This window comes from Vogesella aquatica (assembly GCF_028548455.1).
Lineage (GTDB): Bacteria > Pseudomonadota > Gammaproteobacteria > Burkholderiales > Chromobacteriaceae > Vogesella > Vogesella aquatica.
In genome coordinates this window covers 57,672-114,886 of the sequence record NZ_JAQQLF010000012.1, presented here as the reverse complement: position 1 = coordinate 114,886, position 57,215 = coordinate 57,672, and the positions used below count along the sequence as shown (strand labels likewise).

Here is a 57,215-nt window from a genome sequence, read left to right as displayed (position 1 = left end):
GCCTCGTCGGACGGCATGTCGCGCGCCCCCACGATGAACCACTCCATGAACTCGGCCTCCAGCAAGGCCAGCAGGTGCACCGCCGCCGTCCACGGTTTGGCCTGGCGCAGCCGGCCAGCCTGCATCTGCCCTTCCAGAAACGCGGCCAACTTGCCCCAGCCAATGGCCGGGCCATTATCAAAGAACAGCTGGCCCACGCCGGAGCGCCGCCCCTCGCCCAGCACGATACCGCGCAAGGCGGCGATTTCCGGGCTGAGCAGGTTGCGCAGCATCTGCTCGCCAAAACGCAGCAAGGCCGCGCGCAAGTCACCGTCGGCCGTCAGCCGCGCGTGCGCCTGGCTCATGCGCTCTTCCGCCAGCGTTTTCATCACCATCAGGAACAGCTCTTCTTTCGACGGAAAGTAGCTGTACAGCGTGGCCTTGGAGCCACCGGCGCGGCTGGCAATTTCTGCCATCGACGCCGCTTCGTAGCCCTTCTCCATGAATACCTCGGCCGCAGCATCCACGATGCTCTGGCGCTTTGCTTCGGTCTTGACGCGCATACTCACCCCAATACTGAACCAGTCAGTTCAATTTTCTATTGACAGCCATTGTACACCACGATTATAACTGTACCGTACAGTTTAATTATTGAGCGAGATCATGAACCAGACCCTTCCCGCTTTCCATGCGCGCACCCGGCTGGCCCTGCTGCTAGGCGCCGGTAGCCTGCTGGCCGGCTGCGCCAGCGTTCCCGACCTGCCCGCCAGCCCCACCCTGCTACCGGCCAGCCAGTTGCAAAGCCAGCAGACGCTGCCGGACAGCCACGGCGAGTGGGCGGGCGAGCACTGGTGGCAACGCTATCAGGACCCGCAGCTGGACCAGCTGATGCAGGAAGCGCTGGTGCAGTCGCCGTCGCTTGCCAGTGCCCGCGCCCGTCTGCTGCAAGCCGAAGGCCTGGCACAACAGGCCGGCGCCGCCCAGCAGCCCGGCATCAGCGCCAACGGCGACTTCACCCGCCTGCGCCAGAGCCTGAATAACGGCATGCCGGCCGCCTTTGTACCACCCGGCTTCAACACCAGCAGCCGCGTGGCGCTGGACGTCAGCTACGAGCTGGACTTCTGGGGCAAGAACCGCAGCGCCATCGCCGCCGCCAGCAGCGAACAAGCCGCCGCCCAGGCCGAACTGGCGCAAAGCCGGCTGCTGCTCACCACCGCTGTGGCCAGCCAGTACGCCGAGCTGGCGCGCCTGTTTGCCGACCGTGACGCCTGCCAGCAGGCGCTGAAAGTACGCAGCCAGAGCGAAGGCCTGATGCGCGAACGCGAAAGCCACGGCCTGGAAAACCGCGCCAGCGTGGCCCAGGCCGCCTCGCGCCGCGCCGCCGCCCAAGCCGAGCTGCTGGCTGCCGAAGAAGCCATCACCCTGCAACGCCAGGCCCTGGCCGCCCTGCTGGGCGCCGGCCCCGACCGCGGGCTGGCACTGCAACGCCCGGCGCTGAATGTCAGCCAGGCACAAGCGCTGCCGGCTACGCTAGCGGCCAACCTGATCGGCCACCGCCCCGACCTGGCCGCCGCCCGCCTGCGTGCCGAAGCCGCCGCCAGCCGCACCCAGGTCGCCCGTGCCGGCTTCTACCCCAACGTTAACCTCAGCGCCTACGTCGGCGCCCAGAGCCTGGGGCTGGACGCGCTCACCCGTGGCGGCGCCGGCATTGCCGGCTTCGGCCCGGCCATCAGCCTGCCGCTGTTCCGCCAGGACGCACTGCAAGGCAGCTACCGCAGCGCACGCGGCGAATACGACAGTGCCGTGGCCAGCTACAACCAGACCCTGCTGCAAGCGCTGCAGGACATCGCCCAGGCCTACACCCGCCAGCAAGGGTTGGCCGCACAGCTGGCACAGCGCCAGCAGGCCACCGAGGCGGCCGAGCGGGCATGGGAGCTGACCCACGACCGCTACCAGGGCGGCCTGGCCAGCTACCTGGACGTACTGAATGCCGAAGACAGCGTGATTGCCGCCCGCCGCACGCTAACCCAGCTGCAAAGCCAGCAGGCACAGCTGGACATCGCCCTGACCAAGGCCCTGGGTGGCGACCATCACCCGGCCTGAACCGACAAAACCGATTGAGAGAAAGCACATCATGAGCGAACACACCCAAGCCCTGCCCGCGCAGGACATTCCGGCCGATGCGGCCAAGCCGGCGGCACGCCGCAAAACCCTGTTTGCCCTGCTGGGCGGCGTGGTCGCTGTCGGCGCGCTGGCCTACGGCAGCTACTGGTATCTGGTGGCGTCCCACCACGTCAGCACCGACAACGCCTACGTGGCCGCCGAAATGGCGCAGCTGACCCCCGAAGTGGGTGGCACCGTGCGCCAGGTATCCGTGGTGGATACGCAGGCCGTCAAGCGCGGCGACGTGCTGGTACTGCTGGACGATACCGACGCCCGCCTGGCGCTGGCGCAAGCCGAAGCCGAGCTGGCGCGCGCCCAGCGCCGCGTACAAGGCTATCTGGCCAGCGACGAGGGCCTGGGCGCCCAGGTACAGGCCCGCGCCGCCGAGCAGGTGCGCAGCCAGGCACAGCTGGTTTCGGCGCAGGCCGAGCTGGAACGCGCGCGGCTCGATTACAACCGGCGCCAGGCACTGGCCAAGAACGGCTCGGTGTCCGGCGAGGAAGTCAGCAACGCCCGCAGTGCGCTGAACGTGGCCGAGGCGGCGTACCAGGCCGCCGAAGCGGCCGCCAAGCAGAGTGCGGCCAACCTGCGCGCCGCCGAAGGCAGCCTGAAAGCCAACCAGACCCTGACCCGCGACAGCAGCGTGGACACCAACCCCGAAGTGACCCTGGCACGCGCCAAGCGTGACCAGGCGCGCGTGGACCTGGCGCGCACCGTGATCCGCGCGCCGGTAGACGGCGTGGTGGCCAAACGCCAGGTGCAGCTGGGCCAGCGCGTACAGGCCGGCAGCGCCTTGCTGTCGGTAGTGCCGCTGCAGGCCGTACACGTGGACGCCAACTTCAAGGAAGGCCAGCTGCGCACCGTGCGCATTGGCCAGCCGGTCACACTGAAGGCCGACCTGTACGGTAGCGAGGTGGAATACCACGGCAAGGTAGCCGGCCTGGCTGGCGGCTCCGGCGCGGCGTTTGCCACCATCCCGGCACAAAATGCCACCGGCAACTGGATCAAGGTAGTGCAGCGCGTGCCGGTACGCATTGCACTGGACCCGGCCGAGCTGCGCCAGCACCCACTGCAAGTGGGGCTGTCGATGACCGCCACCATCGACACGCGTAGCGAATAAGGAAGCCGCATGTCTGCGCCCAACTCCCCACCCGCCCCAGCGCCGATTGTGCCACTGCAAGGCGGCCAGCTCTGGCTGGCGGCCCTGCTGCTGGCCGCGGCCAACTTTGTAGCCGTGCTGGACACCACCATCGCCAACGTGTCGGTACCCAATATCGCCGGCAGCCTGGGCGTATCGTCCAGCCAGGGCACTTACGTCATTACCTCCTACGCGGTAGCCGAGGCCATCACCGTGCCGCTGACCGGCTGGCTGGCCGCACGCTTTGGCACCGTGCGGCTGTTTGCCGGCGCGATGATACTGTTCGGCGTGTTTTCGCTGCTGTGCGGCATGGCTACCTCGCTGGAAATGCTGATCCTGTTCCGCGTGCTGCAAGGCCTGGCCGGCGGGCCGCTGATGCCGATGTCGCAGACGCTGCTGCTGCAGATTTTCCCCAAGGAAAAAGCCGGCGCCGCCATCGGCCTGTGGAGCATGACCACGCTGGTGGCACCAATCATGGGCCCCATTCTGGGTGGCTGGTTGTGCGACGAAGCCAGCTGGCCGTGGATCTTCTACATCAATGTGCCCATTGCCATTGCCTGCGGCTACTTTGGCTGGGGGCTGCTGAAACGCTACCAGAGCCCGCTCATGAAGATGCGCTTTGACACCATTGGCCTGGCGCTGCTGGTGCTGTGGGTGGGCGCGTTCCAGATCATGATCGACGAAGGCAAGAACCTGGACTGGTTCGGCTCGCCCGTCATCGTGGGCCTGGCGGTAGTCAGCGCTATCGGCTTTGCCGCCTTCATGATCTGGGAGCTCACCGAGCGCAACCCGGTAGTGAACCTGCGCGTATTCCGCCACCGCGGTTACTGGGTGAGCGTGGCCACCATCTCGCTGGCGTTCGGCTCGTTCTTTGGCGCCACGGTGCTGACGCCGCAGTGGCTGCAGGCCTATATGGGCTACACCGCCACCGAGGCCGGCCACGCCACCGCCATGAGTGGCATCCTGGCGGTGCTGGTGGCCCCGCTGGCGGCGCAGCTATCGCAGAAGATGGACCCGCGCCCGCTGGTGTTTGCCGGCGTGATGTGGCTGGGGGCGGTCACCCTGTACCGCAGCTTTGCCACCACCGACATGGACTTCTGGCAGGTGGCGCTGCCCTTGCTGCTCCAGGGCCTGGGCATGCCGTTTTTCTTTGTGCCGCTCACCGGCCTGGCCATGGCCAGCGTGAAGCCGGAAGAAATGGCGTCGGCGGCCGGCCTGATGAGCTTTATGCGTACACTGTCCGGCGCCTTTGCCACCTCCATCGTCACCACCGCGTGGGACGACAAGGCCAGCCACTACCATGCCGAACTGGCGGCACTGGTAGACAGCAGCCCGCAGGCGCTGCAGCAGCTGGGCAATGGCAGCATCGAGTCGGGGCGGCAGCAGCTGGGGCAGCTGATCCAGTCGCAAAGCATCATGCTGTCTACCAACGAGCTGTTCTGGCTGTCCGGCCTGTCGTTTGTGCTGGCCGCGTGCATGATCTGGCTGGCACCGCGCCCTGGGCGCATGGCCGACACCAGCCAGGCGCACTAGGGCCGGTTAACACCTGGCGCAAGGTTGGCCGCAGGATGCGCCCAAGGCCTGCCGGCATTGCCGGCAGGCCATGCATTTTTCCAGCCCGCCACGGCCCACCCGGGCCCCTGCACGCATACCCGCACCGCGACCCCATGCGGAGCGGGCAATACAACAGCTCCGGAAATTAATGAGAATTATTCTTGATAACAGTAATGAGAATGGATATCATCCACACATCGAATCAATCAATGCAGGAGTGGGTGACATGAACGCCATGCTGGTAGGGGCAGATACTTTGGGCAATATCCCGGGCGTGCTGGACGAGTTCGGCATCAGCATCCACAAACACCTGAGCGGCCGTAACAGCTCGCACCAGCGCAAGCTGGACCGCCTGCCAGCCGGCACCGACCTGCTGATCCTGTTTACCGACTTTCTGGGCCACAACGTGATGAAGCACTTTCGCGAGCTGGCCAACGAAGAAAAAGTGCGCTTTATCGCCTGCCGCCGCTCGGTGTGCTCGCTGAAGCAGCAGCTGAACTGTGTCGGCTTTACCGAAAAACAGCACTGTGCCAGCTGCCCCAATGCCTGCCAGAAACCCTTCAGTGGCGGCAAGGCACGCAAGCACTAAGCCGCCTGCCAGACACAACCGCGTCCGTACGCGGACGATCACTTCTTATGGATGGGATGCGGCTCGATGTGATACGGCCAGCGGCGGGTAGCACGCTGGCCGTCTTTTTAGAGAGCATCGTCTGCGGCCAAGCTGGCCACCTGCCCTGCCCTTATTCGTTGCGGGCGCGGCGGATGCCGCTGCGCAGCTGCTGCATTTGCTGGCGGAAATGCCGGCAATTGCGGCACAGCAGCAGGTGAAACGACAACCGTACCTGCTCGCCGCGGCCAAGCGGGCGGTCCATGCCATCGGAAATCAGGCGGCTAGCCTGTTTGCAGCTCATCCCCATCACGCCCCCTCCTGCTGAAACCAGCGTAGCTCCAGGCATTCGCGCAAGCTCATGCGCGCGCGGTACAACATCACCGAGCAGTTAGTCGCTGTAATCGATAAGTTCTGACAAATATCGGCAATGTCCATATCCATCACCTCGCGCATGGCAAACACCATGGCGGTGCGCTTGGGCATGGCCTGCGCGCAGTGCTGGTATACCTGCCAGAACTGCTTGGCCAGCAGGCCTTCCTCTGGCACACCCCAGGCGCGCACAGCCTGCTGCCACGCACCCTGGCCATCGAACAGGCCGTCCAGGTCGGACAGGTCGGTGTCTTCGCTCAGGTCGGTGGCTACCTCGCGCTGCTGGCGGCGTATGGTATCCACCAGCTTGAAGCGCAGTATGGAGATAAGCCAGGTACGCACGCTGGCCTGGCCGGCAAAACGCGCCCGCCCCTCCAGTGCGGCCAGCAGGGCTTCCTGCACCGCGTCTTCGGCGGCAGCCTGGTCTTGCAGCTGGGCGCGGGCGTAACGCAGCAGGAAGGGGCGCTCGGCTTCTATCTGTTCGGGGCTGGCGCTCATGGGCTTCCTTAACGGCGAATGCAGAAATCGACCGCCTCGGACAGGCGCTCGACCGCAATGACCTCCAGGCCTTCTATGTCCTGGCGCGGCTTGTTGGCCGCCGGCACGATGGCGCGCTCGAAGCCCAGCTTGGCGGCTTCTTTCAGGCGCTCCTGGCCGCGCGCCACCGGGCGCACCTCGCCAGACAGGCCCACCTCGCCAAACACCACCAGTTTCTCGGGCAGCGGCTTGTTCCGCAGCGACGACACCATGGCCAGAATCACCGCCAGGTCGGCGGCCGGCTCATTGATCTTCACCCCGCCCACCGCGTTCAGGAACACGTCCTGGTCGAAGCAGGCAATGCTGGCGTGACGGTTCAGCACCGCCATCAGCATGGCCAGGCGGTTTTGCTCCAGGCCCACGCTCAGGCGCTTGGGCTGAAAACCGTGCGCGTCGTCCACCAGCGCCTGGATTTCCACCAGCAGCGGGCGGCTGCCCTCTTGCGTCACCAGCACGCAGGAGCCGGACACGTCGTCGCGGTAGCTGGACAAGAAAATGGCCGACGGGTTGGACACGCCGCGCAGGCCGCGGTCGGTCATGGCGAACACGCCCAGCTCGTTGGCCGCACCAAAGCGGTTCTTGATGGCGCGGATCATGCGGTAGCTGGAGTGGCTGTCGCCCTCGAAATACAACACGGTATCCACGATGTGTTCCAGCACACGCGGGCCGGCCAGCGAGCCTTCCTTGGTGACGTGGCCCACCAGGATAATGGTAATGCCGCTTTGCTTGGCGATGCGCGTCAGCTGCGCCGCGCACTCGCGCACCTGCGATACCGAGCCGGGCGCCGACGTCACCTGGTCGGAATACAGCGTCTGGATGGAGTCGATCACCGCCACTTCGGGCATTTCGGCCTGCAGCGCCGGGATGATGGCTTCCAGGCGGATTTCGGACAGCAGCCGCACGCGGCTGGCGTCCACCGCCAGGCGGCTGGCGCGCAGGGCAATCTGCTGTGGCGATTCCTCGCCGGACACGTACAGCACCTTGCGGTTGGCACCGATGGTAGCCAGCGCCTGCAGCAGCAGCGTGGATTTGCCAATGCCGGGGTCGCCGCCCAGCAGGATGACGGCCCCTTTCACGATGCCGCCGCCCAGTACACGGTCCAGCTCTTCGATACCGCACGATTCGCGCGGCACTTCGGCGGCCTGCACTTGCGATAGCTGCTGCACCGGCTGGGTTTGCGTGGTCCAGCTCTGGAAGCGGGCGTTGGCCGCAGCCGCAGGCGGCGCGGCCACGGTTTCGGCCAGGCTGTTCCAGGCACCGCAGTGCGGGCACTGGCCTTGCCATTTGGGCGAAGTGCCACCGCACTCGCCGCATTGATATTGCGTCTTGAGTTTTGCCATGGGGAGATTATGAGCCAGTACGGCGGTCAGGTCACGGCAGCCTGCTCACCCGCGTAGCGGGCAGCTAGTGGGTGGCGGCCGGTTTGGCAGGGGCTGGCGCTGGTTTGGCCGCCGGGGCGGTGCCATTTTTCTCGGCTTCCAGGTCGTTCAGGATATTCAGCAGACGGTTGTCAGTGGCGCTAGGCGCGGCTTTGTCGGCATTTTCAGCCTTCTCGGCCCCGCGCACGGTAGACAGGATGGAGTCAATCAGCGGGTCGTGCTTGGCCAGCTCTTCCGCCTCTTCATTGGTAAGCACGCGTTTGCCTGCTGGCGCTGCCGGTGCCGCCGCGGCAGCACCGTGCGCCGGGGCGGCGGTACTGCCGTGCGCAGCAGGGGCCGCTACAGGCTGATCACTTTTTTTTTGAGCCGGATCCTCATGCGTGGCACTACCCGCCGCTGCGGGCGGTGCCGACGCTTCCGCCTCTGGCGGCGGCGGCGTCGGGTCGGGCGGCGGGGTCACGGTTTCCAGCTTGTTTTTGGTCATGTACTCGTGCATCTCGCGCCAGCCGGCATACACCTGCGCCTTATCTGCGTCGGGGTTACGGTTGTAACACTCCTCCAGCGAACGGCCCGTCTGCCGGCAAGACGCACCTACCGCCTTGTTGGACTCGGCCGCCAGCCCGCTGACATTCATGACCCAGTTGCAACCGGTGAGCAACACCAGCATGGGCAGTAACAGATAAGCCCGCATTCAGTATCCTTATGCAATAGTGCGCAAATCCAGCACCGTGGTTTCGCCGCTGCGGCCACGGCTGGCGCCGCCCAGCCAGTACAGCATGTGCGGCACCAGGTCGGCCAGGTTGCCACGCTCGCTCTTGGCTTCGCCAGGGTGCGTGCGCGTGCGCTGCGGCGAGTTCACCGGGCCTGGCACCAGCAGGTTTACCCGCAGGTTGGGGTACACATCCCATTCGGACGCTGCCACCTGCATCAGGTAGCCCACGCCGGCCTTGGACGCGCCAAACGCGCCCCAGAACGCCCCCGGCTGCTGGCCGTGGGTTTCCCCGACAAACACCACGCTGGCATCGGCAGCGGTGGTGAGCAGCGGCATGCAGGCCCGGGTCAGCGCAAACGGCGCTACCGTGTTGATGCGGTACTGGTTCATCCACTCGTCAATGCGCTGGTCCACCAGCGGCGACAGCGCGTAAAAATGCGCGGCGCAGTGCACGATGCCATCGAGGCGGCCTACCGCGTGCTTGATCTGGTAGGCCATGGTGTTGAAGTCGTCATCGCTGGCCTTGAGCAGATCCAGCGGGATGGCTACCGGCTCCGGGCCGCCTGCCGCGACGATCTCGTCGTATACCTTTTCCAGGCCTTTCACGCTGCGCGCCAGCAATACCACGGTAGCACCGTGGGCGGCGGCGGCCAGTGCCGTTTCGCGGCCTATGCCCTGGGTAGCACCGGTAACCAGCACCACGCGGCCGGCCAGATAATCTTTTTCAAACGTTTGCGTCATTCTTTTTAGTCCAGTCCTGCATGAGGGTTCGGGCGGCTGTCACACCACTGCGTACAGCCCCTTCCAGTGTGGCCGGGTAGTCGGCGCACAGCCAGTCGCCCGCGAGATAGGCGGATTCTACGCCAAGTCGCACTGCCGGGCGTGCCAGGCTAACGTTGGCCGCAAAAGTAGCGCGCTGCTCGGTAATCTGCCAGTGCTGTTTCAGCGGCGGCAAAGCCGGCACATGGCGCTGCATTTCGCCCAGCACCGCAGCCAGCAGCGCGTCGCGCGCCAGCGTGGCGTGCGCGCCGTCGGCACTGATCACCACCGACACCAGCCCCGGCTCGCCGCTTAATGCCTGACGGTCGAACCACCATTGGCCCACGCCGCTGGCCTGGCCGGTCATCACGGCGGGCAGCCGCACCCTGCCCTCAAACTGCAGGTACAGGGTAGTTATCGGCTGGTATTGCCACGCCTTGAGCAGCGCGCTCAGCGGCGCATGATCCAGCAAGGCGGCGGCGTGGTACGGCGCTACCGCCACCAGCACGGCATCGAAATACTCGCCATCCACGCGCCAGCCACCGTTTTCGGGCTGCAAGGCTGCCACGCGCTGGCCCAGCCGGGTAGCCACGCCCTGTGCGGCCAACCATTGCAGCGCGGGGTCGACAAACAGCGCAGAGAGATCCACGCGTGGCAGCAGCAGCTGGCTGTCCCGCGCCGACGGCGCACCCAGGCTGTCGCGCAGCACATTGGCCAGCAGCTGCATGGACGCCTGCGCCGGCGGCGTATTGAGCGTGGCCAGAATCAGCGGCTGCCAGAAACGCTGCAGCAGCGCCTCACTCTGGCCGTGTGCAGCCAACCATGCCTGCGCCGGCGCATCTTGCCCGATTTGCCAGCGCTGCCACCTGAGCCAGGTCAACAGCCGTGCCAGCGCCAGCTTGTCGCGCCAGCGCAGGCCACGGGCGGTGAGCAGGCCCGCCAGCAAGTGCAGCGGCGCAGGCCAGGCCGGGCAGCGCATGGCCATGCCATCTACCTGCTGCCACACCAGCGGCTGTGCGGCCAACTGGGCGTCTACATCCACGCCCACCGTGCGCATCAGGCGCAGGCATTCGCGATAGGCACCGATCAGGATGTGCTGGCCGTTATCCAGCGCCATGCCACCCAGCGGCACACGCCGCGCGCGCCCGCCGGCGGCTTTGCCGGCCTCGTACAGCACCACGCGGGCCGCCGGGGCCAGCTCGATGGCTGCCGCCAGCCCGGCCCAGCCGGCACCGATAATGGCAACGCGTGGGGTCAAGGCTTGTAGCCGAAGGTGGCGGTTTTCCACGCCAGCCACAGCTTGCGGCCGGGGGACAGCGACAGGCGCTGGTTCAGCACCTTGCGCGGGCCATCCAGCTCGATTTCGTCCAGCGTGGCGCGGTAGATGGCCGCCATTACCAGGCCGATGCGCTGCGCCTTGCGGTCGGCCGCCGGCAACAGCTGCCAAGCCTTGTGGTAGCTTTCGCGCGCGCGCTGGATCTGGAAGCGCATCAGCGCGTCAAACTCCGGCGACTCTTTGTAGGCCATGATGTCGGCGGCGGGTACGCCAAAGCGCTGCAGGTCTTCCACCGGCAGGTACAGGCGGCCACGGCGCGCGTCTTCGCCCACGTCGCGGATGATATTGGTCAGCTGGAACGCCAGCCCCAGCTCGTGCGCGTATTTCAGCGTGGCGCGGTCGGTGTAGCCGAAAATCTGCGCCGACAGCTGCCCCACTACGCCGGCCACGCGGTGGCAGTACAGCTGCAGGTCGCTGTAGCGGCTGTAGCGCGGCACGTCCAGGTCCATCTGCATGCCGTCGATAATCTCGGCCAGCCACGCTTGCGGCAGGTCGAACGCCGCCACGTGCGGCTTGAGCGCCTGCATCACCGGGTGCGTGGGCGTGCCCTCGTACAGCGCCGCCAGCTCGGTGCGCCACCACGCCAGCGTGGTACGCGCCACGTTGTCGTCGTGAATCTCGTCGACCACGTCGTCCACCTCGCGGCAGAAGGCGTACAACGCCACCATGGCATCGCGCTTGTCGGCCGGCAGGTAACGGAAACTGCTATAGAAGCTGGAGCCGCTTTTCGCCGCTTTGTCTTCGCAATATTGTTGGGGGGTCACGCCCGCCTCCTCTTTTTGCTGTACGGCGCGCTAAACGCTTTCCAGATAATGTACAGCCAGTCTTTCCACACCAGCACCGGGCGCTGCGTGAGCACATCGCCACGGGCGTCGTGAATCTTTTTCAGTATGCGCTCGCCACCCAGCACAATCATGCGCAGCTCCAGCCCCAGGCGGCCTTTGAGCTTGAGCGCCAGCGGCGAGCCGGCTTCCAGCATGGCCAGCGCACGTTTCACTTCTTTGTCCATCAGCATGGGCCACACGCCGCCGGCATCGCGCGCGGCGATCTGCGCCTCGGCCACGCGAAAACGCGCCAGGTCCTCCTGCGGGATATACACGCGGCCTTTGTCCCAATCTACCGCCACATCCTGCCAGAAGTTGATCAGCTGCAGCGCGGTACAGATGCCGTCCGACATGGCCACGCTGCGCGGGTCGTGCTCGCCGTACAGGTGCAGCATCAGCCGCCCCACCGGGTTGGCCGAACGGCGGCAGTAGTCCACCAGCTCGGCAAAATTCTGGTAGCGCGTTTTTTCCACGTCCTGGCTAAACGCCGACAGCAGGTCGTAAAACGGCGCCAGTGGCAGCGTGTACTCGGCGATAACCCCCGCCAGGCGCTGCATCAGCGCCGTGTGCGGCGCCTGCCCGGCCTCGATACGGCCCAGCTCGTCGCGTAGCGCCTGCAGTGCGGCCAACCTTTGTGCCGGCTGGGCGTCGCCCTCGTCGGCAATATCGTCGGCGTAGCGGGCAAAGTGGTAGATGGCGTGTACCGCCCGGCGCATGCGCCGTGGCAGCAGGATGGAACCCACCGGAAAGTTTTCGTAATGCCCTACCGACATGGCACGCACCTGGCAGAATCAAAGCGCGCATTATAAAGGCAAGAAGGCGGCAAACCGCAGCAGCGGCCGTTTATCGAAAAAAATGCAGCGCCACGCTTGACACACCCAAAACGGGCGTCTATTATGCGCCCCACGTTGTGACCAACACACAACGCGGTAACGCCTCAGTGGGGGTATAGCTCAGTTGGGAGAGCGCTTGCATGGCATGCAAGAGGTCAGCGGTTCGATCCCGCTTACCTCCACCACTAACAGACAAAAATCTGCCGCAAGGCGGGTTTGATGGATAAGTCCCCATCGTCTAGAGGCCTAGGACATCGCCCTTTCACGGCGGTAACCGGGGTTCGAATCCCCGTGGGGACGCCAAGACAAAAGCCCGTTGCGCAAGCAGCGGGCTTTTTGCATGGTGCACAAGCAGCGCCCCGCCCACAGCTACCAGCCACGCGGGCAGCCCACCCCCTTCAACAGGCGCGCATGCTCGCCACTCGCTTTTAGCTGCTGCAAACCACGGTTGAAATCTGCCAGCAAGGCGGCACTGGCCGGCTGCCGCCTGGGCAACAATAAATGGGTAGTAAAGCGATCGGTGAGCAAGCGCGGGTGAACCTGCAGTTTCTCGGCCTCGGCCGGGCGAAAATGCCGGGCCAGCAAGTAGCACGCCACATTACGCTCTATCGGCACCACCTCCACCCGCCGCGCCAGCAGCTTGCGCAAAGCCAGCAGATCATCCGGCGTGGCATCCCCTTGCAGCCGGCCCTGGTGCAGCAGCTGCCACATTTCGGGCGTGTAGGTGTAATTGGCAATAATCGCCAGGCGGTAAGGCTGCAGGTCCGCCAGCGTATTCCAGTCAAAGCGCATGTCACGGCGATGCACAAACACCCACTGCTCGACCAGCACGGTATCGCTAGCAAGAAAGCGGGCATTACGCTCGGGGTTATTCCCCCAGTACGCCGTAGCATCCCAACGGCCGTTGGCGCTTTCCTCCAGCGCCCGCGTCCACGGCATGAACTGGTATTCCACCTGATGACCCGCCAGCGCAAAGGCACGGCGCACAATCTGCAGCGCCACCCCCTGATCCGGCCGCGCCTGCGTGGCGTAGGGTGGCAGCTCGCCGGTAGCAATACGCAAGGCCAGGCCGTGCGCGCACGGCAATAGCAGCAGCAAGCATGAAAGTACCGGTTTGAGCATGGCGCATCCCGAATGGCATCCGGCACTATCATATCGAAATTTTGCACAAGCCATCACGGCAGCGGCGTGCCGGCAGCAAAAAAGCACGCCACCCAGCGGCACACAAAACAAAAGGTTGGCCGCGACACCGTGACGGCATGCGGCCAACCTTGCGGGCGCGGTAAACGTTGGGCTTCATTTCATTCAGCCCATGCTACGCGCTAGCTCAGCCACCAATCCAACAGCGCCAGCCCCAGCCAGTTACCCATCACCAAGGCCACCGCCAGCACCATGCAGTTTTCCCCCAGACGCCGCCGTGCCGCCACAATCGCCAGGCAGCCATACAATACAGACATCAACAAACACAGTAGCGCCTCCGCCATGCTGGCAGACACAGTAGCTCCCTGCTGACGCGCCAGCCACACCACCCCGGCCACACCCAACAAGTTTAGCAACACCACCCAGCCCACCGCCCGGTACCACCTGCTTTTTTCCATGGCCATCCCGATCAAAACAGCAGCGTACCCGCCCAGCCACGCGCAGTCTGTTGCAACAAGGCCTGGGTGGGTAACCAAACGTTAAAGCAAGGTTGGCCGCCATACCGTGAAAGTATGCGGCCAACCTTTCATTTTTTCGTGCAATGACATAGCAGGTCTTGAATCCGCTACGCGGATGATAGTTACAGCCGGTTCCGCCCGTGACCGAGCGAGACAAGCGTAGCGTCGCGAGGGAATAAGGCAGGAAGGGGGCGGGTCGCCGCCCCCTTTCATCCCCCCTCGCCCCCGCGGTCCGCGAAACCCCGGCAAAAAGCCCACCGCAAGGCGCTGCCGAACTCGCCCTACGCTAACGGCTCCGGGCTCAAACAAATCGGCCGCTTGCGCGTGCGAATCTTTGATTCGCTCAGCACAATCCTTGCGGCAGACTTTTTACCGGCGCTCCCCAAGGGGGCATGGGTCGCAGCACAAAGTTGGCCGCAGTACCGTAAATGTTTGCGGCCAACCGCACAGGGCGCAGTGAACGTTGGGCTTCATTTACATGGTGGGCACAACCTCCGGTTTTTGCCCACCCTACGTCAAACCACTACCGCACCGGCGCCGCCACATCCCGTTGGCGCGAGCCGGGTCAAACGGTTTGCCCCAGGTTTTAAGACGCCGATTTGTCTGAGCCCCGCGCCGTTAGCAAGGGGCGAGTTCGGCGGCGCCTGGGGCGGGCCGTTTGGCACGGGGTTTCGAGCAGCCCCGGGTCGCCTTTTCTTTGGGTACTTTCTTTTGGCGAGGCAAAAGAAAGTACCCCGCCGCCGCGCGGAAAGCGGCATGCAATTACGCCGCGCAGCGGCACACAAAACAAAAAGGTTGGCCGCCATACCGTGACGGCATGCGGCCAACCTTGCGGGCGCGGCAAACGTTGGGCTTCATTTCATTCAGCCCAATCTACACGCTCTCAAATCAAAATCAATAATCAACTCCACAATCTTCTCATTTGGTACGCAAGCACCTCCGCCGTAAAAATTGAAATACAACGGATCGCCTTCCAAACCAAATTTTTCCCGAAAAACAAAAAACCACAAACTTAAAATATATCTACTTAAAGAAACAGGTTTCGCCAAAAATTTAACAATAACAGGCTTCAGCCTTTCCCTGCAAAAAACAACGAATTCTTCAACACAAAATCCCGTACTAGTCAAAGCAAACTCAGGAACATCAAAGTTTAAACGACCTTGCCCATAAGCGGCATCAAAGAAAGTGTCGTAGGCATGAGGGCCTCTATTGATCTCACAACGATTTCTATCAATCACATTTGCGATTGATCTTGATCTCACCAAATCAAACCAAGAATACATCGATAGCTCTGGTTCAATTTTTTTAAAGAAAGCAACAACACCATCTTGTGCATTTAAGACACCCTGATCAAACCATTCCTCATGCCCATCAAATCTAGTACGATGATAAAATGCAACATCAAACATAGCATCAGGGAAATTAGCAATGCCAAGGTAACTCATAAATATGAAGTGCAATCTCTCATCAAGAAATTCACAATATTCAACACTACTAGGCAAGACGGCCGGCCAATCACGCTCGACCATATTAGCTATCGCAGCATAATCAACGCCATAGAAAATTGACAGCGACCTGATTGCATCTTGATAATTATCGCAGCTCAAATAATTTCTCATAAATTACCTAACCACATAAAAAACCCCCGCCACCTTTCGATGACGGGGGTTTTATCACGAATGACAACGCGCTATCAAGCCAACTTAGCGAGCTGCGCCTTCACCTTCTCCAACTTGTCATTCAGCTCTGCCAGCTGCGCCTTGTCGCGCTCTACCAGATGCGCCGGGGCTTTATCGATGTAGCCCGGTTTCTCCAGCTTGGCGGTGAGCTTGGCCAGCTCCGCTTCCACCTTGCCCTGCTCTTTGGTGAGGCGGGCGGTTTCGGCGGCTTTGTCCACTTCCACCTTCAGCATCAGGCGGGCGTTGCCGGACATGGCTACCGGCGCGTCATCGGCTGGCAGGGCGGCCACGATGCTGCCTTCGGTCAGGCGGGCCAGCAGCTTCAGGTAGGGCACGAAGTCGGCGATGCTGGCGTCGGCGGTTTCGATGAACAGCGGCGCTTTTACCGCCGGGCCGATGCCCATTTCGCCGCGCAGGTTACGCACGGCGTTTACCATGTCCTTGAAGGCGTCCATGCGCGCGTTGGCCGCGGCATTGATCTTCTCCGGCACGGCGACAGGCCACTGCGCCAGCATGATGCTGTCGGTGTGCTTGGCGTTGGCCAGCGGGGCCACGGTTTGCCACAGCTCTTCGGTGATGAACGGCATCAGCGGGTGGGTGAGGCGCAGGGCGACTTCCAGCACGCGCACGATGGTGCGGCGGGTGGCGCGCTGCTGCGCTTCGTTACCGGTTTGCAGCTGTACCTTGGCCAGCTCCACGTACCAGTCGCAGTACTCGTTCCAGATGAATTCGTAGATGATCTGGGCGGCCAGGTCGAAGCGGTAGGTTTCCAGCGCGTTGGTCACGTCGGCTTCGGCTTGCTGCAGGCGGCCGATGATCCACTGGTCGACAAAGCTGAATTCCAGCGGCAGGGTTTCGTCCTGGCCGCAGTCTTTGCCTTCCACGTTCATCATCACGAAGCGGGTGGCGTTCCACAGCTTGTTGCAGAAGTTGCGGTAGCCTTCGGCGCGTTTGAAGTCGAAGTTCACCGAGCGGCCCAGCGTGGCGTAGCTGGCCATGGTGAAGCGCAGCGCGTCGGTGCCGTAGGCCGGGATGCCGTCCGGGAACAGCTTTTCGGTGGCTTTGGCGATGGCCGGGGCTTTTTCCGGGCGGCGCAGGCCGGTGGTGCGTTTTTCTACCAGCGGGCCCAGCGCGATGCCGTCGATCAGGTCGACCGGGTCGATGACGTTGCCTTCCGACTTGGACATCTTCTTGCCTTCGTGGTCGCGCACCATGCCGTGGATGTAAACGTCACGGAACGGTACTTTGCCGGTGAAGTGCTTGGTCATCATGATCATCCGGGCAACCCAGAAGAAGATGATTTCGTAGCCGGTGACCAGCACGTTGCTGGTAACAAAGGCGTTGAGATCCGGCGTGTCTTGCGGCCAACCCAGGGTGGAGAACGGCACCAGCGCGGAGCTGAACCAGGTGTCCAGTACGTCCTGTTCGCGACGCAGGGTCTTGCCCGGCGCTTTGGCCTGGGCTTCGGCTTCGGTGCGGCCAACGTAGATGTTGCCGTCTTCGTCGTACCAGGCCGGAATCTGGTGGCCCCACCACAGCTGGCGGCTGATGCACCAGTCCTGGATGTTGTTCATCCACTGGTTGTAGGTGTTGACCCAGTTTTCCGGGATGAAGCGCACTTCGCCGCTGGCCACAGCGTCGATGGCTTTTTGCGCGATGGACTGGCCGGTGGCGTCGCCCTCGCCCACTTTGCTCATCGCCACGAACCATTGGTCGGTGAGCAGCGGCTCGATCACGGTACCGGTACGGTCGCCGCGCGGCACCATCAGTTTGTGCGGTTTGGTTTCCAGCAGCAGGCCCTGGGCTTGCAGGTCGGCCAGCATGGCTTTGCGCGCGTCGGCGGTGGACAGGCCAGCGTAGGCGGCCGGCAGCTCGATGCTGCCCTGGGCGCTGCCGTCAAAGCCGAATACTTGCGCTTTGGCCAGGATGGTGGCGTCCAGGCTCATCACGTTGATCAGCTGGGTGCTGTGGCGCTTGCCGACTTCGTAGTCGTTGAAGTCGTGCGCCGGGGTGATCTTGACGAAGCCGGTGCCGAATTCTTTATCCACGTATTCGTCGGCAATCACCGGAATCTGGCGGCCGGTAAGCGGCAGCTCGACCAGCTTGCCTACCAGGTGGGCAAAGCGTTCGTCGGTGGGGTTCACCGCCACGGCTACGTCGCCGAGCAGCGTTTCCGGGCGGGTGGTGGCCACGGTGATGAACTCGTCGCTGCCCACTACCGGGTATTTGATGTGCCACATGTGGCCGTCTTCTTCCTCGGAAACCACTTCGAGGTCGGAGATGGCGGTGCCCAGCTTGGCATCCCAGTTGGACAGGCGCTTGCCACGGTAGATCAGGCCTTGCTCGAACAGGCGCACGAATACTTCGGTGACCACGTCGGCGCGCACGTCGTCCATGGTGAAGTATTCACGGCCCCAGTCTACCGAGCAGCCGACACGGCGCATCTGGCTGGTGATGGTGCCGCCGGATTTTTCTTTCCATTCCCATACCTTGGCGGTAAAGGCGTCGCGGCCCAGGTCGAAGCGGCTGATGCCCTGCTCGGCCAGCTGGCGCTCTACCACGATCTGGGTGGCGATACCGGCGTGGTCGGTACCCGGAATCCACACCGTGTTGTCGCCCTTCATGCGGTAGTAACGGGTCAGGCCATCCATGATGGTCTGGTTGAAGGCGTGGCCCATGTGCAGGGTGCCGGTCACGTTGGGTGGCGGCAGCTGGATGGCAAAGGACGGCTTGGTGGTATCCATGTGCGGCTTGAAATAGCCGGACTGTTCCCATTGATCGTACCAGCGACGTTCGATGTCGCCCGGCTCGTAGCTTTTGGCAAGTTCCATGGTCATGGTGTGAATTCGGTCGTAGTGAGGCAAAAATGACTGAAATTATAAACCGATCTGCTGCACTGCGTCCCGCTTGCTGCCATGAAGCATTATCAGATCACACGTTGGCCGCGACAATGCTCACAAAAGCCATGTATATATGATTGAACAAAACCGTTTTCTACATGGCCCGCCACCTGGCGGCTGCAACCTGGCCCAACCGAACCCCATGCCCAGCAACAAGATCTTACTGGTAGAGGACAACACCTCTGTCTTGCGCACCATGCAGCGCATTATCGAAAACGACGGGTTTCCCGTGGTGTGCGCTACCACCTTGCGGGAGGTGGAAAGCATTCTTGCCCAAGGCCGGCATCATTTCATGGCCTGCGTGCTGGACTACTGCCTGCCGGATGCGCCGGATGGCGAAACCCTGCCTATCGTGCTGGCCAGGAAGATCCCTACCATTGTGCTGACGGCGCGCAGCGATATGGAAACGCGCGAAAAAGTGTTGCTGCAACCGGTAGTGGACTACGTGCCCAAAGACACCCCGGCCGCGTTTGAGTACACCATCAAGATGATACGCCGCATCCACCACAACCCCGGCATACGCGTGCTGGTGGTGGATGACTCGGCCACCATCCGCGGCTACCTGCGCCAGCTGCTGCGCCGCCACCTGTACGAAGTGCTGGAAGCCCCCGAAGCCGATACCGCGCTGCGCATGCTGCGCGACGACCCGACCATACGCCTGGTGCTGTCCGACCACGACATGCCGGGCAAAAGCGGCGTGGTGATGGTCAGCGAGATCCGCCGCTTTCGCAGCCACGAAGAGCTGGCCATCATCGGCATTTCTGCCAGCCAGGACCCGGCCATGACCGCCCGCTTCATCAAGGCCGGCGCCGATGATTACCTGAATAAACCGTTTAACCACGAAGAGTTTTTCTGCCGTGTCACGCGCAACGTGGAGTTTGTGGAAAACTTGCGCGCGCTATCGCGCGCCGCGCACGAAGACCCGCTGACCGGCCTGCCAAACCGCCGCTATTTCTTCGAAAATGTGCTGAAGCAAACCCAGCCATTTGGCGTGGCCATGGTAGATATCGACCACTTCAAACACATCAACGACCGTTTTGGCCACGACATCGGCGACCTGGCATTGAAACGGGTGGCCGACCTGCTGCGCGCCCAGTTCCCCGGCAAGCACATCGCCCGCTTTGGCGGCGAGGAGTTTGTCATTCTGGCGCAGGCACGCAGCGAACAGGACATGCTGGCCGCCATGGAAACCTTCCGCGCCAGCGTAGCCGACGCGGTATTCCCCACCAGCCGGGGCGAGCTGCGCTTCACCTTGAGCATAGGCGTAGCCGCGGGCCTGCCGGATGTCAGCGCCCTGCTGAAGCTGGCCGACGAACGCCTGTATATGGCCAAGAGCCGCGGCCGTAACCAGGTGTGCACCGGCTAAGCCCGGGCTGCCATGAAAAAACCCGCCAGCGTGCGTAATGCCAGTCAGTTAACGCTGACTGGCGCTTTTTTTGGCTAGGGGTTTGTTGTGTTTGAAGAGTGCTATTGTGTCCGCGATGCGGACGATGATTAGATGCCGGTTCCGCCCGGCAAACGGGAAAGGGGGGCGGATTGCCGCCCCCTTTTCATTCCCCCGCAACCCGGGGCTGCTCGAAACCCCGATCAAAATGGCACGCCCCAGGCGCCGCCGAACTCGCCCCTCGCTAACGGCTCGGGGCTCAAACAAATCGGCGTCTTAAAACCTGGGGCGCACCATTTTGACCGGCTCGCGCCAACGGGATGGAGCGCTACACTCACGCCCTCCTACCTGATGGCCAAGCACATTCGCCTAACTGACTGGCATTAGCCAGCGTGCGGGTTTTTTCATGGGTCAACACGGCCTGTCAGGCCGCCTTGTTCAGCACCCAGTCCAGCCAGCGCGTAGGCAGCAGGCGCTTGAGGTACCAGAACACATGGGTGGGCGTGGTGACACGGTAGCGCGCGGCCGGATGTGCTGCAGCCAAAGCCTGCTCCACCTTGGCCAGCACCGCCGTACCAGGCAGCGTAAACGGGGCGGCGTGGCCTTCTTTCTTCAGGCGTTGCAACTGCTTCTCGTAGCTGTCGCGGTGCACGCTGCCCTGGATGTCCACGTTTTGCAGGAATTTCTGCAGCGCATTGGGGCGAAAGCGGCTTTCGATAGGCCCCGGCTCGATCAGGCTGACAAAAATGCCGCTGCCGGCCAGCTCCAGCCGCAGCGTGTCGCACAGCCCTTCCATGGCGTATTTGCTGGCGTTGTAGGCGCCGCGGTACTTCATGGCGGCAAAGCCCAGCACCGAGCTATTGAACAGGATGCGGCCATGGCCCTGGCGGCGCATCACCGGCAACACGGCGTTCATCAGCTCCCAGGCACCAAACAGATTGGTTTCAAACTGCTGGCGCATGGCCTGGCGGCTGATGTCTTCCACCGCACCGGGCTGGCCGTAGCCGGCATTGTTGAACAGGGCGTGCAGCGTACCACCACTGCGCTGCAGCACTTCATGCAGCGCAGTGCGTATGCTGTGGCTATCGTCTACATTGAGTTGCAGCGCATCGATAAAACCCTGCGCCTGCAAGCTGGCCACGTCTTCGGCGCGGCGGGCGGTGGCAAACACACGCCAGCCCTGCGCCTGCAGGCCACGCGCCACGTCCAGGCCTATGCCGCTGGAGCAGCCGGTAATCAGGATGTTTTTTTGTGTCATCGGTTGAACCAGTTAAAAGGCGCGCCGGTCAAATCGGCGCATATGTAACAATATGTACATCGCGCCGGGCGGTACGTTTCCTAACAAAACCGGCAGATAATAACAAAACCTCACCACAGCCTTCACTCAAGGAGTATTCAACATAATGGAACAGGCCCTCCCCTCTATCGGATCGCCTTTCTTCTATACGGTGTTCTTCGTTGCCGTACTGATCATGATCGTCATCGACATGGTGGCGCTCAAGCAAAGCGGCTCGCACAAGGTGTCAATCAAGGAAGCCGCCGGCTGGTCGGCGGTGTGGGTCGCCGTAGCGTGTGCCTTTGGCGGCTGGCTGTGGTGGACACTGGCCAACGACCCTGCCTATGGCGAGGTGGTTGCCAAGCAGAAGGCACTGGAGTTCTTTACCGGCTATGTGATTGAGAAATCGCTGGCCGTGGATAACATCTTTGTGTTCCTGATGATCTTCGCCTTCTTCAAGGTGCCAGCCGAGTACCAGCGCCGTGTGCTGCTGTACGGTGTATTCGGTGCCATCATCCTGCGTACCGTGATGGTGTTCCTGGGCGCGGCACTGGTGAAAGAGTTCAGCTGGATCCTGTACGTGTTCGGTGCTTTCCTGCTGTTTACCGGCCTAAAGATGATGCTGCCGGAAAAAGAGGAAAAAGAAGACCTGGCCAATAACGGCTTGCTGAAGTTCCTGCGCAAGCACATGCGTGTGACCGACGACTACCACGGTGAAGCGTTTTTCGTGATGAAAAACGGCATGCGTTACGCCACGCCGATGTTCCTGGTGCTGGTTTTTGTCGAGCTGTCGGACGTGGTATTTGCCGTGGATAGCATCCCGGCGATCTTTGCCGTCACCATGGACCCGTTCATTGTGCTGACGTCCAACATCTTCGCCATCCTGGGCTTGCGCGCCATGTTCTTCCTGCTGGCCGACGTGGCAGAGCGCTTCCACCTGTTGCGCTATGGCCTGGCGATCGTGCTGTCGTTCATCGGGGTGAAGCTGCTGATCCTGAAGTTTGTACACATCCCGGTGGCCATCTCGCTGGGCGTGGTGTTCGTGGTGATTATCGGCTCGGTTGTGGCCTCGCTGATGTTCCCGAAAAAAGCCGCCTAAGCGTGCCCACCCGGCCTGCTGCCTGGCAGCAGGCTGTCTTGCAAACCCCCTTCTGCCCGCCAAAGGGGGTTTGTCTTGTCTGCGGCACCGGTACCGCTACCATGCCGCCGGCTTTGTTGCCGCTTTGTTGCGCAGCGGAAAACCCCTACAATGGCGGCCAACCGTTATAGATGCAGAAGGACACGCGCCATGGCCAAAACCGCCAAAGCCCAAGCCAGTTTCGAAAGCGCGCTGGCGCAGCTGGAGGACATCATCCAGGCGATGGAAGGCGGCGACTTGCCGCTGGATACCGCCCTGACGTCGTACAAGCAGGGTATAGAACTGATCAAGTTCTGCCAGGGCAAGCTGGCAGATGCCGAACAACAGCTGCGCGTGCTGGAAAACGACGAACTCAAGCCGCTGGACCTGACCGATGGCCAATAACACCTTTACCGGCTGGATGACCCATACCCAGCAAACCGTGGAATGCACGCTGGAGGCTTTGCTGCCCAACCCGGCCCGTGCCCCGCAGATGCTGCACGAAGCCATGCGCTACAGCACGCTGCAAGGCGGCAAGCGCGTGCGCCCGTTGCTGGCTTTTGCCGCTGGCGAGCTCGCCGGCGCCGATGCGGCCAACGTGGCACGCGTGGCCTGCGCCGTGGAGATGATCCACGCCTACTCGCTGGTGCACGACGACATGCCGTGCATGGACGACGATGTGCTGCGCCGTGGCAAACCCACCTGCCACGTGCAATACGACGAAGCCACTGCCTTGCTGGTGGGCGACGCCCTGCAAACGCTGGCCTTCGACGTGCTGGCCAGCCCGCTAGCGGGTGTGGACGCAGCACGCCAGCTAGCCATGGTCAAACTGCTGGCCCACGCCAGCGGCCACGCCGGCATGGCCGGCGGCCAGGCCATCGACCTGTCCAGTGTGGGCACGGCGCTGAACCAGCCCGAGCTGGAATTCATGCACATGCTGAAAACCGGTGCGCTGATTCGCGCCGCCGTACTATTGGGCGCATACTGCGGCCAAGTTTTGAGCGACGCAGAAAACAGTGCGCTGGACCACTTTGCCAAGCGCATGGGCCTGGCGTTCCAGGTGGTAGACGACGTACTGGACTGCGAAGCCGACACCGCTACACTGGGCAAAACCGCCGGCAAGGATGCGGCCAACGACAAGCCTACCTACGTCAGCCTGATGGGCCTGGGCGAGGCAAAACAGTTTGCCCGCGACCTGTACGACGACGCGCTGGCGGCGCTGGCGCCGTTTGGCGACCGTGCCGACCGCCTGAAACAGCTGGCCGACTACATCGTGGCCCGCTCGTTCTGACCATAACAAAAGCAATATCATGACTACACTGCTCGACACCATACAGAGTCCGGCCGACCTCAGAACCCTGGACCGCAGCAAGCTGCCGCAGCTGGCCCGCGAGCTGCGCGAATTCCTGGTGAGCTCGGTTAGCCAAACCGGTGGCCACTTTGCCTCCAACCTGGGCAGCATCGAGCTGACCATCGCCCTGCATTACGTGTTCAATACGCCGGACGACCGCCTGGTGTGGGACGTAGGCCACCAGACCTACCCGCACAAGATCCTGACCGGCCGCCGCGAACAGATGCACACCATGCGCCAGAAAGGCGGCCTGGCGGGCTTCCCCAAGCGCGACGAATCCGAGTACGACACCTTCGGCGTGGGCCACTCGTCCACCTCTATCGGTGCGGCGCTGGGCATGGCGGTAGCTGCCAAGCTGCAAAACATCCCGCGCAAGAGCATTGCCATCATCGGCGACGGCTCGATGACCGCCGGCCAGGCGTTCGAGGCGCTGAACAACGCCGGTGCGATGGACACCGACCTCTTGGTGATCCTCAACGACAACGATATGTCGATCTCGCCCAATGTAGGCGCGCTGAACAACTACCTGGCCAAGCTGATGAGCGGGCGTTTCTACGCCGCGGTAAAAGAAGGCAGCAACAAGGTGCTGGGTATCGCCCCGCCGCTGCGCGATATCGCCAGCAAGATGGAAGAACACGTGAAGGGCTTCTTTACCCCCGGCACGCTGTTCGAGGAGTTCGGCTTCAACTATATCGGCCCGATCGACGGCCACGACCTGGACGTGCTGGTCGACACGCTGAAGAACATCAAGAGCCTGAAAGGGCCGCAGTTCCTGCACATCGTTACCAAGAAAGGCCAGGGCTACAAGCTGGCCGAAAACGACCCGGTGAAATACCACGGCGTGACCAAATTCGACCCGGCCTGTGGCCTGGCCGGCAGCAAAGGCGGCGGCAAGCCGCAGTACACGCAGATTTTCGGTGACTGGATCTGCGACATGGCCAAGCTGGACAAACGCCTGGTGGGCATTACCCCGGCCATGCGCGAGGGCTCCGGCCTGGTGCGCTTTGAAAAAGAGCACCCGGACCGCTACTTCGACGTGGCTATTGCCGAGCAGCACGCGGTGACCTTTGCCGCCGGCATGGCCTGTGACGGCCTGAAGCCGGTGGTAGCGATCTACTCCACCTTCCTGCAACGCGGCTACGACCAGCTGATCCACGACGTGGCGCTGCAAAACCTGCCGGTGGTGTTCGCCATCGACCGCGCCGGCCTGGTGGGCGCCGACGGCCCGACGCACGCCGGCTCGTTCGACCTGTCCTATCTGCGCTGCATCCCCAATATGACAGTGATGGCGCCGTCGGACGAAAACGAGTGCCGCCAGCTGCTGTACACCGCGTTCAGCCTGGACAGCCCGACCGCCGTGCGTTACCCGCGCGGCACCGGCCCTGGCGCCAGCATCGAACAAACCATGACCGCGCTGCCGCTAGGCAAGGGTGTGCTGCGCCGTCAGGGTGCGGGCAAGGTGGCGATCCTGGCTTTTGGCAGCATGGTACAGCCTGCGTTGGCCGCTGCCGCAGCGCTGGACGCTAGCGTGGCCGACATGCGTTTTGTGAAGCCACTGGATGAAGCGCTGATCCGCGAACTCGCAGCCAGCCACAGCCTGCTGGTCACCGTGGAAGAAAACGCCATCATGGGCGGTGCCGGCAGCGGCTGTGCCGAGGTGCTGGCCGCCGCCGGTATCAGCGTGCCGATGTTGCACTTGGGCCTGCCGGATGACTATGTTGAACATGGGGACCCGGCCGTATTGCTGGTCGACTGTGGCCTGGATGCCGCCGGCATCCAGCACAGCATTGCCACCAGGTTGGCCGCACACTAGCCCGGCACCCGCCGACAGGCCTGCCGCCCCGTGCTGCAGGCCTTTTTCTTGCCTACCGTCTACAGGATAAAACCATGACAAGCCTGGACGTACACCACTGGCTGCACCTGGCCAACACCCCTTACGCCGCGCTACCCATGCTGCTGTCCAGCCTGGGCATCGGCCTGCTGATCGGCGTGGAACGCGAACGCAAACGCCGCGTACTGGCCGGCATCCGTACCTTCCCGCTGGTGAGCCTGCTGGGCACCATGCTGGCCATGCTGGCAGCGCAAACCATGCTGCCGTGGCTAATGCCGGCCGGGCTACTGGCGGTGGCCATGCTGGGCTTTTTGCCGCTGGGCAACGGCGGCAACGAAAGCACCGCACCCGAGCCGCGTACCACCTCGGTGATTGCACTGCTGGTGGCGTACACGCTGGGGCTGATGGTGGGGCTGGGCAATACCGAGCTGGCCATTGCGCTGGGCATCATTACCACCGGCCTGTTGTACCTGAAGCCGGAGCTATCCAATTTTTCCAACCAGCTGGAGCGGCAAGACCTACTGTCGCTGCTGCAGTTTGCCGCGCTGACCTTCATCATCCTGCCCATCCTGCCCAACGAGGGCTTTGGCCCTTACCTGGCATTTAACCCGCACCGCATCTGGCTGCTGGTGGTGCTGATTGTGGGTGTGGGCCTGGCCGGCTACCTGGCGGTGAAAATCCTTGGTGAACGCGTGGGCGCGCCGGTGCTGGGCATTATGGGCGGCCTGGTATCCACCACCGCCACCAGCCTGGTATACGCGCGCGAAGCTGCGGCCAACCCCGGCTCGCTGCGGCTGGCAACACGGGTGATCCTGCTGGCCAATATGGTGCTGTTTGTTCGCCTGGGCTTGCTGGCACTGGCCATCGCGCCGGCCAGTGTGCGTAGCGTAGCCAGCATGATGCTACCCGCGCTGCTGGCCGGGCTGGCCACGCTGTTTATCCTGGGCAAGCGGCAAACACCGCAGGAAAACGCCCCCGAGCTCACCCTGAAAAACCCGGCCAAACTCAGCATCGCACTGGGCTTTGCCGCCATGTTTGCCGTGGTGATGCTGTGCTCGGCCTGGCTGCGTGACCTGTTTGGCGAAAGCGGCCTGTACGTGGTGGCACTGGTTTCCGGCCTGAACGATGTAGACGCCATCAGCCTCACCGCGCTGGAGCTGTTCGGCCAGCAACAGCTGGCCACCACGCCGCTATTGGTGACCATGGCGCTGGCGGTGCTCAGCAATACCGTGCTCAAGTTCGGGCTGATCGCCAGCATCGGCGGCCGGGCACTGGCCCGTGCCTGCGCGCCGGCACTGGGCATGTCCATGCTGGGCATGCTGCTGGGGCTATGGTTGGCCACAAGCTGAACGCGCCCTGCTAGCCAACGCCCGCCCTGCCCCGCACGGCGGGCTTTTTCTTGCCTGTTTACTGATGGTGATCATTGATGGCAATATGTTATACCGTAACATTTTATATCAACACCCCGCATGAACACGACAGCCATCCCCGACGTACAAAACCACCCCGACCTGCGCCGCATCCCCATCCGCGAAGTGGGCATCAAGGGCCTACGCCACCCACTGGCCATCCGCCAGCCGGACGGCCAAGTGCAGCACACCATTGCCGACTGCCAGCTCACGGTGGCACTACCCGCCACGCAAAAAGGCACCCATATGTCGCGCTTTGTGGCACTGATGCACGAGCAGCAAGCACCACTGGACGCCGGGGGCTTCGAAGCGCTGGTGCGTGCAACGGCTACGCGGCTGGAAAGCGATAGCGCGCGCATACGGCTGAGCTTCCCCTACTTTTTGCACAAAACTGCGCCGGTATCGGGCATGGTGAGCCTGCTGGACTACCAGGTATGCCTGGATGGCAGCGTAGCGCAGGGGGAATACCGCTACCGGCTGCAGGTGACGGTGCCGGTAACCAGCCTGTGCCCGTGCTCCAAGCAGATTTCGCGCTACGGCGCGCACAACCAGCGCTCGCATATAGTTATCGACGCGGAAGCCGACAACAGTCTGGGGGCAGAAACGCTGATTACGCTGGCCGAGACGCAGGCGTCGTGCCAGCTGTACGGCTTGCTCAAACGCAGTGACGAAAAAGTGGTGACCGAGCAGGCCTACGACAACCCCAAGTTCGTGGAAGACCTGGTACGCGACGTGGCCACTGCGCTGCAAGGGGTGGCCGGCATCCGTCACTTTGTGGTGTCGTCGGAAAACTTCGAGTCCATCCACAATCACTCGGCCTACGCCTGCATCGACAGCCGCGACCTGCAGACTGGCTGACTCGGCAGCAATCAGCCCGGCTGCAGCAGCTTGAGTACGAGCCCGGCAGTGGCTTGTGGCTGCTCCATCGGAAACAGATGGCTGCCGGGGTGCCTGTGAATGCAGGCAGCAAAGTGCTTTTGCATGAAGGACAAGTCGGATGGCCGGATAACGTCGCTGCCCGCGCCGGCCACGTAGTGCAAGGGCACCTGCAGTTGGCCGCGCAGCTGCCAGTAGTGGTGCGGCAGCGTGCCGTAGATAGCGTGCTCCACCTGCGGGCGGAACAGCAGGCGGCGGCCGCCCTGGCCGTTATCCTCGGTACCCAGCTCGGCGTAGTCGTGCAGCACCTCGGGCGCCCAGCGCGCAAACGCCGCCTTGCGCGCAAAGTAGTCGTATACCGACGCCACGCTGGCCCAGTTATCGCGCCGCTTCAGCGTACCGGTGCCGCCGGGGGTAATGTTCTGGATAAAACCCAGCCGCTTGGCCAGCCAGATGCCGAAGGCGCGTTGTGGTGACAGTAGCGGTGAATCCAGCAATACCACGCTGCGAAACAGCTCGGGGGCGCGGATAGCAGAAAATAACAGCAGAATCCCCCCCAGCGAATGCCCTACCCCGTGTACGGGGCCGCTATAGCGGGCACGCATATGGCTGACCATTTCGTCCACCAGCTGCGGCCAACCATCGCTTACCGGGTAACGCGGATCGTGGCCGCTGCACGGCAAAAAACCCACCTCGTAACCAGCTTGCTGCCATACCTCGTGCAGCTGGCGATAGATGGGCGCCGGAAAGCTGTTGGCGTGGGCAAAATGAATGGTCTTGTCCATATTGTTCTCCTCTGCTGCGACATTAGCATAAGCAAACATCCGTTTAAACACCTGTTACCACCTTGCCACAGCGGCTGTGATAAGCTGCAGCCCGCCGGAACACCGCCCTAGCGGCGTGGTCTACCCCCTGTTTACTTGCCTGCCTATGCCCATCATGCCCGCATTGTCGCGTCTGTTTCACTGGCTGTTCCCCTTGCTGTTGCTACTTGCCGCCCTGCCGGCCAGCGCGCTGGACCCGAACGAGCTGCTGCCACCCGAAAAAGCCTTTGCTGCGCGGCTGGAGCAGCAAGGCCAGCAGCTGCTGGTGCACGTGGACATCGCCCCCGGCTACTACCTGTACCGCGACCGCACCCGCATAGTCAGCGAGCCCGCTGGCGTGGTGGGCACACCGCTGCTACCCGCCGGCGACGCCAAGCAAGACCCGTACTTTGGCCTGCAACAGGTGTACCACCAGCGTGTGACCTTTACCGTGCCGATTACGGCTACCACGCTGCCTGATAACTTCACACTGCTGGCCACCATACAGGGCTGTGCCGACGCCGGCCTGTGCTACCCGCCCTACACCCACAAACTGAAGCCTGGCGATAACCGCCTGGCCGACTGGCTGGTACCGGTCACCAACGCTGACGACGCAGCGCCGACGCTGAGCCGGCAGCAATGGCTGGGTACGCTGTTTACCTTTTTGCTGGCTGGCATCGGCATGGCGTTTACCGCCTGCATGTACCCGCTGCTGCCGATTGTTTCCAGCATGGTGGCCGGCCAGGGACAACGCCTCAACAAGACACGCGGCTTTGTACTGACCCTGGCCTACGTGCAGGGCCTGGCGCTGACCTACACCGCCGTCGGCGTGATTGCCGGCAAGACCGGTAGCCTGCTGACGGTGTGGTTGCAGCAGCCGGCGGTGATTCTGGCCGCCAGCGCGCTGATGGTGGTGTTTGCGCTGGGCATGTTCGACCTGATTACCATCCAGCTGCCGTCGGCGCTGCAAAGCCGGCTGGCCACGCAAAGTAACAAGCTGGGTGGTGGCCGCCTGGCCAGCGTGTTTGCCATGGGCGCGCTGTCGGCACTATTGGTGGGCCCGTGCGTGGCACCACCACTGGCGCTGGCGCTGGGCTATATCGGCCAGACCGGCGACGCCGTACTGGGCGGGGCCGCACTGTACGCCATGGCGATGGGCTTGGGCCTGCCGCTACTGCTGGTAGGCACCTTTGGCGGCCACATCCTGCCGCGCGCCGGCGCCTGGATGCAGCAAGTGAAATACACTTTCGGCGTGGTGATGCTGGGCGTGGCCATCTGGATGGCCGGCCCCTTCCTGCCGGTCTGGCTGACCATGCTGCTGTGGGCCGCGCTGGCGCTGGGTAGCGCCTGGTGGTTGCTGCTGAGCAAGCAACGACCAAGTGTACGTGGCGCCGGCTGCTGGCTAGTACGCCTGATCGCTGGCGCACTGGTGCTGGCGGGCCTGCTGCAAATCGTCGGTGCCGCCACCGGTGCGCCATCGCCGCGGCTGCCGCTGGCCGGTATCTGGCAAGGCCAGCTGGCCGCCAAGCCGGCGTTCCAGCGCATTGCCAATAGCGCCGAGCTGGATGCAGCGCTGGCGCAGGCCAAAGCCGCCGGCCAGCCGGTACTGCTGGACTTCTACGCCGACTGGTGTGTGAGCTGCATCGAGATGGAAGAAACCACCTTCCGCCACCCGGACATCGCCGCCCGTATGGGCAAGCTGCGCCTGCTGCAGGCCGACGTCACCGCCAACAACGCCGAGCACCAGGCGCTGCTGCAGCGTTTTGGCCTGTACGGCCCGCCTGGCATCATGCTGTACAACGCGCAGGGCGAGCTGGTGCACAAGGTAATCGGCTACCAGGACGCCGGCGACTTTGCCGCCTCGCTGGACAAGGTTGGCCGCTGAGCGTAGCCGGTGCTGAAAGACACAAGGGCCGGTGCTTGCACCGGCCCTTGCTACGCCTGGCCTGCGGCCAACCCTGGCCGCCAGCACGACGCTTAGCGTAGCCCGTCTTCCAGCGCCCGCGCAATCACCAGCTTTTGCACATCCGACGTGCCTTCGTAAATCTGCGCCACGCGCACGTCGCGGTAGATACGCTCCACCGGGTAGTCGCTCAGGTAGCCGTAGCCGCCCAGCGTCTGGATGGCCGCCGAGCACACCGCCTCGGCCATTTCCGACGCCATCAGCTTGGCCATGCTGGACTCCTTCAGGCAAGGCTTGCCGGCGTCTTTCAGCGCAGCGGCGTGCCACACCAGCTGGCGGGCCGCCTCCAGCCGTGCCGCCGCCTCGGCCAGACGGAAACCTACCGCCTGGTGGCGGATGATGGGCTGGCCAAAGGTGTGGCGCTCGGTAGCGTAGCGGGTGGCAAACTCCAGCGCAGCGCGCGCCATGCCCAGACACTGCGCGGCAATGCCGATGCGGCCGGACTCCAGGTTGGCCAGCGCGATCTTGTAGCCCTCGCCTTCCGCCCCCAGTCGGTGGCTGGCCGGCACCCGCACGTTATCGAACACGATCTGGCAGGTGTCGGACGCGTGCTGGCCCATTTTTTCTTCCACCTTGGCCACGGTGTAGCCGGGGGTGGCGGTGGGCACCAGAAACGCGCTGATGCCCTTCTTGCCGGCGGCCGGGTCGGTTACCGCAAACACAATGGCCACGTCGGCGTGCTTGCCGTTGGTGATGAACTGCTTGACGCCGTTAATGACGTAATCGTCGCCGTCGCGTACGGCGCGGCTGCGCAGGTTGGCCGCATCGGAGCCGGCATCCGGCTCGGTGAGGCAGAACGCCGACACCCATTCGCCACGGGCAATGCGGCGCAGGAAAGTATCTTTCTGCCAGTCATTGCCGAAGCGCTCGATCGGGCCGCAGCCTACCGAGTTGATGACCGAAATAATGGTGGATAGCGCACCGTCGCCGGCGGCAATCTCCTCGATCACCGCGGCCAGCGTCAGGTAATCGAAACCGGCGCCGTCCCAATCCGGCGACACGGTTAGCCCGAAGCAGCCCAGCTCGCCCAGGCCGCTCAGTGCCTGGCGCGGAAAGGTATGCTCGCGGTCCCACGTCGCCGCATGCGGTGCCACCTCGCTCACCACGAAGCGGCGTACCGCGTCCACAACCTGTTCTTGTTCTGTTGTCAGCAACATGCTGATTCCTTTGCTTTTCTATGCCAGATAGCGGCCAACTCTGTCTTTGCAGACAAAGGCAAACCCGTTTGCCACGAAAGACACGAAAACCACGGATGAAACCTCGATAAGAGCGCCGCCCGTTTGGTGCCTTCCGTGAATTTCGTGGTTAAAAAATATCGGCCTGCGGGTCTTCCGTGGCAGCAACCCAGTTACACCAGCTCTACTGCCAGCGCGGTGGCTTCGCCGCCGCCGATACACAGGCTGGCCACACCACGCTTGCCACCGCGTGCCTGCAGCGCCGCGATCAGCGACACCACGATACGGGCACCAGACGCGCCGATCGGGTGGCCCAGCGCGCAGGCACCGCCGTTGACGTTGACCTTGGCGTGCGGCAGGCCCAGGTCGTGCATGGCAGCCATGGTCACCACCGCAAAGGCTTCATTGATCTCGAACAGGTCTACGTCGTCCGCCGTCCAGCCGGTTTTGGCAAACAGCTTTTGCATGGCACCCACCGGGGCAGTGGAAAACCACGCCGGCTCGTGCGCGTGGGTGCTATGACCCACGATGCGCGCCAGCGGGGTCAGGCCCTGCGCCAGCGCGTCGCTTTCACGCATCAGCACCAGCGCGGCAGCACCGTCGGAAATGGAGCTGGCGTTGGCCGGCGTGACGGTACCGTCTTTGCGGAAAGCCGGTTTCAGCGTGGGGATTTTGTCCAGATTGGCCTTCAGCGGCTGCTCGTCCACGCTTATCACCTCGTCGCCCTTGCGGCCGCTGATGGTGACCGGCGCAATCTCGCCGGCAAAAGCGCCGCTGGTGATAGCCTGCTGCGCGCGGGTCAGCGAGGTGATAGCGTACTCGTCCTGTGCGGCACGACTAAAGCCGTACTTGTCGGCACAAGCCTCGGCAAACACCCCCATCAGCTTGCCCTTGTCGTAGGCATCTTCCAGACCGTCCAGGAACATGTGGTCCTTGATCTCGCCGTGGCCCAGACGCAAGCCGCCACGCGCTTTCGGGATTACGTACGGGGCATTGCTCATGCTTTCCATGCCACCAGCCACCATCACCGTAGCCGTACCGGCCTTTAGCAGGTCGTTGGCCAGCATCAGCGCCTTCATGCCGGAACCACACATCTTGTTGATGGTGGTGGCGCCCGCCCCCAGCGCCAAGCCGCCCTTGATCGCCGCCTGCCGTGCCGGCGCCTGGCCCTGCCCGGCTGGCAGCACGCAACCCATGATCACCTCTTCCACCGCATCCGGCGCAATGCCGGCACGCTCTACCGCAGCGCGAATGGCGACCGCGCCCAGGTCACTGGCGCTCTGGCTGGCAAACATGCCCTGAAACCCACCCATGGCCGTACGGGCCATACCGACAATCACGATCGCTTCCTTGTGCATGGTTCAAGCCTCCGGTTAGATAACGTTTACGTTAACGTAAACATGGCAATCATTTCAAGCCCCACCCGGCGCACTGTGGCGTAGACACCGCAGCCGCGATGGCATCATCATAGCCCTTCGCCACCCAGGCCGCACGGCGACAGCAGCAGCCAGAGACACCCACTCGCCCCACCACACAGGAGACAACATGCTTTCCCACCTCTGCATCGGCATCAACGACTTCGACCGCGCCCTCGCCTTCTACCGCCCGCTGATGCAGGCACTGGGCATTCGCGAGCGCTTTTGCGACCCGTCGCGGCCATGGGCCGGCTGGCAAAGCGAACCTGGCCCGCGACCGCTGCTGCTGATCGGCAAGCCGCTGGACGGCAAAGCCGCCACGCCTGGCAACGGCCAGACCATCGCCCTGCTGGCGGCCACACGCAGCCAGGTGGACGCAGCCTACCAGGCCGCACTGGCACACGGTGGCCGCTGCGAAGGCGCCCCCGGCCTGCGCCCGCACTACCACCCGCATTACTACGGCGCCTACTTTCGCGACCCGGACGGCAACAAACTATGCGTGGCGTGCCACGAGGCGGAAGAGCAAAGCCTGTAAACAACAAACCACAAGGAAAACCATGCACATCGCGAACAAGCTCACCCCCGCACAGTGCAGCAACATGGATGACATACGCGCCGAGATCGACTTGCTTGACCGGGCAGTGGTCGGCCTGATCAGCCAACGCTACCAGTACGTTCTGGCCGCAGCCAAGTTCAAAACATCGGCCACTGCCGTGCGCGCACCGGAGCGCTTTGCGGCCATGCTGGCGCAGCGCAGGCAGTGGGCCGAACAGGAAGGTCTGAACGCCGACGCCATCGAACGCCTGTTTTCAGACCTGGTCAATCACTTCATCGCGGAAGAGATGCAGCACTGGCAACAGCAACAAAACTGACCGATCCGCGCCCATTGCACCCACCCTGTTAACGCAAAAAAGCCGCAACACCCGCTGCGGCTTTTTCGTTGGCAGACACCACGCCCTGGCGTGCCTAGGGCCTGTTAACGCTATTTTTGATGCAGCGGCGCTTGGCAAGCGGCGGCCATGCGCGAACAACCGGGCGCAGCAGGTCGATCCCTGCCTGCACGGTTTGACAAAGCAGTGCCCCGCTTGGCGTGCGCCCCGAAGAGCAGGCCCTAGTCCGGCAGGCCGCCACTGCGCTTTTCCATCCAGTGCTCGCACTGCGCCTTCAGCTGGCCGATTTCGCGCAGCACCAGCTGGATGTCCTGCATCTGCTGCGTCAGCTGCTGTTCGCGGCGGGTCAGGATATCGACAAACTTCATCAGCTGTGGCTCATCGTTATTGGCCGCGTCGTACAGCTCGAACAACTCGCGGATCTCCTGCAGCGACAGACCGATGCGCTTACCGCGCAGTGTCAGCATCAGCCGCACACGGTCGCGGCGCGAATAGATGCGGCGCTGGCCCTGGCGCTCCGGGGTGAGCAGCCCTTCCGACTCGTAAAAGCGGATGGCACGGGTGGTCACGTCGAATTCCTGTGCCAGTTCGGAAATACTGAATGTGCGGTCTGCTGCGGCAGTCACGACGTCTCCTGGTTCGGTCACTGCAGTGGGTGGGCGCTAATGAAGCGACGCGCAATTGTAATACGGCAGCGCAACACAGGCACGCCGGGCGTAGCGGCAGCTACAAACCGAAACAAGCATTGCACGCCTGATGACAGCATAGATTACGTTAACGTAAACTGGAACTTGTCCCAACCGTATTGTTCCGCAAACAGGAGACCCGTCATGACTTCTCGCACCGTAGGCGTAGTCGGCGCCGGCACCATGGGCAACGGTATTGCCCAGGTTTTTGCCCAGGCCGGCTTTAGCGTCATCCTCACCGACGTATCGCAAGCCGCACTGGATCGCGGCCTGGCCGCCATCAGCAGCAGCCTCAGCCGACTGGTAAAAAAAGGCATACTCAACGACAACGAGGCCGTATCGGTATTATCGCGCATCCGTGGCAGCACCCAGCTTGCCGAGCTGGCAGCGTGCGAACTGGTGGTAGAGGCCGCCACCGAGAACGCGCAAATAAAAGAGCAGATCTTCCGCCAGCTGGCAGACGCCGTGCCGGCAGACACCATTCTGGCGTCCAACACTTCGTCGATCTCGCTCACCACCATCGCCTCGTGGGTGAAAAAGCCGGAACGCGTGATCGGCATGCACTTCATGAACCCGGTACCGCTGATGCAGCTGGTGGAAATTATCCGCGCACTGCAAACCAGCGACGATACCCATGCCCGTATTCACGCCCTAAGCCTGGAATTGGGCAAAACCCCGGTAACGGTAAAAGACGGGGCCGGCTTTGTATCCAACCGCGTGCTGATGCCGATGATCAACGAGGCCGCCTTTGTGCTGTATGAAAACCTGGCCGCCGCCGAAGACATCGACACCGTGATGAAACTGGGCATGAACCACCCCATAGGCCCGCTAGCACTGGCTGACCTGATCGGGCTGGATACCTGCCTGTCCATCATGGACATCCTGTATCGCGAGTTCCGCGACTCCAAGTACCGCGCCTGCCCGCTGCTGGTGCAACTGGTGGCCGCCGGCCAGCTGGGGCGCAAGAGCGGCAAGGGCTTTTTCCAATATTAATCAGCAGGTTCCGTCACGGCAGTCGCCATGTTGTGACGGAACTACCACATGCAACAACGCCACATTGCCCTATCTTATTGCAATCCCATTGCATAAAACTGAGCGCTTGCTTTAGCTTGCTCACATAAAGTTGACGTTTACGTTAACGACAAGGCCACAAGCCTTGCGCCATCTGCGCAGCCCACCCCCGCTGCCGCCCCATCCGTACCGGTTTTTCCGCACCACCCCATGCAAAGCCCCAGCAGAGGGCCGGTTGTATCTCGGCTGCCCACGCGGCCAACACAAGAACACAGGAGACACAGAGAGATGGCAAAGCTTGAATCCATACGGCCTGCCCTGGTGCAAGAAAGTGTGGCCGACACCTTTCCCAAGCTGCTACAGGCCCATGCCAGAGAGCGTAGCGCCCGCCCGGCCATGCGCGAAAAAGACCTGGGTATATGGCAAACCTGGGACTGGGACGAAGTCGCCACAGAAGTACGCGCCCTGGCGCTGGGCCTGTCGGCCAAAGGCTTCAAGCGCGGCGACCGCCTGGCCGTAATCGGCGACAACCGCCCGCGCCTGTACATGGCGATCATGGCCGCACAATGCATGGGTGGCATTCCGGTACCGCTGTATCAGGATGCCGCAGCAGAAGAGATGGTATTTGTCCTGGGCGATGCGGAGGTGAGCATGGCCGTAGTAGAAGACCAGGAGCAGGTCGACAAGCTGCTGGAAATCCGCGACCGGCTACCGGCATTGCAAGCGATGGTGTACGACGACCCGCGCGGCATGCGCCACTACCAGCACGATGGCGTGTACGACATGGCCGAGATCCTCGGCGCCGGCCGCATTCACCACGATGAACACCCGCTGTTTTTCCAGAGCATGGTAGACATGGGCCGTGGCAGCGACCCGGCCATCATGCTGTACACCAGCGGCACCACCGGCCACCCCAAGGGGGTGCTGCACACCTACGACAGCATGATCATCACCGCACGCAATGCGGCCAACCTTGAAGGACTGACCGAGCACGAAGAGGTGCTGGCCTATCTACCCATGGCCTGGGTAGGCGACAACCTGTTTTCCTACGCGCAGTCACTGGTCACCGGCTTTTGCGTATCGTGCCCGGAAAGCAGCGACACCGTGATGACCGACATGCGCGAGATCGGCCCCACCTACTATTTTGCCCCGCCGCGCGTGTACGAGAACCTGCTGACCCAGGTGATGATCCGCATGGAAGACGCCGGCCGCTTCAAATACTGGCTGTTCCACTACTTCATGAACCACGCCCGTCGTGTGGGCACCGACATCCTGGAAGGCAAGCCGGTAGGCTTCTGGGACCGCCTGGGCTACAAGCTGGGCGAATACCTGGTGTACGGCCCGGTGAAGAACGTGCTGGGCTTCACCCGGCTGAAGCTGGCCTATACCGCCGGCGAAGCCATCGGCCCCGAGCTGTTTGATTTCTACCGCGCCATCGGCGTCAACATCAAACAGCTATATGGCCAGACCGAGGCCTACGTGATGGTGTGTGTACACCCTAACGACAAGGTGAAGCCGGATACGGTGGGCGTACCGGTGCCGGGCGTAGAGGTAAAGATTGCCGACAACGGCGAAGTGCTGTTCCGTGGCCCCGGCACCTTCCACAGCTACTGGCAGCGCCCGGACGCTACCAATGAAACCCGCAACGCCGAGGGCTGGGTGCTGAGCGGTGATGCCGGCTACTTCGACGAAGATGGCCAGCTGAAAATCATCGATCGCGCCAAAGACGTAGGCCGGCTGACCAATGGCAGCCTGTTTGCCCCAAAATACCTGGAAAACAAGCTGAAGTTCTTCCAGCACATCAAGGAAGTCGTTGCATTTGGCGATGGCCAGGACTACACCACCGCCTTCATCAATATCGACCTCACCGCAGTAGGCAACTGGGCAGAAAAGCGCGGCCTGCCCTACACCGGCTATACCGACCTGGCCGGCCAGGCACCGGTGTACGAGCTGATCCGCGAATGCATAGAGAAAATGAACGCCGACCTGGCGCGCGACCCCAAGCTGCACGGCAGCCAGATCAGGCGCTTCCTGATCCTGCACAAGGAGCTGGACGCCGACGATGGCGAGCTCACCCGTACCCGCAAGGTTCGGCGCAAGTTCATCGCCGAGCGCTACGCCCCGCTGATCGACGCGCTGTACGACGGCAGCCAGGTGTGCAGTATCGACACCGTAGTGAAATTCGAAGATGGCCGTAGCGGCCAGCTACGCGCCACGCTGCAGATTCGCGACGCCAAGACCTACCCAGCCATCGTCACGGAGGCCGCATGAACCCGCACCGCAAAATCGGCGACGTTATCCTGCAGGCCGAGGCCATCTCGCTCTCCTTCGGCGGCGTGAAAGCCCTGTCCAATATCAGCCTGGAGGTACGCGAGCACGAGATCCTGTCCATTATCGGCCCCAATGGCGCCGGCAAGAGCTCCATGCTGAACGTGATCAATGGTGTTTACCACCCGCAGCAAGGCCATGTGGTGTACCGCGGCAAAACACGGGAACGCATGCGCCCGCACGAAGCCGCCCGCCAGGGTATTGCGCGCACCTTCCAGAACATTGCGCTGTTCAAGGGCATGAGCGTGCTGGACAACATCATGACCGGGCGCAACCTGAAAATGCGCGCCAACTTTATCCAGCAGGCGCTGTACTGGGGCCGCGCCCAGCGCGAGGAAATCGCCCAGCGCGCCTACGTGGAAAAAATCATCGATTTTCTGGAGATCCAGCACATCCGCAAAACCCCGGTGGGCCGCCTGCCCTACGGCCTGCAAAAACGGGTGGAGCTCGCCCGCGCGCTGGCAGCCGAACCCAGCATGCTGTTACTGGACGAACCGATGGCCGGCATGAACGTGGAAGAAAAGCAGGACATGTGCCGCTTTATCCTGGATGTGAACGACGAATTCGGCACCACCATCGTGCTGATCGAACACGATATGGGCGTGGTGATGGACATCTCCGACCGCATCGTGGTGCTGGACTACGGCAAGAAGATCGGTGACGGCAGCCCGGATGAAATCCGCGTCAACCCCGACGTGATCGCCGCCTACCTCGGCGGCAGCCACTAACCCCACAGCCTGCAGCCCAACCCGTGCCCGCGTGGCACGGCAGCCCTTGCCTTGCCAAAAATCAGGACAAAGGCATTAAAGGTTGGCCGCAAGCATGAAAGGAGCAAGTCATGGAATGGCAGTTTTTTCTGGAGGTGCTGGTGGGCGGCCTGCTCGCCGGCGTGATGTATTCGCTGGTGGCACTGGGCTTTGTGCTGATCTACAAGGCGTCCGGGGTATTCAACTTTGCCCAGGGTGCGATGGTGCTGTTTGCCGCGCTGTCGTTTGTGTCCATCCAGGCCATGGGGGTGCCGTTCTGGCTGGCGCTGCTGCTCACGCTGGTACTGATGGTGGCGCTAGGTGTGGGCATAGAGCGCGTGGTGTTACGGCCGCTGGTGAACCAGCCGCCGATCACCCTGTTCATGGCCACCATCGGGCTGTCCTTCTTTCTGGAAGGCCTGGCGCAAATGGTATGGGGCACCGACGTGCACGGCCTGGAGCTGGGCATTGCCGACGAACCGTTCGACGTGGCCGGGGTGTTCATTTCCAAATTTGACCTGTTTGCCGCTGCGGTGTGCGGCACCCTGGTGGCCACGCTGGCGCTGTTTTTCAGCAAAACCAAGCTGGGCCGCGCGCTGCGCGCGGTGGCCGACGACCACCAGGCCGCCATGTCGGTGGGTATTCCGCTCAAGCACATCTGGGCCATCGTGTGGGGCGTAGCCGGCTTTGTAGCGCTGGTGGCCGGCCTGCTGTGGGGCTCGCGCCTGGGTGTGCAGTTTGCCCTGACCCTGGTGGTACTGAAGGCACTGCCGGTACTGATACTGGGCGGTTTTACCTCGGTGCCGGGTGCCATTGTCGGCGGCCTGATCATCGGGGCGGGCGAAAAGCTGGCCGAGGTTTATCTGGGGCCGTTCCTGTCTGGCGGCATCGAAAACTGGTTCCCGTACATGCTGGCATTGCTGTTCCTGCTGGTACGCCCGGAAGGCCTGTTCGGCGAAAAACACATCGAGAGGGTGTAAACCATGTTCTACCGTGAATCGGGGCAATTCAAGAGTAGCTACGCGGCAGACTCTGCCATTTTTACCATCGCGCAGGACCGGGTATTCATTGCGGCCCTGCTGGCCCTGTCTTTTGTGGCCGTACCGGGGCTGGCCAGCGACTACCTGCTGTCCGGCATCCTGATCCCCTTCCTGATCCTGTCTTTGGCGGCACTGGGGCTGAACATCCTTACCGGTTACGCCGGCCAGCTGTCACTGGGCTCGGCCGCATTCATGGCGGTGGGCGCTTTTGCCACCTACAACTTCATGATCCGCATCCCCGGCATGCCACTGCTGCTGGCGCTGTTCCTCGGCGGCCTGTGCGCGGCGCTGGTAGGCGTGGCATTCGGCCTGCCGTCCCTGCGCATCAAGGGGTTTTACCTGGCGGTGGCCACGCTGGCGGCACAGTTCTTCATCGAATGGGTGTTCACCAAATTCAGCTGGTTCAGCAATGACAGCAGCTCCGGCGTGATCAGCGCCCCAGCGATGCAGATCTTCGGCTACCCCATCGACACTCCGGCCAGCAAGTACCTGCTGACGCTGGCCATCGTCGCCTTCATGGCGCTGGCGGCCAAGAATATGGCACGCGCCAGCATCGGCCGCGCCTGGATGGCGGTACGCGACATGGACGTAGCGGCCGAGGTGATCGGTATCCGCATGCTGCGCACCAAGCTGCTGGCCTTTGCCATCAGCTCGTTCTACTGCGGCGTGGCCGGCGCGCTGTACGCCTTCGTGCTGCTGGGCACGGTAGACGCCCAGGCCTTCGACCTGCACCGCTCGTTCCAGATCCTGTTCATGATCATCATCGGCGGCGTGGGCAGCATTCTGGGGTCCTTCCTGGGCGCCGCCTTCATCGTGCTGCTGCCGATCTGCCTGAACCTGCTCGGCCAGGTATTTCACGGCGCCATCAGCACGCAGTTTCTGGCCAACCTGGAAATGATGCTGTTCGGCGGCCTGATCATTTTCTTCCTGATCGTGGAGCCGCACGGCCTGGCGCGGCTATGGCAGATCGCCAAGGAAAAACTGCGCGTGTGGCCGTTCCCGCATTGAGCCACACCCGGCCGCCCTGCCCGCAAGCGGGGCGGCAAACCGGATTACAAAGGTTGGCCGCAAGCCAGCCACAACACAGCAGCACAACAAGACCTGGAGAGAGAACCATGAAACAGACCATCATCGCCGCATCCCTGGTACTGGCCACCGTGGCCGGTAGCGCTCTGGCCGCCGACCAGTTCATCCCTATCCCCAGCTACCGTGTCGGCCCCTACGCCTCGGGTGGCGCCAAGTTCTACGGCGGCATGATCGACTACCTGAACTACGTCAACCTGAAGGAAGGCGGCGTCGGCGGGGTAAAGCTGACCTACGAAGAGTGTGAAACCGAATACAAGAACGACCGCGGCGTGGAGTGCTACGAGCGCCTGAAAGCCAAGAACGGCGGCGCCAGCGCCTTCAACTTCATGTCCACCGGCATTACCTACGCGGTGATGGATCGCGCCGACAAGGACAAGATCCCGCTGATGACCATGGGCTTCGGCCGGGCAGACGCGCAGGATGGCCGCGCCTTCAAGTACACCTTCCCGCTGATCACCAGCTACTGGAGCCAGGCTACCGCCAAGATCCAGTTCATCGGCCAGCGCCTGGGCGGCATGGACAAGCTGCGCGGCAAGAAGATCGTCAACCTGTACCACGGCTCGGCCTACGGTAAGGAAACCATTCCGGTACTGGATGCCATGGCCAAAAAGCACGGCTTCGAGCTGAAGCACATCGAGGTACCGGCGCCGGGCACCGAGCAGCAATCGCAGTGGCTGGACATCCGCCGCGAGCGCCCGGATTTTGTGGTTCTGCGCAGCTGGGGCGTGATGACGCCGGCAGCGCTGAAATCGGCGCAGAAAGTGGGCTACCCGCGTGAACAGATCGTGTCCAACTGGTGGGGCGGTTCGGAAGAAGACGCCATCGCCGCCGGCGAAGCCGCCAAGGGCTACATTGCCGGCAGCTTTGCGCTGGACGGCAAGCAGTTCCCGGTGATCCAGGATATCGAGAAAGTGGTGTACGGCGCAGGCAAGGGCAACCTGTCTGACAAGGGCTATATGGGTACCGTGAACTATAACCGCGGCGTGGTCAGCGGCATCCTGATGGTGGAAGCCATCCGCGCCGCACAGAAGAAATACGGCGCCAAAACCCTCAGCGGCGACCAGATCCGCTGGGGCATGGAAAACATCAACATCGACGCCAAGCGCCAGCAAGCACTAGGCGTCACCGATATGTTCCCGCAGGTACGCACCAGCTGCCAGAACCACGAGGGCAGCGGTTACACCCGCTTCATGCAATGGGACGGCAAGGACTGGAAGCCGGTTTCCGGCTGGATCAAGGCCGACACCAGCGTCACGCTGCCGCTGATCAAGGCTTCGGTTGAAAAATACGTGCAGGAAAAAGGCATCACCCTGCGCGACTGCAACGCCGAGAAATAAGCACTGCACACAAGCCGGCCGGGGCACCGCGCCCCGGCCATGGAGGGAGCCCTGCCATGCACACAACGTCTAGCCCTTACCTGCTATCGGTCAACAATATCGAAGTCATCTACAACCACGTGATTCTGGTGCTCAAAGGCGTGTCGCTGGACGTGCCCGAAGGCCAGATCGTGGCTCTGCTCGGTGCCAACGGCGCCGGTAAAAGCACCACACTGAAAGCCATTTCCACCCTGTTGCGCGCCGAGCGCGGCGACATTACCAAGGGCAGCATCGCCTTTCGCGGCCAACGTATCGATGCGCTGACACCAGACCAGCTGGTGCGCCAGGGCGTGGTACAGGTGATGGAAGGCCGCCATTGCTTTGGCCACCTCACCGTGGAGGAAAACCTGCTGACCGGGGCCTACACCCGCGCCATCAGCCGCAGCGAAATCAAGCTGGCGCTGGAGCGCATCTATCACTACTTCCCCCGCCTGAAAACCCGGCGCCAGAGCCAGGCGGGCTACACCAGCGGGGGCGAGCAACAGATGGTAGCCATCGGCCGCGCCATGATGGCCGACCCGCGCATGATCCTGCTGGACGAACCATCGATGGGCCTGGCGCCGCAGATCGTGGAAGAAATCTTCGAGATCGTGCGCGAGCTCAACGAAAAAGAAGGTGTCAGCTTCCTGCTGGCAGAACAGAACACCAATGTAGCGCTGAAGTACGCCCACTACGGCTACATCCTGGAAAACGGCCGCGTGGTGATGGACGGCAGCGCCGACGAGCTACGCAGCAACGAAGACGTCAAAGAATTCTATCTGGGCCTGGGGGGAGAGGGCCGCAAGAGCTTCCGCGACGTCAAGCACTACCGCCGCCGCAAACGCTGGCTGGCGTGATGTTTTGCCAGGGCAGCAACGGCTACCCTTTGCCACGAAAACACGAAAGACACGAAAAAGGCCCAGCAAACCAAGAACGCCATGCGCGTATCGCCGGCAAGCCTTGCACGGCACTGGCAAACCGGGCCGCTGCCGGATGCCGTTCGTGGGGTGCCTGTCGAAGCATGAATGACATCAAGCATGCATGGCTTCATGCCGTACCCCTGCAGCAGCGTCGTTCCCGCACCCTGCATGAGGTGCATCACGCGGCCGGGTGACACCCGGGGTTGGCTTTTGTTCGTGTTTTTTCGTGGATTTCGTGGCCAAAAATAGCTGCCGCGACGGCCACGACGCATCCATCAACCAGGAAACCGCCACCATGCCCCATCTCGACGCACTGGAAACCCGCACCCACAGCGACCGGCTGGCTGCGCTGCTGGCACGCCTGCCGGCCCAGCTGGCACACGCCAAAACCCACAGCCCGGCCTACGCCCGCCTGCTGGCCGACATAGACTGCCTGCGCATCACCAGCCTGGCCGCACTGGCTACGCTGCCGCTCACGCGCAAATCGGCACTGTTGGCCGCACAGCAGGCCAGCCCGCCGTTTGGCGGATTTGCCACGCAGCTAACCGGCCAGGCAGCGAGGCTATTTGCCTCGCCCGGGCCACTGTATGAACCACAAGGCCACGAGGCCGACAGCTGGCGCATGAGCCGCGCCCTGTACGCCGCCGGCTTCCGCGCCGGCGACGTGGTACACAACGGCTTTTCCTACCACTTCACCCCCGGTGGCTGGATGATGGACGCCGGCGCCCGCGCACTGGGTTGCGCGGTGTTTCCCGGCGGCACCGGGCAAACCGAGCTGCAAGTGCAGGCCATGCGCGACCTGGGCGCCAGCGGCTATACCGGCACGCCGTCGTTCCTGAAACTGATCCTGGAAAAAGCCGAACAGCTGGGCGTGGCGTTGCCCCGCCTCGACAAAGCACTGGTCAGCGGCGAGGCACTACCGGCCAGCCTGCGCGCCTGGTTTGCCGAACGCGGCGTCACCGTATTCCAGTGCTACGCCACCGCCGACCTGGGGCTGATCGCCTACGAAAGCCAGCCAGGTGCCGGCATGGTAGTAGACGAAGGCGTATTGCTGGAGCTGGTCAGCCCCGGCAGCGGCCAGCCAGTAGCCGACGGCGAAGTGGGCGAAGTGGTGGTCACCAGCTTCGACCGTCATTATCCGCTGATCCGCTTTGCCACCGGCGACCTGTCCGCCACGCTACCCGGCCCATCAATATGCGGGCGCAGCAATGTGCGCATCCAGGGCTGGCTGGGGCGCGCCGACCAAAGCGCCAAGGTAAAAGGCATGTTTGTCCACCCGGAGCAAGTCCACGCGGTGGCCGCCCGCCACCCGCAGCTGGGCCGGGTGCGGCTGGTGATACAGCAACACGAACACCAGGATCGCATGACGCTGCACGCCGAGTGCCCTGCCCCGCACGACGCTGCCACCAGCGACAGTGTGGCCGCCACGCTGCGCGAGCTGACCAAGCTGCGCGGCGAGGTCTGCCTGTGTACACCGGGCAGCTTGCCAGCCGACGGCAAAATCATCGCCGACGAGCGCAGCCTGGCCTGATCGGCTGGCTGCTGGCCGGTGTGCGGGTGATGTCAGCATCGCCCTCCGATACCGCACCGGCCTGCAGCGCTGTACCACTACCGCCACACGCCCCCTGTTTTCCGCCTGCGGCCAACATGCAAGGTGGAAAAAACCAAGCACTTGCTTTAATTTGATGCTCGATTGACGTTTACGTTAACGTATACTCAAGCCGTGCCCACACGGCCACACAGGAGAACACCCATGTCGCACCTGCCCACCGTCAAGCTGCTGATCGGCGGCGAATTTGTCGAATCGCGCACCACCGAATGGCGCGAGGTCGTGAACCCAGCCACCCAGGAAGTGCTGGCGCGTGTACCGATGGCCACCGCCGACGAAGTGGCAGCCGCCATCGCCGCCGGCAAGGCCGCGTTCACGCGCTGGAAGAAAACCCCGATCGGCACCCGCGCCCGCATCTTCCTGAAGCTGCAGCAGCTGATCCGCGACAACATGAAAGAGCTGGCCGCCCTGCTCACCGCCGAACAGGGCAAAACCCTGGCCGACGCCGAGGGCGACATCTTCCGCGGGCTGGAAGTGGTGGAGCACGCGGCCAACATCGGCACCCTGCAGCTGGGCGAGTACGCCGAAAACGTGGCTGGCGGCGTAGACACCTACACCGTGATGCAGCCGCTGGGCGTGTGCGCCGGCATTACCCCGTTCAACTTCCCGGCCATGATTCCGCTGTGGATGTTCCCGATGGCCATCGCTACCGGCAACACCTTCGTGCTGAAGCCGTCGGAGCAAGACCCACTGGTCACCATGCGGCTGGTAGAGCTGGCGCTGCAGGCCGGTGTACCGGCTGGCGTGCTCAATGTGGTACACGGCGGGCCGGACGTGGTGAACGCACTGTGCGACCACCCCGACATCAAGGCCATCAGTTTTGTCGGCTCCACCCGCGTCGGCACCCACGTGTACAACCGCGCCAGCCTGGCCGGCAAACGCGTGCAGTGCATGATGGGCGCCAAAAACCACGCCGTGGTGCTGCCAGACGCAAACAAGGAACAGGCGCTGAACCAGCTCACCGGCGCCGCCTTTGGCGCGGCCGGCCAGCGCTGCATGGCGCTGAGCGTGGCCATTCTGGTGGGCGAAGCACAACAGTGGCTGCCGGAGCTGGTGGCCAAGGCACAAAGCCTGCGCGTAGGCGCCGGCATCGACAACCCAGACCTGGGCCCGGTGATCAGCTGCGCCGCACGCGAGCGCATCCATGGCCTGATCGAACGCGGCGTGGCCGACGGCGCCAGCCTGGCGCTGGATGGCCGCGATGTCAGCGTGGCAGGCTACCCGCACGGCAACTTTGTCGGCCCCACCATCTTCAGCGACGTGAAGCCGGGCATGAGCATCTACGAGCAGGAAATCTTCGGCCCGGTACTGTGCCTGATGGCCGCCGACACGCTGGACGAGGCCATCGAGCTGATCAACGCCAACCCCAACGGTAACGGCACCGCCATCTTCACCCAGAGCGGCGCCGCCGCCCGCTGCTTCCAGGAAGACATCGACGTGGGCCAGGTGGGGGTGAACGTGCCGATTCCGGTACCGGTGCCGCTGTTCAGCTTTACCGGCTCGCGCGCGTCCAAGCTGGGCGACCTGGGCCCGTACGGCAAGCAGGTGGTGCTGTTCTACACCCAGACCAAGACCGTCACCAGCCGCTGGTTCGACGACGACGCCAGCAGCGGCAAGGTGCAGACCACCATCTCGCTGAAATAAACCGCTTCGCCCCCCAACCACGAAACGCACCACAGCCGCCGTGCCAGGCGTGCGCTTCGTGGTGGACGGCAAGGCCAACCGCCCCACCCGGCCCATTCGACAAAGGATTGTTCATGGATTTTGCACTCAGCGACGAACAGCTGGCCTTCCAGGACAGCGCCCGCGAGTTTGCCCGCTGCGAGCTGGCACCGCACGCCGCACACTGGGACGAACAGGAAATCTTCCCGCTGGACGTGCTGCGCAGCGCCGGCGAGATGGGCTTCTGCGGCCTGTACACCCCCACCGAATACGGCGGCCTGGGCCTGCCGCGGCTGGACGCCGCCATCATCTTCGAGGCGCTGGCCGCCGGCTGCACCAGCACCACCGCCTACCTCACCATCCACAATATGGTGAGCTGGATGATAGGCAGCTTTGCCCGCCCCGACGTGGCGGCAGAATGGGCACCGGCGCTGGCTGCCGGCCAAAAGTTTGGCAGCTACTGCCTCACCGAGCCGGGCGCCGGCTCCGACGCGGCCAACCTGCGTACCCGCGCCGAACGTGACGGCGAGCACTACGTACTGAACGGCAGCAAGGCCTTCATCAGCGGCGCCGGCAGCACCGACGTGCTGGTAGTAATGGCGCGCACCGGCGGGCCGGGCGCCAAAGGCATCTCGGCACTGGTGGTGCCGGCCGACCTGCCCGGCATCCAGTACGGCAAGAAAGAAAAGAAAATGGGCTGGAACAGCCAGCCCACGCGCACCATCACCTTCGACAACGTGCGGGTACCGGCGGCCAACCTGCTGGGGCAGGCAGGCCAGGGCTTCACCTTCGCCATGAAAGGGCTGGACGGCGGCCGCATCAACATCGCCACCTGCTCGGTAGGCACCGCCCAGGCCGCGCTGGAAGCCGCCACCCGCTACGTGCAGGAACGGCAACAGTTCGGCCAGCCGCTAGCCGAGCTGCAAAGCGTGCAGTTCCGTCTGGCCGACATGGCCTGCGAGCTGATTGCCGCGCGCCAGATGGTGCGCCTGGCCGCCTGGCAGCTGGACAACGGCAGCCCCGACGCCACCGCCTATTGCGCCATGGCCAAGCGCCTGGCCACCGACACCGGCTTCAAGGTGGCCAACGAAGCGCTGCAACTGTTCGGCGGTTATGGCTATATCAAGGAGTACCCGCTGGAACGCTATGTACGCGACAACCGCGTGCACCAGATTCTGGAAGGCACCAACGAGATCATGCGCGTCATCACCGCCCGCCGCCTGCTGCAGGACGGCGCGCTGGACAGCCTGCGCTAAGGACAAAAGGCAGATTGGCCACGAAAACACACGAAAAGCACGAAAAATGACGAGGATAGCCCGTATTGGTACGACCAGATCACACAACAGCTTCCCTGTATTTCCGTGCCTTCGGTGTATTTCGTGGCCCAAAAAGAAAACGCGGCGTTGTTCACCATCGAGCACACAGCAGGCTCAAGACTCGAACCTTTTCGTGTTTTTCCGTGGGGTTCGTGGCAAAAAACAGACTCAGGCTGCAAACACACTACCCAGTATAAAAGCACGCGACAGACATCCCGGATAAACCGTCTTTCGTGGCCAACCAACAGGAAACCACACCATGTCCTACACCAACCTCAACGTGGAAAAGATCGGCCACACCGCGCTGGTCACCATCGCCAACCCGCCGGCCAACACCTGGACGCTGGACAGCCTGCAGGCCTTGCAGCAGCTGGTAGCCGACCTGAACGCCGACCGCAGCATCTACGCGCTGGTGATCACCGGCGAGGGCGAAAAATTCTTCAGCGCCGGTGCCGACCTCAAGCAGTTTGCCGACGGCAACAAAGGCCACGCCGCCAGCGCCACCATGGCCTTCGGCGCAGCCTTCGAAGCGCTGTCCGGCTTCCGTGGCGTCAGCATCGCCGCCATCAACGGCTACGCGATGGGCGGCGGGCTGGAGTGCGCGCTGGCCTGCGACATCCGCATTGCCGAAGAGCAGGCGCAGATGGCGCTGCCGGAAGCCGCCGTCGGCCTGCTGCCGTGCGCCGGCGGCACGCAGAACCTGCCGTGGCTGGTAGGCGAAGGCTGGGCCAAACGCATGATTCTGTGCGGCGAGCGCGTAGACGCCGCCACCGCATTGCGCATCGGCCTGGTAGAAGAAGTGGTGCCCAAAGGCGGCGCGCGCGACGCGGCACTGGCGCTGGCCGACAAGGTTGGCCGCCAGTCGCCGGTAGCCGTCAGCGCCTGCAAGACACTGGTACAGCGCGCCCGTTACGCGCCGCCTGCGGCCAACCTGATCCACGAGCGCGAGCTGTTCATCAAGCTATTCGACAGCGAAGACCAGCGTGAGGGCGTGAACGCCTTCCTGGAGAAACGCGCACCGGTGTGGAAAAACCGTTAAACCCTTTTCGCCACTGAATACACGAAATGCACGAAAACAAACCCTGGCAGGCCCGCCTGCATGCCGATCTGGCAGCTGGTCCGTGTTTGTCCGTGCCTTCCGTGGCAAAAAAGAAAGAACCCCATGAACGAGCTTGTGCTGTTTGACGAAATCGCCACCGCCGCCGGCATGCGCCTGGGCGTGGCCACGCTGAATGCCGACAAGGCGCTCAACGCGCTGAACCTGGACATGATCCGCTTGCTGGACGCGCGGCTGTCGATCTGGGATGCCGACGACGGCATTGCCGCCGTGCTACTGCGCGGCACTGGTGACAAAGCCTTCTGCGCCGGCGGTGACGTGCGGGCGCTGCGCGATGCACTCCTGGCCGACAACTGCTACCCCAACCCGGTAGCCGAAGACTTCTTCACCCGCGAATACGCGCTGGACTACCGCATCCATACCTACCGCAAACCGCTGCTGGTATGGGGCAGCGGCATCGTGATGGGCGGCGGCCTGGGCCTGATGGCCGGCGCCAGCCACCGCGTGGCCACCGCCAGCACCCGTATCGCGATGCCGGAAATCACCATCGGCCTGTACCCGGACGTGGCAGGCAGCTGGTTCCTGCAGCGCATGCCGGCCAAGAGCGGGTTGTTTCTGGGCCTGACCGGCGCGCCGCTGAACGCCCGCGACGCGCTGCTGGCCAACCTGGCCGACCACATCCTGCCACAAAGTGGCTGGGACACGCTGCTGGCCGCCATGGCTGCCAGCCACTGGCAGGCCGAGCCTGCGGCCAACCATGCGCGGCTGACCGCCCTGCTGGGCGAGCTGGGAAACCTGAACGCCGACACGCTGGCCGACAGCGCCCTGCAACGCAATCTGCCGGCCATCCATACGCTGATGAACAAGGGTTCGCTGCACGCCATCGACCACGCGCTGCGCCACACCGCCTTCGAAGACCCATGGCTGGCCAGCGCCGCCAAGACCTACCTGGCCGGCTGCCCTGCCAGCGCCGCCGTCACCTGGGAGATCTTCCGCCGCGCGCGCCACCTGTCGCTGGCCGAGGTCTTGCGCATGGAGCTGGCGCTGTCGCTGAACTTCTGCGCCGGGCCGGAATTCCGCGAAGGCGTGCGGGCGCTGCTGGTGGACAAAGACCGCCAGCCCAAGTGGGCACGCCCTACGCTGGCCGACGTGGACAGCCACACCGTGGCCGGCCACTTTACCCAACCCTGGCGCGCTGCCGACCACCCGCTGGCCGCGCTGGCCTGATCAAAGGACACACAACATGACGCATATCGCATTTATCGGCCTGGGCAATATGGGCGGCCCGATGGCGGCCAACCTGGTAAAAGCCGGCTACACCGTGAACGGTTTCGACTTGTCTGCCACCGCGCTGCAACAGTTTGCCGCCGCTGGCGGGCGCCCGGCCGACAGCGTACAGCAGGCGGTGGACGGAGCCGAAGTCGTGGTATCGATGCTGCCCGCCGGCCAGCACGTGGAAAGCCTGTACCTGGGCGAAAGCGGCCTGTTTGCCCGCCTGCCGGCCGGCACGCTGGTGATCGATTGCAGCACCATCGCCGCCCACACCGCGCGCGGCGTAGCCGAAGCCGCCGCTGCGGCCGGGCTGCGCTTTCTGGACGCACCCGTGTCCGGTGGCACCGCCGGTGCGGCAGCCGGCACGCTCACCTTCATGATCGGCGGCGACGCAGCCAACGTGGAAGCCGCGCGCCCGCTCTTGGCCAGCATGGGCAAAAACCTGTTTCACGCCGGCGCTGCCGGCGCCGGCCAGACCGCCAAGGTGTGCAACAACATGCTGCTGGGCATCCTGATGGCCGGCACCGCCGAAGCGCTGGCGCTGGGCGTGCAAAACGGCCTGGACCCGGCCGTGCTGTCACAAATCATGGGCAACAGCTCGGGCAGCAACTGGGTGCTGGAGCGCTACAACCCGTGGCCTGGCGTGATGGACAGCGCCCCGGCCAGCCGCGGCTACAGCGGCGGCTTCATGAGCGAGCTGATGCTGAAAGACCTGCGTCTGGCCAGCGAAACCGCCGGCCAGAGCCAGGCGGCCAACCCCATGGGCAGCCAGGCGCAGCAGCTGTTCGAGGCGCACGTAGCCGCCGGCAACGGCAAGCTGGATTTTTCCAGCATTGTGCAGCAGTTCCCACAGCGCTAGACCTGCGGCAAGCCGCGCTGCCTGGCCGCAGCGTGGCTTGCATTATGGATATTTTCTATAAAGTGCGCGGTTTATCAACACAGTTACGCTATTCAATGTAAACTTACGGCTTCGCGTCCCCACCAATCAACGCGACTATCTCTCTGGCCAGGCAGCCTGCCGGCCCACTCCATGAACTAATGTTTTGTCCGCCCGGATTGGTATTGTCATTGCAATGGGCAGACATCCTGATTGCACAATAAATGTCCGAACTGACTTTTGCTGCACTGGGTCTGGCCGAGCCGCTACTGCGCGCCGTGGCCGACACCGGTTACACCACCCCCACCCCGATTCAGGCGCAAGCCATCCCCCAGGTATTGCTGGGTGGCGATCTGCTGGCCGCAGCCCAGACCGGTACTGGCAAAACCGCCGGTTTCACCCTGCCGCTGCTGCACCGCCTGATGGACGCCCCGGCCAAACAGAAAGGCCGCCCGCGCGCACTGGTGCTCACCCCCACCCGTGAACTGGCTGCCCAGGTGGAAGAATCCGTGCGCGAGTACGGCAAATACCTGCCGCTGAAATCTATGGTGATGTTCGGTGGCGTGGGTATCAACCCGCAGATTGCCGCGCTGCGCAAGCCGGTAGACATCCTGGTAGCCACACCGGGCCGCCTGCTGGACCACGCCGGCCAGAAAACCGTCGACTTGTCCGGCGTGGAAATCCTGGTACTGGACGAAGCCGACCGCATGCTGGACATGGGCTTCATCCACGACATCAAGAAAGTACTGGCCCTGCTGCCGCAGCAACGCCAGAACCTGTTGTTCTCGGCCACGTTCTCCAACGAGATCAAGACACTGGCCGACAAGCTGCTGAACCAGCCCAAGCTGGTAGAGGTGGCGCGCCCGAACCAGACCAACGCCCAGATCACCCAGAAGGTGCACCTGGTCGACCGCGACCGTAAAACCGAGCTGCTGATCAGCATGATCAAGGGCGGCGACTGGCACCAGGTACTGGTGTTTACCCGCACCAAGCACGGTGCCAACCGCTTGGCCGAGAAGCTGGAAAAAGCCGGCATCGCCAGCATGGCCATCCACGGCAACAAGAGCCAGGGTGCCCGCACCAAGGCGCTGGCCGGCTTCAAGGACGGCAGCCTGCCCGTGCTGGTCGCCACCGATATCGCCGCCCGCGGCCTGGATATCGAAGAGCTGCCACACGTAGTGAACTACGAGCTGCCCAATGTGCCGGAAGACTACGTACACCGCATCGGCCGTACCGGCCGCGCCGGCTGCGTGGGCGAGGCTATCTCGCTGGTGTGCGTAGACGAGCTGGGCTTTCTGCGCGACATCGAGAAGCTGACCAAACAAACCGTGGAACGCTTTACCGTACCTGGTTTTGAAGCGGACCCGAACGCCGAGCCGCAAGCCATCGAAATCGGCCTGGGCCGCTATATTCACGGCGCGCTCACCCCCACCAGCACCCCGAAAGGCGGCAGCAGCGGCAATAACCGTCGCGGCGGTCAGGGCGGGCGCCAGGGCCAGGGTGGCAAACCACGCCAGGCCAAACCGGCACCGCGTGAAAGCGGCGAAGCCCAGGAACAGCGTGCACCGCGCACCGCCAAACCGGCTGGCGACAAGCCAGCCCAGGCACCACGCGGCCAGAATGGCGATGCCCGCCGCAATAACAACGGCGGCAAGCCTCGCAGCGACAACCAGCAGCAGCCCAGAGCCGCCGGCGACAAGCCACGCCAGCCGCGCCAGGAGAAGCCACGCAAACCGCAAGGCGAGCCGAACGGTAACTTCTTCCACGACGACGGCCCGCGCCAGCCTACGCTGACCATGCACGAGCTGAGCATGGGCACGCTCACCGGCCGCAAGCCGCCGCGCCAGCAAAACGCCGGCATGCAGCAGCAACAACCGCGCGGCCAGGGTGGCCCACGCCAGGGCCAGGGCGGCAAACCGCGCCAGCAACAGGCTGCGCTGTTCAGCGCGCCCAAGCGCAAGCCCTGATCCGCTGTATCGCCATGCCAGCCTCGCTGGCTGGCCAGTGTAAAAAAGCCGGTTATCCATGGATAACCGGCTTTTTCATTGGCGGGTACGCTGCTCAATCACGCAACAATTTCTGCTTTTGCCGCAGGGCCTTGCTGCGCCGCTTCCACACCGCCTGCTGCGCCTTGCGTTGCAGCAAGCTCTCGCTGCCACGGCGTGCCTCGCGCAATAGCTTGAAGTAATTGTGCAAGCGGTCCGAATCGACCACTGGACGCACGGCACACCCCGGCTCGTGCTGATGCTGGCAGTCGCGAAACTGGCACTGTTTTGCCAGGCGGGCGATATCGTCAAAGCTGTCGGCCAGCGCCACCTCGTCCAGGTCTGGCTGCAAGGTGCGCACACCGGGGGTGTCGATCAGGCAGGCGCCGCCTGGCAGCCGGTGCAGGCTACGCGCCGTGGTGGTGTGGCGGCCGCGGCTATCGTCGGCCCGTACCGCGCCGGTTTGCTGGCAGGCTTCACCCAGCAAGGTATTGCTGAGCGTGGATTTGCCCACACCCGAGCTGCCCAGCACAATCAGCGTCTGCCCCTGCCCCAGCCACGGGGCAAGTTGGCCGCAGCTGGCCGCATCATTACCATTTAGCGCCAGCACTGTCATGGCGGCAGGCAGGCGCTGGCGTACTGCCTGCATGCTGGCTTGCGGGTCGGCACACTGGTCGGCCTTGCTCAGCACGATCACCGGCGTAATATCGGCCGCCTGCACCATGCTGACAAAGCGCTCCAGCCGGCGCAGGTTGAAATCGCCGTCCAGGCCCATCACCAGCAGTGCGGTATCAATATTGCTGGCAATGCGCTGACGCTGGCCGTGGCTATTACGCCGCAGTAGCGCGTTAACAGGCTCCAAACGCTGTTGCAGCCACCAGTCGCCGGCGGGGTCGCAGGCGGCCAGTACCCAGTCGCCCACGGCCAGGCCCTCTTCGGCCTGCAGGGCTTGCCACTGGCTACTGGCTAGCCGGCAACGTCGCTCGTGCTCGCCATCGTGCAACAACACAGCATCGCGATGCACCGCGCTGACACGAAACAGGCTGCTGTCGCACTGTGCTTGCTGTAGCAGGTTTTGCAGTAAAACAGGGGTCAGGCCAATGGTGGCCAGACGGGAAAAATCGAATGTGAACATGTCGGTATCCGTGACGGGCCCGCTTGCGGATGCAGCGGGCCATGCCCGTAAAGGGCTAACGCCGCAGGCTGGCTGCGGCACCGGTTGGCTGAGGCCGGCGGCACGGAATGAGGGGTCAGGCAGACAGCGGCAGGCGCTGGGAAATGGCGAGATACCCGCTCAGACGGTGACCGGCACGATGGCAAGATCCATTTTTTCCATGTCGGTCTCCTTGGCGGTATTTATCGAAGCGCCAGTATCGGCAGCGGGCAGCTGCCGGTCAAGCACGCCAGGGTTGGCCGCAGGCCATGCGGCCAACCTTGTGGCAATTTGTACTCAGCCCTTGGGCTGCACGGTATAGCCTTTGGCTTGCAGCGCCTTTTGCCATTCGCTCAGCGCGATATCCACCAGTGCCGGCTGGCCGCTAAAACCGAATTCGATGTGCATCTGGGCGATGCGCTCGTTACCGAAGCTGGGCAGGCTGGACAGGCGCAAGGCCGGGTAGCGGGCGACAAAGTCCTGCATCAGGCTGATCAGGTCGCCCTCGCGCGCGTCCAGCGCAATACAGCTGCGTTCTACGTCCGGGCTGTCGCTGAACAGCTGGCGGTAGTGGCTATCCAGCACCCACTCCACCATCGGCCAGGCCATATTGGGGAAGCCCGGCACAAAATGCACATGGCCACAGCTGAAGCCGGGAATCTGGTTCACGGGGTTGGGGATGATGCTGGCGCTGGCGGGGAAGGTACCCATATGGATGCGGTGCGGGTAGGCTTCGTCGCCAAAGCGCCCTTCTATCAAGGCGCGCGCTTCGGGGTGCACGGTCAGCGGCTCACCCAGCGCGGCGGCGGCGCAGGCACGGGTATGGTCGTCCGGCGTGGCGCCGATACCGCCAAAGCTGAACACCAGGTCGCCACTGGCAAAAGCACGACGCAGCACGGCTTCGATGCGTACCGGGTCATCGCCCAGGTATTCGGCCCACGCCAGCTTCATGCCGCGTGCGGCCAACATGCGGATCAGCGACTGCATATGCTTGTCCTGGCGTTTGCCGGACAGCAGTTCGTCACCAATAATCAGTGCACCGGTTTTCATGGTTCTAGCTTCCTAACTGTTGACGTATTGTATAGTACAACATTCCAACAAGCTCGCGCAGTGCCTGGTGGCACTCCTGTATTGCCGTACCGTTCGGTAGCCAGTGCACCAGGCCCTGCCCGTCGTAGCGGCTATAGCCGGTAGAGGCGGGCAAGACCTGCAGACCTTGTGCGGTGAAAAATGGCAGCGCCCTGGGCATATGCCAGGCCTGCGTGACCAGCGCGACACGCTGTATGCCGTCTTTGGCTAGCAGTGCCTGGCTATAGCGGGCGTTTTCCAGCGTAGTGCGCGATGCGCCTTCTTGCCAGCGCACGCTCAAGCCATAGCTCTGCTGCAGTACCCGTGCCATGACTACGGCTTCCGGCTCCCCGCCCAGCGGTGCGCCGCCACTGACCAGTATCGGCAGGCCGGTCTGGCGCGCCAGCCACGCCGCGTATTGCAGGCGCTGGTTGGCCGCACCCGTCAGTACGTTGGCCGCGTACTCTGGCGCCGGCTTCACGCCCCCGCCCAGCACCACGATGGCCTGCGCCGTGCGCGCTTGCGCCAGCGACAGTGGCGGGTAGCGTTCCAGCCAGCTATTCAGCCACATGGCGGTCACCGGCAAGCTAAGCAGGTAAGCCGACAGGCCGGCAATCAGCATCAGGCTGCGCCCCAGCCGTGGCCGGCGGCGCTGCAGCAGCCAGCCGGTTAGCGCCAGCAGCAGGTAATTGAGCGGGGGCAGCATCAGCGAGCCCAGCAGCAGGTGCAACAGCACCATGCTATCGGTTTGTGCGGTCATGATGGTTTCCAGGACTGAGGGCAGCAGCATGATAGCTGGCCGGCGGGGGCGGGCACAAAGAAAAACCCCCTGCCGCAGGACAGGGGGTTGGTCAGGCGATGAACTGGCTTATTCGCCCAGGTAGGCGTTACGCACACGCTCGTCGGCCAGCAGCTCTTGTGCCGGGCCGCTCATGGTGATACGGCCGCTTTCCATCACGTAGCCACGCTGCGATACTTCCAGCGCCAGCTTGGCGTTCTGCTCTACCAGCAGCATGGTTACGCCTTCCTTGGCCACCATCTGGATGATCTCGAAGATCTTTTCCACGATCAGCGGCGCCAGGCCCATGGATGGCTCGTCCAGCAGCAGCAGCTTGGGCTGGGAGATGATGGCACGCGCCATCGCCACCATCTGCTGCTCGCCACCGGACAGGGTACCGGCCAGCTGCTTCTGGCGCTCTTTCAGGCGCGGGAACAGCTCGTAGCCGCGCTCGATATCGCGCTGGATGCCATCTTTGTCGTTACGATGGTAGCCACCCATTTGCAGGTTTTCTTCCACCGTCAGCTTGCCAAAGATGCCGCGACCTTCCGGCACCATCACCAGGCCATTACGCACAAAGTTGAACGAGGCGATGTTGTCGGTTTCCTTGCCATCGAAATGGATGGAGCCACCGGACTTTTTCACCATACCCACCAGGGTCTTCAGCGTGGTGGTCTTGCCGGCGCCGTTGGCACCGATCAGCGTGACCAGCTCGCCCTGGTTGATGTGAAAATCGATGCCACGTACGGCTTGGATACCGCCGTAGGACACTTGCAGGTTTTTGACTTCCAAGAGACTCATGAGTGTGCCGCTCCAAGGTAAGCTTCAATGACTTTAGGATCCTTGCGCACCACTTCCGGCACGCCTTCGGCGATTTTCTTGCCGTAATCGAGCACGGCAATACGGTCGCACAGGCCCATCATCAGCTTCACGTCGTGTTCGATCAGCAGAACGGTTACACCGTCGTTGCGGATCTTCTCCATCAGCGTCTTCAGGTCTTCGGTTTCTTTCGGGTTCATACCGGCTGCCGGCTCGTCCAGCGCCAAGAGCTTGGGCTCGGTGGCCAGCGCACGGGCGATTTCCAGGCGGCGCTGATGACCGTAGGACAGGTTGCGGGCACGTTCGTGCGCCACATCGTCAATACCCACGTATTTCAGCAGTTCCCAGGCCTTGGCCTCGATGGCCGCTTCTTCCTCACGCGCAGCCTTGGTACGCAGGATGGCACCCAGTGCACCCGCTTTGGAGCGGATATGGCGGCCAACCATCACGTTTTCCAGCGCCGTCATTTCGTGGAACAGGCGGATGTTCTGGAAGGTACGCGCAATACCACCGGCGACCACGATGTG

General features: G+C 63.2%; 51 protein-coding genes and 2 tRNA genes (2 of these 53 cut by a window edge). 30 read left to right on the top strand and 23 right to left on the bottom strand.

The genetic code is table 11. The features are described from left to right. Positions 1 to 542 carry the 5' portion of a TetR/AcrR family transcriptional regulator gene (locus PQU95_RS11110; protein WP_272752065.1) on the bottom strand. Its footprint begins 73 nt before the window's first position, so only the first 542 of its 615 coding nucleotides appear in the window; the start codon lies at positions 540 to 542; its stop codon lies beyond the left edge, outside the window. Positions 543 to 642: 100 nt separating this feature from the next. On the opposite strand from PQU95_RS11110, the gene PQU95_RS11105 reads away from it, so the two are divergent. The 4 genes from PQU95_RS11105 (at position 643) to PQU95_RS11090 (ending at position 5,423) form a co-directional block, all read left to right on the top strand. Beyond that, on the top strand, positions 643 to 2,082 hold the full coding sequence (locus PQU95_RS11105) for an efflux transporter outer membrane subunit (RefSeq protein ID WP_272752064.1): 1,440 nt from the start codon (positions 643 to 645) through the stop codon (positions 2,080 to 2,082). Between the two features lie 31 nt (positions 2,083 to 2,113). Further along, positions 2,114 to 3,262, top strand: coding sequence for an HlyD family secretion protein (locus PQU95_RS11100; protein WP_272752063.1), 1,149 nt, complete (start codon positions 2,114 to 2,116; stop codon positions 3,260 to 3,262). Between the two features lie 9 nt (positions 3,263 to 3,271). Beyond that, positions 3,272 to 4,813, top strand: a complete 1,542-nt coding sequence (locus PQU95_RS11095) for a DHA2 family efflux MFS transporter permease subunit (protein ID WP_272752062.1) — start codon at positions 3,272 to 3,274, stop codon at positions 4,811 to 4,813. 247 nt (positions 4,814 to 5,060) lie between these two features. Continuing rightward, complete coding sequence (locus tag PQU95_RS11090) at positions 5,061 to 5,423, top strand: DUF2325 domain-containing protein (RefSeq protein ID WP_272752061.1); 363 nt, start codon at positions 5,061 to 5,063, stop codon at positions 5,421 to 5,423. Positions 5,424 to 5,574: 151 nt separating this feature from the next. Here PQU95_RS11090 and PQU95_RS11085 read toward each other — a convergent pair whose 3' ends face one another. The 8 genes from PQU95_RS11085 to hpnC form a co-directional block, all read right to left on the bottom strand. Then, entirely contained in the window at positions 5,575 to 5,745 is a 171-nt protein-coding gene (locus tag PQU95_RS11085) for an anti-sigma factor family protein (protein ID WP_272752059.1), read from the bottom strand. A gap of 5 nt (positions 5,746 to 5,750) precedes the next feature. Then, positions 5,751 to 6,311 (bottom strand): sigma-70 family RNA polymerase sigma factor, encoded by a 561-nt coding sequence (locus PQU95_RS11080; protein ID WP_272752057.1) that lies wholly within the window; start codon positions 6,309 to 6,311, stop codon positions 5,751 to 5,753. Between the two features lie 8 nt (positions 6,312 to 6,319). Next, positions 6,320 to 7,690: a DNA repair protein RadA gene (radA, locus tag PQU95_RS11075; protein ID WP_272752056.1), complete on the bottom strand. Its 1,371-nt coding sequence runs from the start codon at positions 7,688 to 7,690 to the stop codon at positions 6,320 to 6,322. A 64-nt stretch (positions 7,691 to 7,754) separates the two neighbouring features. Further along, complete coding sequence (locus PQU95_RS11070) at positions 7,755 to 8,420, bottom strand: hypothetical protein (RefSeq protein ID WP_272752055.1); 666 nt, start codon at positions 8,418 to 8,420, stop codon at positions 7,755 to 7,757. A gap of 9 nt (positions 8,421 to 8,429) precedes the next feature. Continuing rightward, the gene (locus tag PQU95_RS11065; RefSeq protein ID WP_272752054.1) at positions 8,430 to 9,182 is read right to left on the bottom strand and encodes an SDR family oxidoreductase; all 753 of its coding nucleotides are present in this window, start codon (positions 9,180 to 9,182) and stop codon (positions 8,430 to 8,432) included. Further along, complete coding sequence (gene hpnE, locus PQU95_RS11060) at positions 9,166 to 10,458, bottom strand: hydroxysqualene dehydroxylase HpnE (RefSeq protein ID WP_272752053.1); 1,293 nt, start codon at positions 10,456 to 10,458, stop codon at positions 9,166 to 9,168. The genes PQU95_RS11065 and hpnE overlap by 17 nt, the downstream gene beginning before the upstream one ends. Further along, positions 10,455 to 11,300, bottom strand: a complete 846-nt coding sequence (gene hpnD / locus PQU95_RS11055; RefSeq protein ID WP_272752051.1) for a presqualene diphosphate synthase HpnD — start codon at positions 11,298 to 11,300, stop codon at positions 10,455 to 10,457. Before hpnD ends, hpnE begins: the two co-directional genes overlap by 4 nt. After that, positions 11,297 to 12,133, bottom strand: a complete 837-nt coding sequence (hpnC, locus tag PQU95_RS11050; protein WP_272752050.1) for a squalene synthase HpnC — start codon at positions 12,131 to 12,133, stop codon at positions 11,297 to 11,299. The genes hpnD and hpnC overlap by 4 nt, the downstream gene beginning before the upstream one ends. A gap of 169 nt (positions 12,134 to 12,302) precedes the next feature. Here hpnC and PQU95_RS11045 point away from each other — a divergent pair. Together PQU95_RS11045 and PQU95_RS11040 are read left to right on the top strand one after the other, a co-directional pair. After that, positions 12,303 to 12,378: transfer RNA gene (locus PQU95_RS11045), tRNA-Ala, on the top strand. Positions 12,379 to 12,420: 42 nt separating this feature from the next. Further along, positions 12,421 to 12,496: transfer RNA gene (locus PQU95_RS11040), tRNA-Glu, on the top strand. 66 nt (positions 12,497 to 12,562) lie between these two features. On the opposite strand, the gene PQU95_RS11035 is transcribed toward PQU95_RS11040, so the two are convergent. The 4 genes from PQU95_RS11035 to PQU95_RS11020 form a co-directional block, all read right to left on the bottom strand. Then, positions 12,563 to 13,315, bottom strand: coding sequence for a substrate-binding periplasmic protein (locus PQU95_RS11035; RefSeq protein WP_272752049.1), 753 nt, complete (start codon positions 13,313 to 13,315; stop codon positions 12,563 to 12,565). 200 nt (positions 13,316 to 13,515) lie between these two features. Then, on the bottom strand, positions 13,516 to 13,791 hold the full coding sequence (locus PQU95_RS11030; RefSeq protein ID WP_272752048.1) for a hypothetical protein: 276 nt from the start codon (positions 13,789 to 13,791) through the stop codon (positions 13,516 to 13,518). 923 nt (positions 13,792 to 14,714) lie between these two features. Continuing rightward, complete coding sequence (locus tag PQU95_RS11025) at positions 14,715 to 15,458, bottom strand: hypothetical protein (RefSeq protein WP_272752047.1); 744 nt, start codon at positions 15,456 to 15,458, stop codon at positions 14,715 to 14,717. An 86-nt stretch (positions 15,459 to 15,544) separates the two neighbouring features. Continuing rightward, positions 15,545 to 18,361, bottom strand: a complete 2,817-nt coding sequence (locus tag PQU95_RS11020; protein WP_272752088.1) for a valine--tRNA ligase — start codon at positions 18,359 to 18,361, stop codon at positions 15,545 to 15,547. 211 nt (positions 18,362 to 18,572) lie between these two features. Here PQU95_RS11020 and PQU95_RS11015 point away from each other — a divergent pair, with 211 nt between their 5' ends. Then, positions 18,573 to 19,796: a response regulator gene (locus tag PQU95_RS11015; protein ID WP_272752046.1), complete on the top strand. Its 1,224-nt coding sequence runs from the start codon at positions 18,573 to 18,575 to the stop codon at positions 19,794 to 19,796. Between the two features lie 442 nt (positions 19,797 to 20,238). On the opposite strand, the gene PQU95_RS11010 is transcribed toward PQU95_RS11015, so the two are convergent. Beyond that, positions 20,239 to 21,072: an SDR family NAD(P)-dependent oxidoreductase gene (locus PQU95_RS11010; RefSeq protein ID WP_272752045.1), complete on the bottom strand. Its 834-nt coding sequence runs from the start codon at positions 21,070 to 21,072 to the stop codon at positions 20,239 to 20,241. 145 nt (positions 21,073 to 21,217) lie between these two features. Between PQU95_RS11010 and PQU95_RS11005 the strand changes: the two genes are divergently transcribed. The 6 genes from PQU95_RS11005 (at position 21,218) to folE2 (ending at position 27,656) form a co-directional block, all read left to right on the top strand. Then, positions 21,218 to 22,189 carry a TerC family protein gene (locus PQU95_RS11005; RefSeq protein ID WP_272752044.1) on the top strand — a complete coding sequence of 324 codons (972 nt, stop codon included), beginning with the start codon at positions 21,218 to 21,220 and terminating at the stop codon, positions 22,187 to 22,189. Between the two features lie 189 nt (positions 22,190 to 22,378). Beyond that, positions 22,379 to 22,612 carry an exodeoxyribonuclease VII small subunit gene (locus tag PQU95_RS11000; RefSeq protein WP_144373043.1) on the top strand — a complete coding sequence of 78 codons (234 nt, stop codon included), beginning with the start codon at positions 22,379 to 22,381 and terminating at the stop codon, positions 22,610 to 22,612. Next, positions 22,602 to 23,498 (top strand): polyprenyl synthetase family protein, encoded by an 897-nt coding sequence (locus tag PQU95_RS10995; protein ID WP_272752042.1) that lies wholly within the window; start codon positions 22,602 to 22,604, stop codon positions 23,496 to 23,498. The genes PQU95_RS11000 and PQU95_RS10995 overlap by 11 nt, the downstream gene beginning before the upstream one ends. A gap of 19 nt (positions 23,499 to 23,517) precedes the next feature. After that, positions 23,518 to 25,371 carry a 1-deoxy-D-xylulose-5-phosphate synthase gene (gene dxs, locus PQU95_RS10990; RefSeq protein ID WP_272752041.1) on the top strand — a complete coding sequence of 618 codons (1,854 nt, stop codon included), beginning with the start codon at positions 23,518 to 23,520 and terminating at the stop codon, positions 25,369 to 25,371. Between the two features lie 74 nt (positions 25,372 to 25,445). After that, a complete protein-coding gene (locus PQU95_RS10985) occupies positions 25,446 to 26,738 on the top strand; it encodes an MgtC/SapB family protein (RefSeq protein WP_272752040.1) in 1,293 nt (430 codons plus the stop codon). A 120-nt stretch (positions 26,739 to 26,858) separates the two neighbouring features. Next, positions 26,859 to 27,656, top strand: coding sequence for a GTP cyclohydrolase FolE2 (gene folE2, locus PQU95_RS10980; protein ID WP_272752039.1), 798 nt, complete (start codon positions 26,859 to 26,861; stop codon positions 27,654 to 27,656). 11 nt (positions 27,657 to 27,667) lie between these two features. Here folE2 and PQU95_RS10975 read toward each other — a convergent pair whose 3' ends face one another. Further along, positions 27,668 to 28,459 (bottom strand): alpha/beta fold hydrolase, encoded by a 792-nt coding sequence (locus PQU95_RS10975; RefSeq protein WP_272752038.1) that lies wholly within the window; start codon positions 28,457 to 28,459, stop codon positions 27,668 to 27,670. Between the two features lie 154 nt (positions 28,460 to 28,613). On the opposite strand from PQU95_RS10975, the gene dsbD reads away from it, so the two are divergent. Beyond that, positions 28,614 to 30,362, top strand: a complete 1,749-nt coding sequence (dsbD, locus tag PQU95_RS10970; RefSeq protein ID WP_272752037.1) for a protein-disulfide reductase DsbD — start codon at positions 28,614 to 28,616, stop codon at positions 30,360 to 30,362. Between the two features lie 92 nt (positions 30,363 to 30,454). On the opposite strand, the gene PQU95_RS10965 is transcribed toward dsbD, so the two are convergent. Then, positions 30,455 to 31,597, bottom strand: coding sequence for an acyl-CoA dehydrogenase family protein (locus PQU95_RS10965; RefSeq protein WP_272752036.1), 1,143 nt, complete (start codon positions 31,595 to 31,597; stop codon positions 30,455 to 30,457). A 191-nt stretch (positions 31,598 to 31,788) separates the two neighbouring features. Further along, entirely contained in the window at positions 31,789 to 32,973 is a 1,185-nt protein-coding gene (locus tag PQU95_RS10960; protein WP_272752035.1) for an acetyl-CoA C-acyltransferase, read from the bottom strand. Between the two features lie 187 nt (positions 32,974 to 33,160). Between PQU95_RS10960 and PQU95_RS10955 the strand changes: the two genes are divergently transcribed. Beyond that, complete coding sequence (locus PQU95_RS10955) at positions 33,161 to 33,565, top strand: VOC family protein (protein ID WP_272752034.1); 405 nt, start codon at positions 33,161 to 33,163, stop codon at positions 33,563 to 33,565. A 22-nt stretch (positions 33,566 to 33,587) separates the two neighbouring features. Next, entirely contained in the window at positions 33,588 to 33,902 is a 315-nt protein-coding gene (locus tag PQU95_RS10950; protein ID WP_272752033.1) for an isochorismate lyase, read from the top strand. A 239-nt stretch (positions 33,903 to 34,141) separates the two neighbouring features. On the opposite strand, the gene PQU95_RS10945 is transcribed toward PQU95_RS10950, so the two are convergent. Continuing rightward, positions 34,142 to 34,546, bottom strand: a complete 405-nt coding sequence (locus PQU95_RS10945) for a MerR family transcriptional regulator (RefSeq protein WP_272752032.1) — start codon at positions 34,544 to 34,546, stop codon at positions 34,142 to 34,144. A gap of 204 nt (positions 34,547 to 34,750) precedes the next feature. On the opposite strand from PQU95_RS10945, the gene PQU95_RS10940 reads away from it, so the two are divergent. The 14 genes from PQU95_RS10940 (at position 34,751) to PQU95_RS10875 (ending at position 52,852) form a co-directional block, all read left to right on the top strand. Next, complete coding sequence (locus PQU95_RS10940; protein WP_272752031.1) at positions 34,751 to 35,599, top strand: 3-hydroxybutyryl-CoA dehydrogenase; 849 nt, start codon at positions 34,751 to 34,753, stop codon at positions 35,597 to 35,599. Positions 35,600 to 35,905: 306 nt separating this feature from the next. Next, on the top strand, positions 35,906 to 37,888 hold the full coding sequence (locus PQU95_RS10935) for an AMP-binding protein (protein ID WP_272752030.1): 1,983 nt from the start codon (positions 35,906 to 35,908) through the stop codon (positions 37,886 to 37,888). After that, complete coding sequence (locus tag PQU95_RS10930) at positions 37,885 to 38,673, top strand: ABC transporter ATP-binding protein (RefSeq protein WP_272752029.1); 789 nt, start codon at positions 37,885 to 37,887, stop codon at positions 38,671 to 38,673. The genes PQU95_RS10935 and PQU95_RS10930 overlap by 4 nt, the downstream gene beginning before the upstream one ends. Positions 38,674 to 38,783: 110 nt before the next feature. After that, positions 38,784 to 39,671, top strand: a complete 888-nt coding sequence (locus PQU95_RS10925) for a branched-chain amino acid ABC transporter permease (RefSeq protein WP_272752028.1) — start codon at positions 38,784 to 38,786, stop codon at positions 39,669 to 39,671. A 3-nt stretch (positions 39,672 to 39,674) separates the two neighbouring features. Beyond that, the gene (locus PQU95_RS10920) at positions 39,675 to 40,739 is read left to right on the top strand and encodes a branched-chain amino acid ABC transporter permease (protein ID WP_272752027.1); all 1,065 of its coding nucleotides are present in this window, start codon (positions 39,675 to 39,677) and stop codon (positions 40,737 to 40,739) included. A 107-nt stretch (positions 40,740 to 40,846) separates the two neighbouring features. Continuing rightward, positions 40,847 to 42,154 carry an ABC transporter substrate-binding protein gene (locus tag PQU95_RS10915; protein WP_272752026.1) on the top strand — a complete coding sequence of 436 codons (1,308 nt, stop codon included), beginning with the start codon at positions 40,847 to 40,849 and terminating at the stop codon, positions 42,152 to 42,154. 56 nt (positions 42,155 to 42,210) lie between these two features. Continuing rightward, positions 42,211 to 43,029: an ABC transporter ATP-binding protein gene (locus tag PQU95_RS10910; protein WP_272752025.1), complete on the top strand. Its 819-nt coding sequence runs from the start codon at positions 42,211 to 42,213 to the stop codon at positions 43,027 to 43,029. 358 nt (positions 43,030 to 43,387) lie between these two features. Next, positions 43,388 to 44,623: a phenylacetate--CoA ligase family protein gene (locus PQU95_RS10905; RefSeq protein WP_272752024.1), complete on the top strand. Its 1,236-nt coding sequence runs from the start codon at positions 43,388 to 43,390 to the stop codon at positions 44,621 to 44,623. A gap of 222 nt (positions 44,624 to 44,845) precedes the next feature. Further along, a complete protein-coding gene (locus PQU95_RS10900) occupies positions 44,846 to 46,345 on the top strand; it encodes a CoA-acylating methylmalonate-semialdehyde dehydrogenase (protein ID WP_272752023.1) in 1,500 nt (499 codons plus the stop codon). 113 nt (positions 46,346 to 46,458) lie between these two features. After that, entirely contained in the window at positions 46,459 to 47,619 is a 1,161-nt protein-coding gene (locus PQU95_RS10895) for an acyl-CoA dehydrogenase family protein (protein WP_272752022.1), read from the top strand. Positions 47,620 to 47,938: 319 nt separating this feature from the next. Beyond that, the gene (locus PQU95_RS10890) at positions 47,939 to 48,718 is read left to right on the top strand and encodes an enoyl-CoA hydratase (RefSeq protein ID WP_272752021.1); all 780 of its coding nucleotides are present in this window, start codon (positions 47,939 to 47,941) and stop codon (positions 48,716 to 48,718) included. Positions 48,719 to 48,841: 123 nt separating this feature from the next. Then, on the top strand, positions 48,842 to 49,963 hold the full coding sequence (locus PQU95_RS10885) for an enoyl-CoA hydratase/isomerase family protein (protein WP_272752020.1): 1,122 nt from the start codon (positions 48,842 to 48,844) through the stop codon (positions 49,961 to 49,963). Between the two features lie 16 nt (positions 49,964 to 49,979). Beyond that, positions 49,980 to 50,867: a 3-hydroxyisobutyrate dehydrogenase gene (gene mmsB / locus PQU95_RS10880; RefSeq protein ID WP_272752019.1), complete on the top strand. Its 888-nt coding sequence runs from the start codon at positions 49,980 to 49,982 to the stop codon at positions 50,865 to 50,867. Between the two features lie 242 nt (positions 50,868 to 51,109). Beyond that, positions 51,110 to 52,852: a DEAD/DEAH box helicase gene (locus tag PQU95_RS10875; protein ID WP_272752018.1), complete on the top strand. Its 1,743-nt coding sequence runs from the start codon at positions 51,110 to 51,112 to the stop codon at positions 52,850 to 52,852. A 94-nt stretch (positions 52,853 to 52,946) separates the two neighbouring features. Here PQU95_RS10875 and rsgA read toward each other — a convergent pair whose 3' ends face one another. From rsgA to PQU95_RS10850, 5 genes are all read right to left on the bottom strand, one after another. Then, positions 52,947 to 54,005, bottom strand: coding sequence for a ribosome small subunit-dependent GTPase A (gene rsgA / locus PQU95_RS10870; protein WP_272752017.1), 1,059 nt, complete (start codon positions 54,003 to 54,005; stop codon positions 52,947 to 52,949). Between the two features lie 315 nt (positions 54,006 to 54,320). After that, positions 54,321 to 55,073, bottom strand: coding sequence for a competence/damage-inducible protein A (locus PQU95_RS10865; RefSeq protein WP_272752016.1), 753 nt, complete (start codon positions 55,071 to 55,073; stop codon positions 54,321 to 54,323). Positions 55,074 to 55,077: 4 nt separating this feature from the next. Continuing rightward, positions 55,078 to 55,851, bottom strand: coding sequence for a YdcF family protein (locus PQU95_RS10860; protein ID WP_272752015.1), 774 nt, complete (start codon positions 55,849 to 55,851; stop codon positions 55,078 to 55,080). Positions 55,852 to 55,959: 108 nt separating this feature from the next. Then, positions 55,960 to 56,670, bottom strand: coding sequence for an ABC transporter ATP-binding protein (locus PQU95_RS10855; protein ID WP_017510041.1), 711 nt, complete (start codon positions 56,668 to 56,670; stop codon positions 55,960 to 55,962). Further along, positions 56,667 to 57,215, bottom strand: partial view of an ABC transporter ATP-binding protein gene (locus PQU95_RS10850; protein ID WP_227303020.1) — the 3' portion only. It continues 222 nt past the right edge of the window; 549 of the gene's 771 nt are visible here — the last part of the coding sequence; its start codon lies beyond the right edge, outside the window — the gene reads right to left on this strand; the stop codon is at positions 56,667 to 56,669. Before PQU95_RS10850 ends, PQU95_RS10855 begins: the two co-directional genes overlap by 4 nt.

Bases quoted from the DNA above. Each gene is read 5' to 3' on its own strand.
- PQU95_RS10895 (WP_272752022.1), top strand. From the start codon at position 46,459: ATGGATTTTGCACTCAGCGACGAACAGCTGGCCTTCCAGGACAGCGCC.
- PQU95_RS11090 (WP_272752061.1), top strand. From the start codon at position 5,061: ATGAACGCCATGCTGGTAGGGGCAGATACTTTGGGCAATATCCCGGGC.
- PQU95_RS11015 (WP_272752046.1), top strand. From the start codon at position 18,573: ATGCCCAGCAACAAGATCTTACTGGTAGAGGACAACACCTCTGTCTTG.
- PQU95_RS10885 (WP_272752020.1), top strand. From the start codon at position 48,842: ATGAACGAGCTTGTGCTGTTTGACGAAATCGCCACCGCCGCCGGCATG.
- PQU95_RS10860 (WP_272752015.1), bottom strand. From the start codon at position 55,851: ATGACCGCACAAACCGATAGCATGGTGCTGTTGCACCTGCTGCTGGGC.
- PQU95_RS11035 (WP_272752049.1), bottom strand. From the start codon at position 13,315: ATGCTCAAACCGGTACTTTCATGCTTGCTGCTGCTATTGCCGTGCGCG.
- PQU95_RS10955 (WP_272752034.1), top strand. From the start codon at position 33,161: ATGCTTTCCCACCTCTGCATCGGCATCAACGACTTCGACCGCGCCCTC.
- dxs (WP_272752041.1), top strand. From the start codon at position 23,518: ATGACTACACTGCTCGACACCATACAGAGTCCGGCCGACCTCAGAACC.
- PQU95_RS10930 (WP_272752029.1), top strand. From the start codon at position 37,885: ATGAACCCGCACCGCAAAATCGGCGACGTTATCCTGCAGGCCGAGGCC.
- PQU95_RS11095 (WP_272752062.1), top strand. From the start codon at position 3,272: ATGTCTGCGCCCAACTCCCCACCCGCCCCAGCGCCGATTGTGCCACTG.
- radA (WP_272752056.1), bottom strand. From the start codon at position 7,690: ATGGCAAAACTCAAGACGCAATATCAATGCGGCGAGTGCGGTGGCACT.
- PQU95_RS11010 (WP_272752045.1), bottom strand. From the start codon at position 21,072: ATGACACAAAAAAACATCCTGATTACCGGCTGCTCCAGCGGCATAGGC.
- PQU95_RS11070 (WP_272752055.1), bottom strand. From the start codon at position 8,420: ATGCGGGCTTATCTGTTACTGCCCATGCTGGTGTTGCTCACCGGTTGC.
- PQU95_RS10855 (WP_017510041.1), bottom strand. From the start codon at position 56,670: ATGAGTCTCTTGGAAGTCAAAAACCTGCAAGTGTCCTACGGCGGTATC.
- PQU95_RS11005 (WP_272752044.1), top strand. From the start codon at position 21,218: ATGGAACAGGCCCTCCCCTCTATCGGATCGCCTTTCTTCTATACGGTG.
- folE2 (WP_272752039.1), top strand. From the start codon at position 26,859: ATGAACACGACAGCCATCCCCGACGTACAAAACCACCCCGACCTGCGC.
- PQU95_RS10935 (WP_272752030.1), top strand. From the start codon at position 35,906: ATGGCAAAGCTTGAATCCATACGGCCTGCCCTGGTGCAAGAAAGTGTG.
- PQU95_RS10915 (WP_272752026.1), top strand. From the start codon at position 40,847: ATGAAACAGACCATCATCGCCGCATCCCTGGTACTGGCCACCGTGGCC.
- rsgA (WP_272752017.1), bottom strand. From the start codon at position 54,005: ATGTTCACATTCGATTTTTCCCGTCTGGCCACCATTGGCCTGACCCCT.
- PQU95_RS11100 (WP_272752063.1), top strand. From the start codon at position 2,114: ATGAGCGAACACACCCAAGCCCTGCCCGCGCAGGACATTCCGGCCGAT.
- PQU95_RS10985 (WP_272752040.1), top strand. From the start codon at position 25,446: ATGACAAGCCTGGACGTACACCACTGGCTGCACCTGGCCAACACCCCT.
- dsbD (WP_272752037.1), top strand. From the start codon at position 28,614: ATGCCCGCATTGTCGCGTCTGTTTCACTGGCTGTTCCCCTTGCTGTTG.
- PQU95_RS11030 (WP_272752048.1), bottom strand. From the start codon at position 13,791: ATGGAAAAAAGCAGGTGGTACCGGGCGGTGGGCTGGGTGGTGTTGCTA.
- PQU95_RS11065 (WP_272752054.1), bottom strand. From the start codon at position 9,182: ATGACGCAAACGTTTGAAAAAGATTATCTGGCCGGCCGCGTGGTGCTG.
- PQU95_RS10960 (WP_272752035.1), bottom strand. From the start codon at position 32,973: ATGCACAAGGAAGCGATCGTGATTGTCGGTATGGCCCGTACGGCCATG.
- PQU95_RS10920 (WP_272752027.1), top strand. From the start codon at position 39,675: ATGTTCTACCGTGAATCGGGGCAATTCAAGAGTAGCTACGCGGCAGAC.
- PQU95_RS10865 (WP_272752016.1), bottom strand. From the start codon at position 55,073: ATGAAAACCGGTGCACTGATTATTGGTGACGAACTGCTGTCCGGCAAA.
- PQU95_RS10910 (WP_272752025.1), top strand. From the start codon at position 42,211: ATGCACACAACGTCTAGCCCTTACCTGCTATCGGTCAACAATATCGAA.
- PQU95_RS10890 (WP_272752021.1), top strand. From the start codon at position 47,939: ATGTCCTACACCAACCTCAACGTGGAAAAGATCGGCCACACCGCGCTG.
- PQU95_RS10995 (WP_272752042.1), top strand. From the start codon at position 22,602: ATGGCCAATAACACCTTTACCGGCTGGATGACCCATACCCAGCAAACC.
- PQU95_RS11085 (WP_272752059.1), bottom strand. From the start codon at position 5,745: ATGAGCTGCAAACAGGCTAGCCGCCTGATTTCCGATGGCATGGACCGC.
- hpnC (WP_272752050.1), bottom strand. From the start codon at position 12,133: ATGTCGGTAGGGCATTACGAAAACTTTCCGGTGGGTTCCATCCTGCTG.
- PQU95_RS10875 (WP_272752018.1), top strand. From the start codon at position 51,110: ATGTCCGAACTGACTTTTGCTGCACTGGGTCTGGCCGAGCCGCTACTG.
- PQU95_RS10905 (WP_272752024.1), top strand. From the start codon at position 43,388: ATGCCCCATCTCGACGCACTGGAAACCCGCACCCACAGCGACCGGCTG.
- PQU95_RS10940 (WP_272752031.1), top strand. From the start codon at position 34,751: ATGACTTCTCGCACCGTAGGCGTAGTCGGCGCCGGCACCATGGGCAAC.
- PQU95_RS10965 (WP_272752036.1), bottom strand. From the start codon at position 31,597: ATGTTGCTGACAACAGAACAAGAACAGGTTGTGGACGCGGTACGCCGC.
- PQU95_RS11000 (WP_144373043.1), top strand. From the start codon at position 22,379: ATGGCCAAAACCGCCAAAGCCCAAGCCAGTTTCGAAAGCGCGCTGGCG.
- PQU95_RS10900 (WP_272752023.1), top strand. From the start codon at position 44,846: ATGTCGCACCTGCCCACCGTCAAGCTGCTGATCGGCGGCGAATTTGTC.
- PQU95_RS11105 (WP_272752064.1), top strand. From the start codon at position 643: ATGAACCAGACCCTTCCCGCTTTCCATGCGCGCACCCGGCTGGCCCTG.
- PQU95_RS11080 (WP_272752057.1), bottom strand. From the start codon at position 6,311: ATGAGCGCCAGCCCCGAACAGATAGAAGCCGAGCGCCCCTTCCTGCTG.
- PQU95_RS11020 (WP_272752088.1), bottom strand. From the start codon at position 18,361: ATGGAACTTGCCAAAAGCTACGAGCCGGGCGACATCGAACGTCGCTGG.
- mmsB (WP_272752019.1), top strand. From the start codon at position 49,980: ATGACGCATATCGCATTTATCGGCCTGGGCAATATGGGCGGCCCGATG.
- PQU95_RS10950 (WP_272752033.1), top strand. From the start codon at position 33,588: ATGCACATCGCGAACAAGCTCACCCCCGCACAGTGCAGCAACATGGAT.
- PQU95_RS10975 (WP_272752038.1), bottom strand. From the start codon at position 28,459: ATGGACAAGACCATTCATTTTGCCCACGCCAACAGCTTTCCGGCGCCC.
- PQU95_RS10925 (WP_272752028.1), top strand. From the start codon at position 38,784: ATGGAATGGCAGTTTTTTCTGGAGGTGCTGGTGGGCGGCCTGCTCGCC.